The sequence below is a fragment of the Caballeronia sp. SBC1 genome, from assembly GCF_011493005.1.
Lineage (GTDB): Bacteria > Pseudomonadota > Gammaproteobacteria > Burkholderiales > Burkholderiaceae > Caballeronia.
Genome location: NZ_CP049156.1, coordinates 3,729,740 through 3,787,410 on the forward strand (window position 1 = coordinate 3,729,740; position 57,671 = coordinate 3,787,410).

Here is a 57,671-nt window from a genome sequence, read left to right on the forward strand (position 1 = left end):
ACTTTCACTTTATCCCCTTCGTGAGCCTGCTTGAGCATCGCAGCGTCCCGGGCTTTGAACGCCATGGTCATCGGCGGCATACGGACGTTTTCCAGCGCACCGTGTTTGAGCGTCACCATGCCGGACGCCGGATCGACCTTCCTGATTTCCGCATCGGTCAAAGCGGATTTCGACGACCGCGCCGCCGAACTCATTGCGCCGGGATTCATCTTCATTCCGGCCATATCGTCGGCGACCGCTGACTGCTGAACAGAAAATACAGCGAACGCAGCACCCATTGCCAACGCGATGTAAGTCAGTTTGATCATTTCATTTCTCCAGTGTGAATAGAAGGTAAATGCGAAGGTAAATGCGAAGGCACATGCGTGCCGGTAGGACCATCGAATTCGCCACGCGCTTGCACTGCGCGCCGCACTTGGCGACGCTTAAGCAACAACCACGCAGCGGGAATAACGAACATGGACAACAGCGGCGCGGTGACCATGCCGCCGACCATCGGCGCCGCGATGCGTTGCATCACTTCCGACCCCGCGCCGTGGCCGAGCATGATCGGGATAAGACCCGCGAGGACCACGGCAACGGTCATTGCTTTCGGCCGCACGCGCAGCACGGCGCCTTCGCGGATGGCGTCGAAGAGAAGCGCCTCCGTCAGTACAGCGCCGGCGCCGAGGCGATGCTCAAGCGCACGTTTCAGGTACAGCAACATCACCACGCCGAACTCCGCCGCCACGCCAGCAAGCGCAATAAAACCGACCGCGGTTGCCACCGATACCGCATGACCCAGCGCCCATATCAGCCAGAACCCGCCGACCAAGGCGAACGGAACCGTCGACATCAGCAGCAACGCATCAGCGGCCGAATTGAAGGTCAGGAACAGCAGCACGAAGATGATCACGAGCGTGACCGGGATCACGGTACGAAGCGTCGCCGATGCGCGTTCCAGATACTCGAACTGACCCGACCATGCAATGGAATAACCCGGTGGAAGAACCACGTTCTCCGCGACCGCCCGCTGCATCGCTGTCACTGCCGACTGCAGGTCCGTGTTGCGGATATCGACGTACACATAGCCCGCAAGCCGCGCGTTCTCGCTGCGAATCATCGGAGGGCCATCGGCAATCCTCAGGGTAGCGACATCGCCGAGCATGATCTGCGCGCCCCGCTCCGTGACAACCGGCAAGCGTCGAAGATTCTCGAGCGAGTCACGAACGTCGCGCGGATACCGAACGTTGATGGGAAAGCGTTGACGCCCATCGATGACTTCGCCCACGTTCTCCCCGCCCACCGCCGATGAAACGACCGACTGGATATCCGCAATAGCGAGCCCGTACCTCGCAGCTTTAAAACGATCGATATCGACATCGATATAACGCCCGCCGTTCAAGCGCTCCGCGAGCGCGGACGAGACCCCCGGGACCGTCTTGACCACGGCTTCCACTTGCGTTGCGATAGTGTCAATGACGCCAAGATCACCGCCTGAAATCTTCACGCCCACCGGTGTCTTGATACCCGTCGACAACATGTCCAGACGATTGCGTATTGGTGGCACCCACACGTTCGACAAGCCCGGCACCTTCACCGTCCGGTCCAGTTCATCGACCAGCTTTTCCGGCGTCATGCCGGGCCGCCACTGACTGCGCGGCTTGAACTGGATCGTGGTCTCGAACATTTCCAGTGGCGCGGGGTCGGTCGCCGTATCGGCTCTCCCGGATTTGCCGAATACAGTCGCGACTTCAGGCACCGTCTTAATGAGCCGGTCGGTCTGCTGCAATAGCTCAGCCGCCTTTTCTGCCGAGATACCGGGCAGCGCGGTCGGCATGTACAGAAGATCGCCTTCATCGAGCGGGGGCAGGAATTCGCCGCCTAGCCGCGATAACGGAATCAGCGTAAGCACAAGGGCAATGATCGCAATACCGATCGCAGCCCACGGCCGGCGCAACGTCGCTTCAAGCAGCGGGCGGTACAAACGGATCAGCACGCGGTTGATCGGATTGGCGTTCTCGTTCGGAATACGGCCCCTGATGAAATAGCCCATCAGCACCGGCACCAGCGTGACCGACAACAGAGCAGCCGCAGCAATCGTGTAGCTCTTGGTGAACGCCAGCGGCGAGAACAACTTGCCCTCCTGGCCCTCAAGCGAGAACACCGGGATGAACGACATCGTGATGATGAGGAGCGAAAAGAACAGCGCAGGCCCGACCTCCGCCGCCGATGTTGCTATGAGCTCCCATCGCTCGGATGCGGTGATCGGTTGATCCGGATGCGCGTGGTCAAAAGCTTCCAGATGCTTGTGCGCGTTTTCGATCATCACGATGGCGGCGTCGATCATCGCACCGATCGCGATCGCAATGCCGCCGAGCGACATGAGGTTCGCGTTGACACCCTGATAGCGCATCACGATAAACGCTGCGAGCACACCCAGCGGCAGCGACAAGATGGCGACAAAAGCGCTTCGCAGATGGAACAAAAACAGCGCACAGACCAAGCCGACGATGACAAACTCCTCGATCAGCTTGTCTCGCAGATTGCTGACAGCACGTTCGATCAGCTTGGATCTATCGTAGGTCGTGACGATCTCGACGCCGGGTGGCAGTGACTTCTTCAGCGTATTGAGTTTCGCTTTCACGGCCTCGATTGTCGTCAGTGCATTCTTGCCGGAGCGCATCACGATCACACCACCGGCGACCTCGCCTTCGCCGTTCAGCTCGGCAATGCCACGCCGCATCTCGGGACCGATCTGGATACGCGCAACGTCGCCGAGCAGCACGGGCGTCCCCGCTTCGTTGGTGCGCAAGACAACGCTGCGGAAGTCATCGAGTGACCGTAGATAACCTGACGAGCGCACCATGTAATCGGACTCCGCCAGCTCGACAACCGAGCCACCCGATTCCTGGTTCGCTTTCTTGAGCGCATCCGTCACTGTGGCCTGCGTGATGCCATAGGCGCGCAGCTTGTCCGGATCGAGTACGACCTGATACTGCCGCACCATTCCGCCGATAGACGCTACCTCCGACACATCGGGAACGGCCTTCAGTTCGAACTTGAGAAACCAGTCGTTCAGCGCACGAAGCTGACCAAGATCGTGCTTGCCGGTGCGATCGACGAGCGCATATTCATAGACCCAGCCAACGCCGGTAGCGTCCGGTCCGAGTGAGACGCTCGCGCCCTGAGGGAGCCTGCTTTGCACCTGGTTCAGGTATTCGAGTACGCGTGAGCGTGCCCAGTATTGGTCGGTCTTGTCGTCGAAGAGGACGTAGACGAATGCATCGCCGAACGAGGAGTAGGCGCGAATCGTCTTGGCGCCCGGCACGCCCAAAAGCGTTGTAGTCAGCGGATACGTCACCTGATCTTCAACGACCTGCGGCGCTTTGCCCGGATACGATGCCTTGATGATGACCTGCGTATCCGAGAGATCGGGAAGCGCATCGAGCGGCGTTTGCGTCAGCGAATAGATACCCCAGCCCGTGATCAGGAGGGTCGCAAGCAGGACCAGGAAACGGTTCTGGATAGACCAGCGAATGAGTCGCGCGATCATTTGCCAGCCCCCATTGGTTCGACTTTCGTCAGTTCATATCCGTCGTCGGATTGCTTGAACGCGAAGTGCACCGTTTCGCCGGCTTTCACGTCAGGGAATGCGGTTGCGGACGGCTTGCCGAATGCCATGGTCATCGCGCCCCAGCCCAATACCGGTACAGGCTGATGCGAGAGGGTGATGTCGTGGCTTGTGACGGCTTCGACCTTGCCCGTCGTTTCGTAGGTCTGAAGCGCGGCGACCGCATCGCTGGCCGGTCCTCCCTGAAGTCTTGGAAGAACGGACTTGAGACTCGCTTCAGAGTCGATCAGGAACTGACCCGAAGCCACCACCTGCTCCCCTTCGCTCAGGCCGCTCAGCACTTCGGTATCGCTGCCTGAGTCGTTGCCGGTGATGACGGTGACCGGCTGAAGCCGACCATCGGCTTGCTTCACGATCACGATCGAGCGCTTGCCTGTCGCAATCACCGCCTCGGACGGCACGACCAGCCGGGACGCCGTCGTTGCCCCGCCAATACGCGCTCGCATGAGCATGCCGGGGGTGAGCGACAGATCCTTGTTATCGATGGCAAGGCGCGCTTGCAAGGTGCGGCTACCGGTACTGATCCCCGGCAGGACTTCGCGAATACGCCCGGTGAAATGCTGCGTGGTGTCTCCAGCAAACACGGCGTCGACACTCATGCCCGCTTTCACTTGCAACGCCAGCGCTTCGGGCACGTCGATCACAAGCCATAACGTGTTCAAGCCCGCGACCTTGGCAAGCGTCTGGCCGGGCGAGACCATCGCGCCATCGCGGACATTCAGTTCGGTGATCACGCCACTCGCTGGCGCCGATAACGTGACGTGCGTCTGTGCACGGCCAGTGCGATCGAGGCTGGCCACGATCGCATCCGGTATCGATAAAGCGCGCATGCGTTCGCGCGATGCCGCGAGCATGGCGTCGTCCATGCCGCTGCGCTTGAGCGCCAGGTATTCCTCCTGAGGCGCCAGCCAGTCCGGTACAAACAGCGACGCAATTGGAGCGCCTTTCACCACACGTTGCATCGGCGCATTCGCATACAAGCGGTCGATGTAACCCGTCACGCGCGACTGGACCACATCGGCCAGCGACTCGTCGAACTGAGTTGTACCAACGGCCTCGAAGCTTGCCGCTACATCCACGCGACGTGCAGTGGCATATCTAATGCCGAGGTTCTGCTGAAGACCCGGGTCGATCTTCACGCCACTCGACGCACCTTCGTCCGCGAATACGGGCTCCAGTTGCATGTCCATGAAGGGCGACTTGCCGGGTTTATCGAAGTGCTGATTCGGCTTCATGGGATCGTGCCAATAGAGCACTTTGCGGCCGGCCTCTTTTTCACTATTCGCCAATGCGGTCGTCGTCGCCGCGGTTGTATTGGCGTGCCATGTTCCAGCGACATAACCCAAAGCAAGCAACGCCACCGCCGCGATGACAGCGAGCGTCATAGGTTTCTTCTTCATCGTGTTCTCACTGTCAGTAGGTCATGGAAGGCGGCACGACCTGGTACTCGAGTTGAGCCCAGGTGAGCGATATGTCGCGTTGGAGATCGAGCACTTGCAAGCGCGCGTCGAGCACGGCGCGCCGGGCGGCGAAGGTATCGGCCAGCGATCCGGTGCCGGCTCTATAAGCCGCTGTCGATAGTTGCAAGCGCTGGTCGGCTGCAGGCAGCAGGGATGCGTTCAGGTTGGCGATACGCTCGCGCCCGCTGGCGAGCGTGGCGGAGAGGTTGCGGATATCGGCATCGACTTGACGTTGCGCGTCTTCGTACATCAACCGCGCCTTGGTGCCCAACTCGGCTTTCTCAGCGGTATCGCGGTCTTGCCTATCCCTCCTGTTCAGCGGGATAGGAATGCTGACGCCAACCGACACCATGTTCGAGTACTGACCACCTCGTTGCTGGTACGCGACTTCCCAAGTCCAGTTCGGGCTGCGGTTGCTTTGGGCGACTGCCGTGTCCGCGTCAGCGACCGCTATCTCCGACGACGCATTGATCAGCGCAGGCTCGACACGCCGAAGCTCTTCGGGCGGCAGTGACGCAACCACCGACCGCGGCGCAGGCGGCTCGCCGGCGACATCGAGGACAGTTGCGGCCGTCCATCGCGACAAGCCGATGAGCGCCGTCTGAAGCGTTTGCTGCGCCTTGAGCAACTGGTCGCGCGTCTGCGCGAGCATGAGTTGCGCCTGGGTCACATCGGCGGCACTAGCTTTGGCTCCCCGATAAGACGCCTGCGTCGCCGACAGTTCATGCGCCATATGATCGGCGAGTTCCTGCTGCAACGAGAGCGCTTTCTTGGCGTATGCCGCGGTAAGCCATGCGGTTGCCGTTTGCTCGCGCACGTTGACTAGCTGAGCGAGATAACCCGCGCGTTCACGGTCAACTTCCTGATTAGCCAGCTCGGTGCGCAGGCGCCGCTTTTCCGGCGACACCCATTCCTGTTCGATGCCAATACGCCGCATCGTCATGAAATCCTGGCCAATGGTTCCCGCCTGCGAACCATTGACCGGCAGGTTGTCGACACCCGCCTTGAGCGTCGGATCGGGTAACTGGCCAGCTCGAACGACCGCCTGTGAACTTGCGCGAACGGACGATTGCGCTGCCTGCATAGAGGCGGAACGATCGGTCGCGGATTGCAGCGCGGCGTCCAACGTCAAAGCAGTTTCCTGCGCTTTAACCGCTACGCCGCCGCTAAGAATGAATATGAATAACGCTAGCGTGGACGCACGCGCGCATCCACGCCGGAACACCGGCGCGGTAATAGATGAATGCATTTCTCAACCCCAAACGGTCGAATCCCATAGGGAATCACGTCCTGGATGCAGGACGACCTCGCCGCTAAAGCGGCAAACTGGTGACTAAGGGAGTTAAAGCGCGCGAGGGGGTTTCCACAAGCCGTCAGGCTCGCGGACGAACAGCGACTGGGTATAGTGAAAGAACATCGGCCGATAAGCGGTGGCACTCCACGCAATGCCGGGAGCCGACGCCGGAATGCTCATGCAGCCCATCTGGCACTGCACGGTCATCTTGCAGAGCGAGTCTTTTAACTTGCTGTCTTGACCAGCAGGCGTTGCCATCGATTCGCAGTCGGGCATGGCGGCGGACATCATGCTGCCCGAGTCCCGGGTCATGGACTGCATTGGACATTGTCCGGCCGAGCCGCTAGCTGCCAGCCCCGTTAAGGGCAGCACCGCGCAGAGCCACAAGACGAACAAGGTACGCAGGATTTTCACGACGGCAAGTATAGCTCAGCGCTTGATTTCAGATAAAGCCTTAAGTTAACGGGTGATTCTTGGCGTTAGGGAATCAACCGCGCTAAGCGCTAAGCCTTTAATAGCGATTCAGCGGCGGAAGCGGCGACTGCGCATTGCGTTTTTTACGAGCACGCTTGGCCGCCCTGCGCAGCGCGCCCTCTGCTTTATTCCAATCAAGCTTAGCGTCGGGACTATCCGCGTAATGTGTCGCGATTGTGTCCGCTAACTCCTTAAGTCCAGGGTCGGCGGAAAAATCGAGGTCATCTATTCGCGCGGGATGCTTGAAATCGGGGCTCTTGTCCATCCAGCGATACACCGCCGGAATAATACGCAGCAAAGGACCCTTGCTAGCAGCCGCACGCAAAACCCGCCACGCAGGCGCTTCTCCTTCCGCATAACGATTCCGCGCAGTGACCAAAGCGTGCTTAGCCAGGTTGTATCGAGTAATCAGCCTGGGATATGCCCAAACCAGTGCGAGCACGAAGGCCAAAATCGCGGCAAAGATTAGCGCTCGCGACCGGTCGATAACAATGATCCGATGCGCACCGCCCTTGGACAATGCATCTATAGGAATATCAAAGAGCGGCCTTTCGCTGGCAGCCGTCGCCGAAAAACTCACGGCCGGCAGCACGATTTTTTCTCGTCTTTGCGTGGTCGTGTTCCACCATTCAATGGTCACCGGCGGAAGTTTGAATCTGCCGCTGCGATTAGCAACGTAAGTCACCGTGTCCGTGCGTTGGCCCGCGACCAACCCTGCGCGGTCTTGCATGATGTTCTTTGTCCCAGACGGCTTCTGGTAGCGTTTGAGGCCGTCAACATCGCCGAAATTGACCGGGGGAATAAGCATGGACTCGGTTCCGGTCGCGTTCTGCGTAATGGTGCGAGTCAGCGCTCCGCCTACTTTAAGATCATCCGGCGAGGGTTCGATTGTTTGCGTGGCACTTAGTTTTTGCGTGGGAAAGAAAACGCTCATGCCTTCTGCGCCGGCTGGAACCGTGGCAACAAGTCTTAGCGCCGGTGTCGTTAGCTTAGCCGGTACGTTCGTGCCGCCTGGGTAAACCGTGATTTGAAACGAAGGAATGTCGAATGCTCCGGCCGTTTGAGGGACAACTCTGTACGCCCTGCTCACGCCGTACCAGCTCACCCCGTTAATGACTTCATGCAGATTTTCGGCTTGCTCGTCAGGCAGATTGACGATTGCATCCGGCACCGTAAATAGCGGCCAGTTCGGGGCTTCGGTGAACCAGGTTGTCGTCAGGCAATCCACGATGAGCTTGACTTCAGTTCCCGCCACAACCGTCCCGGATGGTTCGATATGCGCACGCACTAATAGCCGCGGCGCGCCTTGCGCCACGGCTGAGCCTGACGTAAGGAACATCAAGATCAAGAGAACTCGCAAGAACGCTTTCATGGCGCACCCGCGCTATTTTTGTCCGACTCCTGCTCGAATCGCCGATGCAAAAACGCGGCCGGCGATGTGCTCAGGTTACGCATCCATACGTCCTCGGACGGCTCCATAATGATCGTGCTCTGCTCAACCTTGCCCTTCTTCCTTTCTATTTTCACCTCGTCCGATTCTTCATCCTCCTCGTCCTTCTGAGGTTCCTGCTTAGGCTGCGCTATGAGTTTCTTCATGAGGTCCCTGTTTATCGCTGCTTCGCGCAACCTGGGTTGAAGCGCTAGCGCATTGTCGAAAGCTTTGATGGCGGACGGGTAGTCTTCAAGATGCGCCAGCGTGTTGCCCATGTAGAAATAAGCCTGAGCAGTCTTTAGTCGCGAGAACGCTTTCAGCGCACCGGCATAGTCTCCCGCGAGATATAACGCGCGACCTTTCCAAAGCGGGTCATCGAAACGTTTTGCCGCTGCATTGAAGTCTCCGCGCTCGAATTCCCAGCGGCCTTGCTGATCGTGGGTGGCAAACAGATCCAGCCAGTTCCATGAAGCCGCTTGTGCGTCGCGAGGCGTCGCGCTAAAGGCCAGCGCGATCAGCACAACAGGCAGCCATTTCACCGTCCAGCCCTTGCGAAAACACCAAAGCCCAAGCATCAGCAGCGGCAGCACGAGCCAATAGCCCGACTCCTTCCAACGAGGCGCACGTTTCGATTCATCCACCTCTGCCAGCCAGGTCTGCGCACGGCGTTGAACCCACGCGACGTCATCACCATCTGCGCGTACGCTGGCAAGCGGAATACCTGCTTCGTGGGCCACCTTTTGTATTTCGTCGGCGTCGAAGGTGCCCATCAGCGGATGGCCTTCATCGTCCATCGCAATGGTTCCGTTCGGGCCGAGAATCGCGCCGCCGTTTTCCGTGCCCACTGCAAGCCATAGCAGTTGATGGTGAGATTGTTTGGCCTTCTGTATGAATGCGTCCGTCTGGTTCTGGTCGAAGCCGTCACTGATAAAAACGATGGTTCCGGCCACCGGGTCTTTCGCCAGAAGCTGCTCGGCAATGTCGAGACCTGCGTTCACGTTCTTGCCATCGTGCGGCATCAACGACGGCGCAAGTGCCGGCAAGTACAACTGGAGCATGGCCGGGTCCTCGGTTGGCGGCACGACGAGGTGTGCTGTTGAAGCGAACACCACAAGCCCGGTTCGCGCGCCCTTGCGCGCGGCCGCGAGGTCCAGCACCTTTTGTTTGGCGCGCTCAAGACGCGTGGGCGCGACATCAGTAGCGTCCATCGAATGGGCAAGCTCAAGAACGATTACGAGCGGCGCCTTGTCCTGGTTAAATGGCGGGCGCTCCTGCTGCCAGGTCGGGCCGGCAACCGCGATTGCTCCTACGGCAATAAGCAACGCCAGCGAATGGACCGGTTGAATGCGGCGCCGCGCTGTATCGCCGACTATCAGATGTTCAAGCAGCAAAGGGTCGATGATGTTGCGCCAGCGAGCGCGGACACTGTTGCGTCGAAACCAGAATAGGGGCAACAGGACCGCCGGAACGAGCAACCATAACCATTGAGGCCGCAGGAAATGAAACGCGGTGAGGTCAATTTCCATGGGTCGCTCCGTCCATCTCCATGGTCTTTAGCGCTTGCTTTCGACCCGGTGCACGAAGTACTGCAATCGCCAACGCAAGACAGTGATATAGCGTCAGTATCGACAATGCAATTGCTAGCGGTATCCAGAAGAAATCGCGTTGCGGCCGGTATATTTCCCGCTTCACTTTCTCAGGCGTCATCTTGTCGAGCGTCGTGTAGACGTCGGCGAGTTCCTGCGGATTGCCTAGCGCGTGGAATGCGTGTCCGCCGGTGATATCGGAGATTCGCTGCAACGCATCCAGGTCGACCTTGTCTTCACCCGTCGCACCCGGGTCGCCTATACCGACCGTGTGAATCACCAGCTTGTTGTTCTTCGCTATGTCAGCGGCGCGATCGGGTGGGATCGCGCTGGCCGTGTCATTGCCATCGGTCAGCAGGATCAGCACCTTTTCCTGAGCCGGCGAATTGTCCATCAGCTTCACGGTCAGACCGATAGCGTCGCCAATAGCCGTACGCGGACCCGCCATGCCGATCTGCATCTGGTTCAGCAACAAAAGTACGCTGTCATGGTCGAGCGTCAGCGGCGCTTGCGGGTACGCTGCCTCGCCGAACACCACTACCCCGATGCGGTCCCCTTTGCGCTTCGCCACGAAGTCCCTGACGACCTGCTTGACCGCAGTTAGCCGGTCCATGCGCTCGCCGGTTTGCGGGTTCACGAAGTCGCGCGTGCTCATCGATTCAGACAGGTCGATCGCCAGCATGAGATCACGGGCGGGTTCGTCACGAGTGACAGGCGGCTCGACGAACACGGGTTTCGCGGAAGCAGTAACGAGCAGGATCCATAGCATCGGCATCATCACTCGCTGCGCTACATTTCGGCGCAAACGGACGCCGCCGGGCGCCGGCTGCTCGCCCGCCGCTTGCGCCATCTCGTGAAAAAACGGCATGCGGATCGCCGATGTCGTTGCGCGCCATGCGGGTGCCAGCCACCAGACGAAGGCGGGCAACGGCAGCAGCAGGAACATCCACGGGAAATCAAATTTCCACATGATGGCGCTGGATCCAGTCGCGGGTGACGCTCACCAGGGTCTCGGCTTCTATCGGTGTTATCGAGGCGATCTGTTCTGCGGGTGCGTAGCTCACGAGCGTCAGGAGCGCGCCGCTGCGTTCGTCGAATCGTCCTCGTGTGCGCTTGAGAAACGCGAGCCATTCGTCGCCGGTAAGCGCCGCGACACGTTCGCGCGGAGCAGCAGCAAGCGAGGTGCGCTTGATGAGCGACGGGATAGCAGCGAGCGCGACCGCACGATGTTGCGCATCGCTCAGGGCCGCCTCGATTTCCGCCAACTCGGCTAGCGCCACTCGCCGGTAACGCTCCCTCTTATAACGACGCCAACTCATCCAGCCGGCCCAAAGCACGGCCCCAATCAGCAAGACCGCAACCGCAGCCCACCCGATAGTTTGCGGCGCCCACGACACCAGCTCGGGCAGCGGCAACTCCTGCAGCGGCTTGAGCTCCAACGGGGTATCGGCGGGTGTGAGGGAGGTCACGGACGAGTCGGTCATAGCCCGCTGCCCGTGATCGGCCTGACGCGTTCGCCGAACAGACGTCGAACCTGGTCGACGGTGGGTTCATCGGTCGATAACGCCATCAGCGGCACACCACTCGATCGCAACAGGTCGGCCACCTCTGCGGTGCGGCCTTTGAACATGCTAGCGAGCGGCTTGCGAACCTTCTCCTGCTCGATACGCAGCTCCACCTGCAGATGTCCTTCGCTGACCACCAGCGCACGATGCTCGGGCATGCGCTGCCAGAGAGGATCGAAGACCATCGCGGCAATGACATCATTATGTTTCGATAGCTGGCGCAATAGCTTGCGGGTACGTTCGCTCGCGCCGGCGAAATCGCTGACGATACAGATAAGGTAATCGTGTCCTGCAAGCTGAAGTACGCCCTGAAGCGCGGTATCGAGCTGACCGTAGTTTGTTCTGGACGCGCTCTCGGCATGTAACGTTCTGTTCATCCCCGCGAGCGCGCCGAACAGCACCTTGATCCGGCTACGGCTGCGTAATGGCTTTACGCGGACGACGTGGTCGTCATCGAAGATCACGCCGCCCACGCGATCGCCCGCGGCGAATCCCATCCATACCGCGAGCGCCGCGGCCTCCGCCGCCACCACCGACTTGAACGCACGGCTCGACCCGAAAAACATGCTCATGCGCTGATCGACGACCACAAGAAGCGGCCGGTCGCGCTCTTCCGTGTAAGCGCGAATCTGCGGCTTGCCGAGGCGCAACGACACCTTCCAGTCGATGTGACGAACATCGTCGCCAGGAAGGTAACCGCGAATCTCGTCGAAGTTAAGGCCACGGCCGCGCAACCGCGAAGCATGGTTGCCCGACAAGATGCTGGATACGGGCGCGGGCGCGACGAAACTTAACCCGCGCGCACGAAATTCGAGCTTCGCGAGATGCGCCGCGTCGACATATACGCGGCCAATAGCAGCTTGGGATACCACGGCCATTGATCGTCCCCTTGCGTGTGAGCGCGAGCTTGGGCGCAATTCGCGCGCTATGCCGGCACGGCCACTTTCTCGATCAGGCGGTCGATCACCCGGTCCGCGCTGATGTTGTCCGCGTTGGCATCGTATGAAAGTATCAGCCGATGTCGCAGCACGGGATGGATAACGGCCCGCACGTCGTCGGGTGTCACGAAACTGCGGTCCTGAAGCCACGCCTGCACGCGGCTGGCACGGTCGAGCCCGATCGCGCCACGCGGACTCGCACCAATTTCGATCCACTTGCCGAGGTCCGCGTCGAGTTGGCCGCCGTGCCGCGTTGCATTGACCAGCGAGACAATGTATTCGTCAATTGCCGGTGCCACCGCAATCTGCCGCACCGCCTGGCGGACCGCGAAAATGACATCCTGAGACAGGGCATCGGTCACTTGCGGCGCGTCGTTGCTTTCACGTCTAAGCAGTCGCAACATCTCGCGCTCGCTTTCCGGCGACGGGTAGGTAATCAGGACCTTGAAAAGAAACCGGTCCATTTGTGCCTCGGGCAATGGATACGTGCCTTCCTGCTCAATTGGATTCTGCGTGGCCATCACCAGGAACAGATCAGGCATCCTATGCGTTTTTCCGGCGACGGAAATCTGACGCTCTTCCATGGCTTCGAGCAGAGCTGACTGAACCTTGGCAGGTGCGCGATTAATTTCGTCCGCGAGAATCAGGTTGCCGAAGATAGGGCCGGGCTGAAATGTCAGCGTTCGCTCCGTGCCCGATTGCAGCAGCGTCTCCGCACCGGTGATGTCGGAAGGCAGAAGATCCGGCGTGAACTGAATGCGGCTCATGGTTGCCGCCAGCCGTGTAGCGATGGCTTTGACGGTGCGTGTCTTTGCAAGCCCCGGCAGGCTCTCGAGCAGCACATGGCCGTCTGCCAAAAGAGCAATCAACACCTGTCGGACGACCGCTGCCTGACCGACTATTGCTTCATCGACGCTGGCTTCAAAGCGCAGGATAGTTTCGCGCATGGCTACCGATCCGTTAGTCGTTTCATTATTGGATACCCGGGCACTGACGCTGTTTCGTTGACCTTCGCGCAGACGTTAAAGCACACAACGCCGTTCGTCAAAGATTCAGTACCTCTTAAAAAATCATGAAAAAGTCTTGGAAAAGTTGTTGCCTGCTTTGAACAAATATGAGATTGGTGGCTACTATCGAAAGCTAAGTTACGTGTTTGTAAGACGCAATGGGACGGTCCATGTGCGCGTGAAAAAACGCGCCGCGGGGTAGCTGTTTGCATCGCGTTTATTGAGTCGTCCGTGATGCGTGAGGCATGGTCAATCGGATCAGCGAGAGATTCAATTACGTACATGTATTTTAGTGTTTAGTCATACTTATTTTTATTGCGCAGCGAGAAATGAATGTATCGAAAGTCCATGCACGATGCCCTGATCGGCGTGAGGTAACAGGCCATGAGTGTACAAAAGCGCATATCCCCGAAGGCGGGTGAGACAAACAAAGCCCCACCCAGTGCGCCCACAGGGTCTACAACACGCGCGAGACCTTATCGCAAGCTGCTGCTATGGGGCGCTCTGCTGGTGATCGTGCCGGCTGCTGTCGGCGCTGCGGTGAGCTGGGCGGTTACTTCGCGTGCCACGCCTCATCAGCAGATCATCTACGGCGACGGCACGCGAGGTCCGCTCGACATGGCCTGGGTACCGGCCGGCCAGTTTGAAATGGGAAGCGACTCCAAGCAGGCACAGGCCAATGAGCGTCCGGCGCACAAGGTCCGCGTACACGGCTTCTGGATGGATCGTCACCACGTAACCAACGCTGAATTCGCCAGATTCGTGGCCGCTACCGGGTACGTAACAACAGCGGAGAAGAAACCGGACTGGGAGTCGCTGAAGGTCCAGCTTCCACCCGGCACACCGCAACCTCCCGACAGCGCGATGGTGGCCGGCGCCATGGTTTTCGTAGGCACGACGCAACCGGTGCCGCTGGAAGACTATTCACGCTGGTGGCGTTATGTGCCCGGCGCGAATTGGCGCCATCCCACCGGTCCGGACAGCAACATAGCCGGCAAGGAAGATCACCCGGTTGTGCAGGTCTCGTATGAGGACGCGCAAGCGTATGCAAAGTGGGCGGGTAAGCGGCTGCCGACCGAAGCCGAATGGGAATTTGCGGCACGAGGCGGCCTCGATCAAGCCACGTATGCATGGGGTAATCAGTTCGCACCGAACGGCAAGCAGATGGCCAACGTCTGGCAAGGCCAGCAGCCCCAGTCGTTTCCGGTTGTGAACCCGAAGGCCGGTGGGGCGCTCGGCACTAGCCCGGTCGGAACGTTCCCCGCCAACGGTTACGGGCTGTCGGATATGACCGGCAACGCGTGGCAGTGGGTGGCCGACTGGTATCGCGCGGATCAGTTCAGACGAGAGGCGTCCACGGGAAGCGTTATCGACAACCCGGCGGGCCCAACGGATTCCTGGGACCCGGCAGACGCAAGCGCTGGCGTGCCCGTGCAGGCGCCCAAGCGGGTGACGCGCGGCGGCTCGTTTCTCTGCAACGAGACTTACTGCCTGAGCTACCGGCCAAGCGCGCGGCGCGGTACCGATCCCTATAACAGCATGTCGCATCTCGGCTTCAGGCTCGTGATGGACGAGAGCACGTGGGCGGACACGCGCCAGCGGCAACAGCTTGCGCGCGCCGACGTGCCGGCCAAATGAACCTGCATTCCGCACTCACCAGTTTGATCATCGAATAGCGTTACATGCAAGGGAGTCCTGATGCAGCTTTACCACCGACGCGACTGGTCAGGTCGCGCCTCCGCTCTCCTGGCCGCCGCACTGGTTGCCCTGTCGCTTGCAGGCTGTGCGGGCGCGGGCACCGCAGGCGCGGCGCAGACGGTGACAACAGGCACAGCCGACGCCTTACCCTCCTGGCGTGACGGACCAGCGAAGCAGTCGATCACGAAGTTCGTTGGCGACGTCACCCGCGAGGGTTCGTCGAGCTTCGTTGCGCCCGCCGAGCGTATTGCCGTGTTCGATAACGACGGCACGTTGTGGAGCGAGCAGCCCCTGTATTTCCAGTTCCTCTTCATGCTCGATCAAGTCAAGGCTGCGGCGCCAAGCCATCCGGAATGGAAGAATAACCCCGCCTTCAAAGCGCTGATTGCCCACGACTATCCTGCGCTCGCCAGCCACGAAAAAGAGCTGCTGCAGCTGGTGGCCGTCGCGAACAGCGGCATGACCGTCGACGAATACGACAAGACCATCCGCGACTGGCTGGCGACGGCACGACACCCCAAATTCAAACGACCGTACACCGAGCTTGTATATCAGCCGCAACTGGAACTACTCGCTTATCTGCGCGCGAACGGGTTCAAGACGTTCATCGTTTCAGGGGGCACGATCGAATTCATGCGTCCGTGGGCCGAGAAGGTCTACGGCGTTCCGCCCGAACAAGTGATCGGTTCAAGCCAGGTTGTCCGATACGAACTGCGCAATGGTCAGCCGACTCTCACGCGCTTGCCGAAGATCGATTTCGTCGATGACGGTCCGGGCAAGCCTGTCGGTATTTATCGAAACGTTGGCCGCAAGCCCATTCTCGCGTTCGGTAATTCGGACGGCGATTTGCAGATGCTGCAGTACACGGCCTCGGGCAGTGGTCCGCATCTCGCGCTGCTTGTCCATCACGACGATGCCACCCGAGAGTTCGCTTACGACCGCCAATCGAAGATAGGCAAGCTCGATAAAGCCTGGGACGAAGCCGTTGCGCAAGGATGGATCGTAGTGAGCATGAAGGATGACTGGCAAACGATCTATCCCGGATCGAAGCCTTAAGCGGCAAACCAGTAGCGGACAAGCAGCACGAGAGAAACATCGATTCGCAATGTACTTGCGGTTCGAGCAAGCCAATCTGCATTGCCCGGACAGGGTGGAGCGGAGACTGGAATCAACGTCATTGGAGCAACACGATGAGACCATTGTTTAAGAAAGGGCGCTACGCAGCGGGGGCATCGCTTATAGCCCTCGCTGTGATTTGCGCTTTGATCATCCCGCCGACCAATGCACCGGCTCAAACGCAAGGTGCGGTTAAACCAGCTACGCCCGCCGCAACGAGTGCGGCCAAACCGGCTAATCAAAATAGCGCCAAGCCCAACATCCTTGTGATTTTCGGCGATGACATTGGCCAGTCGAATGTCAGTGCTTACACGCACGGGCTGATGGGTTACAAGACGCCGAACATCGATCGTATTGCGGCAGAAGGGATGATGTTCACGGACTACTACGCGGAAAATAGCTGTACCGCTGGCCGCTCGTCGTTCATCACCGGCCAGGTGCCGCTGCGCACCGGGCTGTCCAAGGTCGGCGCGCCGGGTGCTCCGGTCGGTCTGCAAAAAGGCGACATCACCATTGCGCAAGCGCTCAAACCTCTTGGCTACGCAACCGGTCAGTTCGGCAAGAACCACCTTGGCGACAAGAATGAATACCTGCCGACGAATCATGGCTTCGACGAGTTCTATGGCAACCTCTATCACCTGAATGCCGAGGAGGAGCCCGATCGTCCGTACTGGCCGAAAGACAAGAACGACCCTTATGCGAAGAACTTTTCTCCGCGAGGCGTCATTCACAGCACAGCTGACGGCAAGGTAGAAGACACCGGTCCGCTCAATGCCAAGCGGATGGAAACCATCGACGATGAAACGGGCGCGAAGGCGGCTGACTTCATCACCAAGCAAGCGAAGGCCGGCACTCCGTTCTTTGTATGGATGAACTTCACGCGCATGCACGTGTTCACGCACGTCAGGCCCGAGTTCAAGGGCAAGAGCGGCATGCCCGGCAATGAATATGCCGACGGAATGTGGGAACACGATCAGGATGTCGGCAAGTTGCTCAAGCTGCTCGACGACCTGAAGATAGCGAAGAACACCATCGTGATCTACACGACCGACAATGGGCCGAATATGTTCTCCTGGCCTGATGCAGCCATGACGCCGTTCCGCAGCGAGAAGGACTCCAACTGGGAAGGCGCGTTCCGCGTGCCGGCCATGGTGCGCTGGCCGGGCGTGATCAAGCCGGGCGAGGTGTCGAACGATCTGTTCTCCGGGCTTGACTGGTTCCCGACCCTGCTCGCCGCAGCAGGCGACAGTGGCGTGAAGGACCGGCTGCTCAAGGGATGGGCGCCAAAAGCAGGTGGCACCACCTTCAAGGATCACCTCGACGGCTACAACCAGCTACCGTATTTAACGGGCAAGGCTCCGAAGAGCGCGCGCACGGAGTTCTACTACTTCGATGACGACGGGCAACTGGTCGCCATGCGCTGGGAGCAGGACAACATGGCCTGGAAGGCAGTGTTCTGCGAGCAGCGTGCGCAGGGGAACCTGAACATCTGGCAGGACCCCCTGGTCTGCCTGCGCTTGCCGAAGATATTCAACCTGCGCATGGACCCTTACGAGCGAGCGGACATCACGTCGGATCAATACAACGACTGGCTGGTCAAGAACGCTTACCTGACTGGCATCGCGACATTGAAGGCGTCAACGTTCCTTCAGACCTTCGTCGCTTATCCGCCTAGCCAGAGACCGGCGAGCTTCAGCGTCGATGCGGTCCGGCGGCAAGTGGACAAGAAGATCGACGAGTCGTTCAAGAAGCGCGGGCTCGAGTAAGCCGTCACCCTGCCGCGTCCTCCAGCTTGGTAGCCGGAGGACGCGGCTTCTTTTTTGAAGAACCCATGACCCAGACGCTCGCCACTCGTGCCAAAGCGACGCATCGTGAAAGACGCGAGCGCATGCAAAGTGAGACCCGGACACATGAGAGCACGCAACCACTCGTGCCAGATGCTCCGAGTTTGCACATTGCGTGGCCGGCATTGCTTCTGCTTGCGTCGGGGGCGGCATCGCTGATCTATCAGGTCCTGTGGATCAAGCAGCTCACACTTGTGGTCGGCGCCGAGGTACTTGCGGTGACCACCGGCGTCAGCGCCTTTTTTGCGGGTCTGGCGTTGGGCGGATGGTTATTCGGACGCCTCGCCGACCGGCAGAAAAATCCGCTGCGTGTCTACGCAAGCCTGGAAATTGGCGTGTTGATATTAGCCGTGGGCGCAACCTTCGGTCTCGCTCACGCCGCTCAGCCGTTCGCGACGCTACAAGATCATGTGGGTGCGCTGGCTTGGCTCCTGCCCTTTGCGCTGGTCGGCATTCCCGCCGTCCTGATGGGCGGCACGCTGCCGGTCCTCATGCGCGCAGTCGCGCCGCTAGCCAAGCATATTGGCCGTGCCGGTGGTCGCTTATATGCAGCCAATACCGCCGGTGCGATCGTCGGAACACTAGTCGTCCCGTTTGTCCTGATTCCCGCGCTCGGTGTGTTGGGCAGCGCCCTCGCCGCCGCCGCGCTGAATGCCTCCGCTGCATTAGCCGCGCTGATCCTCAATCGCCGCGTGCATGCGCGCCTTCTAGTGGCGGCATCGCCACCTTCAGCAGCTCCGGCTACTGATCGCGCGCGGCTCGCCGTCGTACTGTATGCACTGGCCGGTGGCATTGCACTGGGCTACGAGGTCGTGTGGTCACAAGCTATCGTCCAGTTCATCAGCACCCGAAGCTTCGCCTTCTCAATCGTGTTGGCCACCTACTTATGCGGTCTCGTCCTTGGGAGCGCCCTGGTGTCACGTCATGTCGACCGCGTTCGTGATCCATGGGGAACGTTCGCGCTGCTGATCGCGGCGGCCGGTCTTGTTGCGCTGCTGCAGATCGCCTTCCTCGGCGAATGGTTATTGCAGGGACAGGCACAGGTAGCCGGCGCGGTCTTCGCTGCAACGGGGAACATGTTCGCCGCCATGTGCGCGCGCTTCGCGCTTGCGGGTCTCTGCATCGTTTTCGTGCCAACCCTGTTGCTCGGTGCGGCGTTCCCCTTCGCGGTACGTCTTGGTGTGAACGGCAGCCGCGTAGGGCGCGATGTCGGCGTCGTCATCGCGATGAACACAGCGGGCGGCATAGCCGGCACGATGCTCACCGGCTTCGTCCTGATGCCGAAGCTAGGCATAGTTCATGCGCTTGGCGGGCTGGCCCTCGCGGCGAGCGTAGTCGGATTGATCGCGGTCTTTCGCGGTTCTGGCGCCCGTTTGTTCGCGCGCGCAAGCGTGCTTGCCCTTGCCGCATGCGCGCTATGCGCCGCGGTGTTCACGCCTTCCGACCGGCTCGCCACGATGCTCACCAAAGCCCGTGGCGGCGACCTGACCTTCTATGCGGAAAGCGAGGGCGGAACCGTTGCGGTCGTTGCACAGAGGTCCGGCGAAAATCGCTTTAAACGCCTGTACATTCAGGGCGTATCCAATTCCGGCGACGCCATGACGTCGCTGCGTTATATGCGCTTGCAGGCCATGCTGCCGCTGATCATTCATCGCGGCACGCCGCGCTCGGCGCTGGTGATCGGCTTGGGGACCGGCATCACGGCAGGCGCGTTATTGCCTTATCCCGGTCTCGATCACCGTGTTGTTGCCGAATTGCTTCCGGCCGTGGTGCGTGCGGCGCCGCAATTCAAGGGCAACTACGGCGTGAGCACGGACCCGCGCGTGGAGATCCGGCTGCACGACGGGCGGCGTGAACTACTGCGCAACTCGCAACGTTACGACCTGATCACGCTGGAACCACCCCCGCCGTCGGCTGCGGGTGTCGTCAATTTGTACTCGTCGGATTTTTACAGGTTGGCGGCGTCGCGCCTGCAACCGGGTGGCCTCGTCGCACAATGGTTGCCCCTGCCGACGCAAAACGAGGAAGACACGCGTGCGTTGATCAAGAGCTTCGTACAAGTGTTTCCCTATGCAACGATGTGGACCACCGAGCTGCACGAGATGATGCTGGTAGGTTCCATGGAGCCGATTGAACTCGACGTGCCACGTATCAGCGAACGCTTCGGGCAACCGGGCGTTGCCGAGGCGCTGCGCGAGGTGGGTATTGCCTCCCCCGCCGCACTGCTTGCCACATGGATAACGGATCGCGCCGGCCTCGAGTACTACGCCGCCGATGCGCAACCTGTGACCGACAACCGGCCGGGCATTGAATACGCTGCGTGGGTGCGCAGGGCCGACTTCCCCAAGGTACTGACTCAGTTGCTGGCCCTGCGCAGCGCCCCCCCGCTGCAGCGCGCGGATAACGCGTTCCTGGAAGCCATGCAAACCGAACGCAACACGTTGCAAGCCTTCTACGATGCGGGGCTGGCTGCTTATCGGGGGGATCGCGATGCGTGGCAGGCAAATGTCCGCCAGGTCATGCGCGACGATGAAAACAACCCGTACTACCGGTGGTTTGTCGGTGCAGGCGGCTAGCGTGACCGCAAGCGCGCAGACCTTGATCGCGCAGTTGCGCGCGAGTCTTGTGTCCCGGTGTCAGGTGAGTAGGCGAACGTCCACGTGCAGGCGCTGGCCGGGCGGCCGTGTAAGCGCCCGCCCGGCCCCGAGAACTATTCTGCGAGCGAGTTCGAGTTCGTTCTCGTCAGGATTTCAGTCACGTGACCCCATGCTCCAATACGACATCCCGGGTGATGTGACTGGATTTCTGTTGAACGACGGGTGGTCATGCGCACTCCCGGTCACGCTCCTGATGACGCGCGTGCAGCGCATGCAAATGGACTTTCGCACGCTCGGCTGCAACCAGTTCGCGTTTGCCTTTCAAGGTCGCGCTTTTGAACCGCGGGTCGCCCATCGCAGCGACGTACTTGTCCCACCGATACTTCTGATAGCGTCGAAAGATCCGGCCCGGGCAGGCCGTTGTCGCATGCAAGCAGCACGCCATAGTCAATATCAGGTCCGTCGTTGAGTTCGCGCAGAGCGGCGTCGAGCACCTCGTATCGCCGGGTCAACGGAACCGTGCGCTCAAACAGGACATGGAAACGTTTGTACGGTAATACCGTACTTTGCAGCGCGGCCCGTTCAAGTGCTCGGATGACAAGGGGCAGCGGATTCGGGTCCATACGAGTCTCCGGTTGAATAACATTCATCGTCACGCACTGCCGGCCTGAACGTAAATTGCGTTCGGCCCCGGCCCGTGCGATCAAGGTAAAAATTGACGCGTGTCTCCTGGTCCGCGATCACGCCATTTCGTTTCGGCGGATAAATTTGACGAGCTGTCAGGGGTTATCCGGTTGAACCGCGTGTTTGCATCGAAGCACGAATATCCGGCCCGACATGCCGCTGGCGTGCCAATATCGCCAATGCGAAAATCACTCGTTGCGCAAGCTTCTTGTGGTTGAGCTTGCTCGATCTGGTCAGCGAGCGAACCGTGAAAACATCGCAGTACGCACGATCAGGAACGGCCTTCCCACTCCACACAGCTGCCCTTTTCGAAAGAGGCAGGTCCAACCGGCGTCGAGTACTGAACGAACCGGCTGGGCCATCAACGCACGTCATCTGGGAGCCGTAACAACGATGTACTGCACCTGAGTGCCAACGTATTGCGGTTGATACCAGTTCGGTCCGCAATGTTCGTAAGCAATGCCGTTCACCACGATGCTCGAGCAGCTCGGCGGCAACGATGCAACCGTCGCGCCGACAACCACCGCTGTGGTTACACCGACCGCTACGCCGACTGCCACCGGGTTCGCATACCAACCGTCATCGTGATAGTGATCATCGTCGTGGTGATGATCGTCATCGTGATGACCGTCGTCGTGATGATGGTCATCGTCATGGTGGTCGTCGCCGCCATTGTGATCACCGCCGCCATTGTGGTCACCACCACCGTTGTGGTCGCCGCCGCCGTTGTGGTCACCACCACCGTTGTGGTCGCCGCCGCCGTTGTGGTCACCACCACCGTTGTGATCGCTGCCGCCGTTGTGGTCGCCGCCGCCGTTATGACCACCGCCGTTGCTGCCACCGCCGTTGCCACCACTGTTATGGCCGCCATCGCCGCCGTTGTTGCCACCACCGTTGTGACCGCCACTGCCGCCGCTGTGACCACCGCCACCGCCTCCGCTACTGCTATGGCCCACGCCACCGCCCGGATGCGCACCCATCTGCGGACCACCGCCCGGACCACCGGGGTGGAAACCGCCCCCGCCTCCGCCCCCGCCGCCATGAAAACTGCCTCCTGGTGGCGCGTGAATGCTCGTGCGCGCGCCGCCGCGAAAACCAAACGCCTGAACACTCAACGACGTCGCAAGAAAGACGCCGGCAATACCGGCAGCAGCAAGTTGTTTTGTGCGTGACATCATTCGCTCTCCTCATACGGCGTACGCGAAGCAGGCTTCAGCTCGATCGCTTTCGCATTCGCCGCAGGCCGGAAAGTAAAGGTCGACGCAGGAAACGCGGGATTGAGTTTCCAGTGATAGGTCACGACGTGTCGTGGACGCGCGTCCTGGGTTGTATCGACAATCTCCATGCGACACGGCAGCTGACGCGTTCCGCTCTGAATCCAGAGCTCCCAGTCGGCGCCCTTCTGCTGATACGCATAGTGATTGCACCAACGCGTATCCACGCGCTCCAGCCCGATGAAAAGCGCCGACGTCAACGTAACTTCATCCACCTTGCCGTTACCCCAGTAGAACAAATCCGCAAGCGGGGTATCGATGTTGTAATCCGTCGATAACTCGCGCACCAGCAGGTCAATCGTGGCCGGCGCAGGGTTCTTCGAGTAGTAACCTTCGGTCGTATTGAAGATGGTGAATGTCTTGCCGTCGTAGATCATCCCCTTGGGACTGCGGCTTCCGGTAATCTCCGCTCTGAGACGATTCGGCCGCTCCACTTTCAGATCCGTTTCATGAAGAAACGCGACAGTCTGGCCGCTGTCGAGAACGGCATCGGTAGCAGATGTTGCGGTCACGTCGAAGCGGCTCAGCGAGCGCAGGTAGCGTCCCATGGACGACAACGCGTCGATAGCCTGCTGCTGGCGCTCGGATTGCGCAACAGCCGCTGGTATGACCGCTACGGCGCTCGCGGGCTCGGGGCTTGTTTGCGCGAATGCATTGACCGCGCTGATGCCCAACGCGATAAGCATGCCGCGTATTGGTCGATGATAGTGTCTTGGCACGTCGCCCCCTTATTGAAAAGTGGCGCTGATTGAAAGTTCGACCGCATTTCCCTTCGGGCGGTTACGCACTGCAAATTCATTGACCCATCGCAACGATGCCGACACAGGCGTGCTGCTCAGCTTCCCTGACCACGTTGCCGTCGGGCCGATCCCAAAGGAATGGCCACTGGTGCCACCCGTCAAGTTGGCGAGACCACCGGTGTCGTCGCCGAGCTGCTGTATCCAGCCGCCGACCACACCAACACCCCATCCTCCCGTGAAGCGCTTGAGCGCAAGCAGGTCGAGCACGCTGATCGGGGCGTTGTGATAGTGCGTCTCGTTGTTGCCGGTATAGAACTCGACGCCGTAGTTCGCTGACAGCTCGACGTTATGCTCGGGCAGGAGCTTCGTGTAAGCGACAGTCGGTATGAACGTCCACGTATTCTGTCCGGCGTTGGCAAGACGGCTGAGACTGTAGGCGCCGGTAGGTGCGTATATGCCTACGCTCAACGCAATATGGTCGGTCTTGGTCAAGTGATATCCGGCCACGACCGGGGTAAAGAAAATATCCGCGAATTGCGTGGCGCTATCGTTTGGCAACCGTCCATTGAACGACGATACCGACGTGTATTGAAATGGCACGCCAAAAGACGATGCAAAGTTCCATCCTCCCGCTGTAATGCCCCACGTCTTGACCGCGTTGAGGATGGTGTACGAGACGTTGAAATTGAGTCCGGCGGACACCGTCCCCGCGATCGGAATCGATTTGCTCTTCCCTAACGATCCCTCGTAATAGATGGTCGAGACGGAAAAGATCCAGTCCGAAGTAGGCGGAACGATGCCGGCATAAGGCATGACCTGCATACCGGTTATCGGGCGCCCGATACCCCCTTCAGTCGCGCGGGCGGCGATTGGAATACCGAGCGCGACAGTGGCGAACGCGACTGCCGTCAGCTCCCGGTGCACACTTTTGCGCGCACCGGCCCGCTTGTTGTACGTGTCCATGCCGACTCCTTCGCTAAGTGGTTTTCGCAATCAATTACTGGACCGTGTAGCCGCGTCCCTGCATGCATGCACCGTACGCGCGCCAGTACGTGTTCATCTCGGCTTGCTGGTTGGCTTGTGCGTTCTGCGCCTGGGCAGCGTGTTGCCGTCGGCTACGCGCCCCGCCCACCACGGCTCCAGCTGTCGCACCAACGGCTGCGCCGTGTCCCGGATCGTTGTGGTTCACGTCGCCAATGAGCGCGCCGGCCGCAGCGCCGCGAGCCGCGCCGCCCACTCGCGCGCCCGTAGGTCCCTGAGGCGGTGGCGGAGTGCCCGCAACAACCGCCGGATCGATGCCCGTGTTCTGCTTGGCCCAGGAATAACAAGCGCCGTCGTCCTGCGATTGCTTGCTGGGGCTTTGCCCATGCGCCGGATACACAGCGGGCTTGGCTGCAAACGCAGCGCTGCCGGTCATGGCAATCGCCGCTGTCAATAAAATTGCTTTCATACCAACCTCAATATCGATTAGTAAAACTTAGCTTCCAATGAATCCCGACCGATTCAATGTCAACCTCCCGTGGCTTTCTTCGGCTTCACGAGTTGCCACGTTCCGTTCAGCACCTCGGCATTCGGTCCGTAGATGCGCATGATCAGCGTGTAGGCACCCGTTGGTGCCGGCAACCAGTTCGCATCTTTTCCTTTGCCTGGCGACTCATGCTGGACATAAAGATCGAGCGAGCCATCGGCTCCATACTTCAGGTGTTTTGTACGGTCGCCGATCGAATAGCGATCGATTGGATTTGCGACAAGATGGCGCCCCGGAAGGTCATACAGCGTCATTGACCAGAAGAATTTGGCGGGCGGCAGGTCTTTCTTGTCGAAGTGCAGGACATACGGCTGAGTTCCCACGAGTGGCTTGTTGTCCGCATCCGCGTGATACCCGACATACACCGCTTCTTCCTTCGTATTGCCGTAGATACCCATTGCGGCCGCGACTGCGCGTGTCATGTAGTCGTTCTTCAGGTCGTTGCGCGAACCAAAGAGACCGAAGGAACCGGTTGTCGATTTCTCAGCGGCCGCCAACGCCTGCTTGCCATCGGTCACACCGCGCTCCAATGCTTCGCGGGTGGCCGAGTCAAGCTTGCTGGCATCGAATGGCTTGCCTGGCGCAATCCCGATCCTGGCAAAACGCTGCATCAGTTCCGTTTCGGACGGGTTGGGCGGCTGCGTGAATTGCAGTAGAAAATTCAAATAGCCGATGAAGTTGATCGATGTCGCCCGGGCCTCGTCCCACTTGGGAAAGATCACGCTCGCGACTTCGGGCGGCGGCGTGGTGTGTTCGAAACGGGAGAGAGGCGTCAGGCCGTACTGATCCTGTATGCGAACGACGTGCCCAACATCTGAGGGTCCATTCAGCGCCGTACGGCCGAGCGTCAGAATGAGATCCGTCTCCGACTTGAAGACCTTGTCGATACCCGGTGGCGTCTGGCCGTTCCAGCCGGGGCCCGCCAACAAGTAGTGGCCAGCGCCGTTGCCCGTCGCGCGCGAGCCGACGTAAGCAAAGTTGTAGGTGTACAGGTCGATCCACTGAAACACGTAGTAGCGATCGTCGGGAACCTTCGGAACCGACAACACCCAGGGCTCACGGCGCAGATCCAGCCACGCCCACGAATACGGGGTGTCGTTGTTCGGTGTAACTATTTCCTTGTTGTCAGGCCCATACACCTGCGAGTAGTGGCGAAATTTCCCAAATCCGCCTATATACGCCTTCGAGTTCCTGTCCTGCGTCTGCTGGTAGAGCGTCTTGTAGTTGAACAGCATGGGGTACGCGTAAATGAACGCGTCCTTGGCGATAGCCTCCGTTTCCTGCGGCGTCGCGCTGCCTGGCCCCTGCTGCGCATTCGCAGACGAAATACTTGTCAGCGCCAGTACAGTCATTAGTATTCCGAATTTCATAAGATATCTAAATGTCATGGAAGCACCATCCGTCATTTACCGAAAGTCATGTTCAAACCGGCAAAAATAGTGAACTGTGGAACGCCTCGCCCTGAATGAGCGACCGAATATTGCGGCTCTATATAGGCGTTGTAGATGGTCGAACCGCTTTTCCATGCTTTGCCGCCGCCCAGGCCGACCGGGATGTAATAGCTTCCTTGCTGCAGGTCGAACGTCCACGTGCCGGTCGAGCGCACATACCATCCACCGGGCAGATTAAAAATCCCGAATGGCTGGGCCGTCAGCGACTGCACGGTCGGGCGGCTGCCCTGCCCGGCAAACGAGTGTTGCCACTGGACCAGTGCGCCCAGCAACCGCTCCTTGGTCGCGCTGACCGCGACTGCCGCAAGACCGGCTTGCCACTTGCCCGTGCCCAGGGTTGGGTCGGTAGCAGTCGGCATGGTGATCAGCGGTCCGACGCCTACCTGGACGCCTTCCTGAGAGAGCAGGAAGATATCGAAAAGGTTGATATCGCCTAATCCCGTGTTGTATCCGCCACTGGGATCAGGGCGGGTGCTGACAGGCAAAGTTGCGCGGAAGATCTGCGGCACCCCTATCAACCCGTTGGGCCCGATCGGAATAGTCGGGCGCAGCAATAGATCATTGGTATGCGAACTCGCACCAAATACACTGGGCGTGTAGTAATTTTGAATATTGAATGAAGCGGCCAAATTCAGCGGATTATTGCTTTTATTAGCCTCATCCGCGGCGCTTTGCGCAAACGCCAGATTTGCGCAACATGCAATAATCAAGCCCGACAACGATCTACGGACGAATATCCGCCTACGACTGCTCATGGATTTTCCCAACGTTAATCTCGCAAGGTGCAGATAACCCTTCAGCGTTAATTGAATAACGCTTTTCGGGCATACGAGCGGAACCATTCCCGGCGCACCGGGAAGAGGCTTTCCATGTTTCTATAAATCGGTTTTCCGCGATATACCCACGCGGAAGGACGATATGACTTACACAGATTGCGTGGAACGAGAATTAGCCATACGTTAGTCCTCTCAGAGACATAACTGGGCACGTGTGTCCCGTGCGGGTCTGCTTGTACGCAGTGCGTCAGTAGAATTACATTTGTTACGGATGCTAGCAAACGTTTTAGCGTTTGCCAATATTATTTTGTAACTGACAAGAGCCCAATTCAATCGGCCAATACGTTTCAATAAAACGTTAGCAAACATTTGTGATGGAGAACCTTGATGCCGCGCGCGTTAGACAAAATCTAAGTAAACTTCAAGTAAGAAATTTTGCAAAAAATCGGCCCCAAATAGAAAAAAAACAGATATTGGTAGTGAACTTAACCTTCGAGGGCTCTATTCCAACGCGCTTGCGCTGCAAGATAATTAACTGAATTAAGAGTTATTCGCCTGACTGATCCAATCGGATATTCACGTTCTTTTGAAAATCGAAACGGAACGCCAGCGCGTTTCAAAACGGAGATCTGGCCGCTCTGGCGAGCTGGAATTGAAAAACGAGCGGCGAAGGACTGCCGTGCATTCCTGATGACACAAGGACGAGTGCACAGATGCTTTCTCAGCCCGAGAACCTCCCCAGCGTCGTTCGCCGAATGACGGCGGGACAAATGCTGCTCGACGGAGCGTCCATAGATGACGTTGCCGAACAGCTTCATCTGTCCCTGGCGACGGTGAAACGCTACAAGGCGCTGATCGACGCCGGCGGACTGGACGCATTGAAACAATTGGGCGTGGGGGGACGTTCTTCCGTACTGGATCAGCGAGCCCTTGAGTGGATATCCGCTGCACTTCAGGGCTCGGCCCGGGATCATGGTTTCGATAGTGAGGCGTGGACCAACGCGCGCCTGCGGGCGCTGATTGAGGCGAGGTTCGGCGTCCGTTACTCCCGCGTGTACATCTGGCAGATAGCGACAAACCTTGGACTGGGTCACTTGTTGTCCAAGTCGCGTAGGTAACCATAGGCAACATCACTCCGGCGTTTCGCCGGTCATCTGCATCTATCAACATTGAAATAAACGAGAGGATTCCATAATGACTCGCAAACACTCGTCGCGGATTTTCAGCATCAACACGCTCAGGGCGGCAATGCTCGTTTCCGCCCTGTTTGCTGCACCGGCGTTCTCACAGAATGCAGCCTCGGGCGCCGGTCCGGGCGGAGTGGGTGCCGCCGCCACCGCGGAAGTCCAGGCACGTGTAGTCGGCATCGACACTGCATCGAACAGCGTCTCGTTGCAAGGGAAGAACGGGAGAATCGTCGATATTGCCGTGAATCCGCAAGTGGGCGACGTTGCCAAGTTACAGATCGGCGATACCGTCCATATCAAGTACGAGAACGCCGTGCTGATCCGCGCCACCAAGGTCGCGTCGAACGGGATTCGTGAGCGTGTCGACGAGACCGCAACCATCCCCGCAACCGGCGGATCGACGGCGACCGCACGTCGGGTGCAAGTGCTAGCCACGGTTCAGAAGGTCGACCATGCGAAGCGGACCCTCACGATTCGCGGCCCGAATAAAACAGAAACGTTGCAGGCGGGACCAGACGTTTCGCTAAAGGGAATAAAGACCGGCGACAGCGTGCATGCTGAATTTATTGAAGCGACTGCCGTACTGGTGACACGCAACGGCGCTCCAATAAAGTAAGAGGTAAGCGGCCGGCCAAAAAAGAAGTCGTGCTGCGGACCGGCCGCTCGTGCAAGGCGATGCGTGATGTGCCTCACACGCGTGATACGCATGACATAAGGGAGGGTAGATGGCGACTGAAAACAAGACAGCGTCCCGTATGGCAGCGGGCAAAGCGTACCGCGAGCACATGGCCCGTTCTGCGCACGCCAGGATTGGAACGATCGACCGCGACCCGATTGAATTGCTCGAGCAAAACAGCAAAGGACGTGTAGAACGGCTGATCCCTCTGAGATATGGGCGGATGATGGCGTCGCCTTTTACGTTCTTCAGGGGAAGCGCGATCCTGCAGGCTAACGACCTTGGCAAGATGCCGAATACGGGCCTGGTGATGCCCATATGCGGCGACGCGCATCTGATGAACTTCGGCGGATTCGCGACGCCGGAACGCCAGCTCGTGTTCGACCTGAATGATTTCGATGAAGTCGCGCTCGGCCCCTGGGAATGGGATATCAAGCGACTGGCTGCAAGCTTCATGGTGGCCGCGCGGCACATGCGCCTAAGCCGCCTGACCGGCGAGCGTTTGATCGAATCCCTGGTCACGCAGTACCGGACACGCATGCAGGAGTACGCACAATACAGCGCCCTTGAGCTTTGGTACGAGCGCATTACTTTCGACCGGATGCTCGAAATCGCCGTCACGCCGGAGCGCAGGCGCGCGTTGCGTAAGGGCATGGAAAAGGCCGCCAGCCGCACGCACGACAGCATGCTTGAGAAGGTGGCGGAATTTCATCCCGAGACCGAAACCTGGACCCTTCGCGACATGCCGCCGGGCATGTTCCACGTGCACGGCGCCAACACGCTGTTCGAACCGGATGATGACTGGGTCAAGCTGGGGAACTGGCAAGCATTGGTCAAGGGCATGTTTGCGCAGTATGTGAAAACGCTTAGCCACGACCGCCGGGCGCTGCTTAAACATTTCACTGCGCAGGACCTGGCCTTCAAGGTAGTGGGCGTTGGCAGCGTGGGGACTCGCTGTCTGATTCTGTTGATGATGGATGAATTGGGGAAACCCATGTTCCTGCAGATCAAGGAGGCACGGCCCTCTGTGATCGAACAGCATTTCCAGGCCGAACGGCTGGAGCATGCCGGCGAGCGTGTGGTGCGCGGCCAGCGGGTAATGCAAGCCGCCAGCGACATCTTCCTTGGCTGGGCGACCGGGCCATCGGGACGCCATTTCTATTTCCGGCAACTGCGGGACATGAAGCTGTCGGCAAACATTGAATTATTCGATATTGACTTGCTGGAAGGTTACGCCCGGTTGTGCGGCTGGATACTCGCTCGCGCTCACGCAAAGGCGAGCGGCAGGGCTATCGAGATCAGCGCCTATCTGGGCCAGGGTACTCAATTCACCGAAGCGCTGGTCGCCTATTCGAAGGACTACGCGGATCAGGTTGAACGCGATTTCGACCTGTTCACACAAGCTGTCCGAAGCGGGCGGATAGTCGCCCGGACGGACGAGGATATGGCCGCGGACTTTCATGTTTGAACAACCGGCCAAGTTCGGCGGCGACCTGTCCTTTAAGGAGGCTTTATGCACATTCGATCATCCTCTTACGGTCGTCTTGGCCGTCTCGGCCGGCGTCAGCTTCAGTTAGCGGTTTGCAGCGTATTCCTAAGCTATGCCGCTGGGTCTTACGCGGCCAACCTCGGGTTCCTGATGAACACGCCGATTAGTTATATGAAACAGCGCGATCTGCAGCAACTCAACCGCGCCGCACGAATGGCGCTGGACTCGAAGCAGGATGGCGAAGCGCTTGACTGGAATAACGACGGCACCGGAAATTCAGTTCATGTAGAGGGCACCATTACGCCGCTCAATACGCGAAAGGATGGGGACCGGAGTTGCCGGACGCTTGCTATCGTCGCCAAGGCAAAAGGCCAGACGCAAACCTGGGCCCCCACTGCCTGCAAGGACGACGCCCCGGATAGTAAATGGCAACTGCTCAAACAATAGAGCGTAGAGAGCGTGCTGCGCGAAGGTCATTGGGCGCGTCAGTCACCCGCATGGCGCGGCATGCCGACGAAAAATGACCTATGCGCGGGTTAGGGATGCGCGCACTTATTCCGCAACAGGTCCGCTGATTGCAATCGTGGCGCACGTGTCGCGGCGCACGCTGATGACATCGATTTTTAAGAACTTTGACCTACACTGAATTCGTGTCCGAACGACCTCATTCCGGGCGCGATTGAATCGCGAAAGAAGCGATGTTGTAGAGGCACTGCATCATGCATTTCCATAGGCAAGCCGTCCGCATTTGCCGCTTCGCATGCATGCCAGGCGCGCGGGAAAGTCTTGCCTCAAGAGCCGGCCAGACCCGCAACTCTAAACAAAAGCGCAAACAGGATCGACTATAAAAAACAAAGTTTTTCATGAAGCGCAATTGTCAGTTAGCGCGGTCTGGCCACTTCGTATTGAAACCGTTACCAATCTTGGATGGCACATCATGCGATTACAACAACGTCTTGCCGCGGAAATGTTTGGCACGTTTTGGCTAGTACTTGGCGGATGTGGCAGTGCAGTTCTCGCGGCCAAATTTCCCGGGGCGGGAATTGGATTTGCAGGGGTCGCGCTAGCGTTCGGATTGACCGTTCTGACCATGGCTTACGCACTTGGACACATATCGGGCTGCCACTTGAATCCGGCCGTTAGCGTTGGCCTCGCGGTTGCGGGCCGCTTTCCCGTCCGAGACCTCGCGCCTTATGTTGTTGCGCAGGTGGTTGGCGCGACCCTTGGGGCGTTCGCGCTGTATCTGATTGCGTCCGGCGTGCCCGGATTCGACGCGGCTGCCAGCGGATTTGCATCGAATGGATACGGAGCGCGTTCACCCGGCGGTTATTCGATGACTGCCGCCCTGATCTGCGAAGTCGTGATGACGTTTTTCTTCCTGATGGTCATTCTCGGTACGACCGACGGACGTGCCATCTCCGGTTTCGCGCCGCTCGCCATCGGGCTGTGCCTGACGCTGATTCACCTGATATCCATTCCGGTGACGAATACCTCGGTCAATCCGGCACGCTCGACCGGACCAGCGCTGTTCGCCGGTGGCGCCGCGTTGGGGCAACTCTGGCTTTTCTGGGTCGCGCCCATTGTTGGGGCGTGCATTGCGGGCGCGCTATATCCGCGGCTCTTTCCCGAGAGGGTCACGGCGGTTGCCCCGGCACCCATGGCTATCGACGCGCCTTGATGACGGGCTGCTGGGCTGATTTTGGGGCCGCTATGGGGCCAATGGGGGCCTGGCGATCCCCAGGAACGGACGCTCACGGCGTCCAAGGCCCGTCCTCGTGCCGCAAAAAACAAATGGCCCGCCTAAGCGGGCCATTCGGTTCATGCAATCAAGCTGGGCTGTAACGAATTACAGCGGCTGAATGTTCGATGCTTGCAGACCCTTCGGGCCTTGCTTCGCTTCGTAGCTTACTTTCTGGTTTTCCTGCAGCGTCTTGAAGCCTTCCGAGCGGATCTCGGAGAAATGCGCAAAGAGGTCATCGCCACCGCCGTCCGGCGTGATGAAGCCAAAACCCTTCGCATCATTAAACCACTTCACAATACCTGTTGCCATTTGCTGATTTTCCTAGAAGAGACGTAATTCCGTTTGGTAGCGCCACCGGCCGAAACACGGCCAAGCGTTGCAGACTCCTTTTACCACGCGAAAATGACAGTCTGCAATTGGATTCTGCCCGATGTTTCCAAAACAAAGCTCCAAAAACCGTCACGCACGCAGTCCGGAGATGCTTGGCGCCCACAATCCGGAAGGTCAGATAATAAATAAAACATGCGATAAGACAAAGCAAAAATTCTATTTTTCACGATTATTGTGGATTCCGGACCCACCAATCAATACAAAAACGAATGGATATGCGCATTTGCAGCGCCCCGCTGTTTCAGAGCCACTGTCTCGAACGGGCGAATTTCGTACACACCCCGACTTTGCTGGCAAAAGAGCATGAGTGTGTTGGGGGTTTGCACAAACGATCGACGGTGGACCCACCTTCGCGGCCCGCGCGTGACAAGCCAATGCGGTGTTGGGATCGGTTCACTCGCGACTCACGGGGATATCGTCGCCGTGAGATCTCGGTGATATATCGCATTCAGTGCGAATGGCAGGACGGGAGAGTTCTCGGTGACAAGCGGGCCGGATTCCGTCGGGCATCGCAAGCGGCAGCAGTGTGCCGTGGCGGATTTTTCCCGCGTGGAATGAACATCGCAAGAGAATTTGGCACCCGTCACTTTGTAACGCCATGAGATCGTGCTGTGCGCCGCTATCGGGATACCGCCACGCAAAAGCATTCCGATGGATGGCGCGCGCCCAGTGGTCCGGGAACGACAGCGTGGTCGTATGCGTTCCGATTCCTCCAATGTTCGGTGGCGGTGACCTGTACTACCGCTGGCGGAATAATCAGCATCCTTGGCGGTTCAGACGGGCGTCCCCCCAATTGAATCTATCCGGGCGCCATGCAGATGTCGCGGGAATATGCAGATGAATCCGCCGCTTGCCCCCACACGGCAGCGTATTTCGCCGCCTCTCCTGCTTTTCCGACCTGCCCCGGTGGCACGGACCTCGCAAGGCCGCGTGCCCGCTATTGCTGACCGCGTGTTGGCGCGTTGCAGTCGGGCGTGCCGTTACTCTTTAGAAGCGGTGTGATGCCCTGGCCTTCTGCAATCAGATAACGGCAACCTGTTTGGTGATCCGTTTCCATCTGCACGTTGATGTCCTCCGTGGTATCGCGAGTGAACCGCGGTGATGAGTAGGAGTTAGTGGTCTGCTTCGGGTCAGTGCTTTGAGCATGTGCGCTGTATCCAACCAACGCTGCAAGCAATACAAGTAGCCACTTCATATTTTGTACTCCGTGATTTGTAGTCTGTGAGTCTTAGCGATATAGCACCTTAGTGTGCGAGTGAATCGGCAAGGGTAAAGCACCAGTGTGCGCCGGCACTCGCCCCGGGAGGAGATAAGTCGACAAACTTGGGCCGGTCGGCTCTTCTCCAGTGGTTCTACTTCGTACCGCGCTCGCGCAAATAGTTCTCAAATATTTTCAGGACTTCGGGCATATTTCGGCGGCCAAAACCAATCCGGACATGTTCGTTGCCGTGATCAACCAGCGTGCTGGGCAGCAGAAGCACGCCGGTACGCTCGAGGAGTTCGGCACAGAAACGCTCTGCTCCTCCGCCCTTCAGGCGCGGGAAGGCAACCGTCCCCGCTGACGGCCGGCGCCACTCCAGAATCTCGTGATGACGGGCGAAGAAGGTATCGAGGATGGCGAGGTTATTTCTGACAATCGACGCATTGCGTTCAACCAACTCGCTGGTGTGACGCACGGCAATGGCCGCGAGATACTCGCTGGGCGCGCTATTGCAGATGGTCAGGTAGTCCTTGAACGTGCTCATGGCCGCGAGCACATCGCGGTCCCGGGTGGCGACCCAGCCAACGCGCAGTCCCGCCAAGCCATGCGACTTCGATAAAGCCCCAAGCGATATCGCTTTCTCATAGAGATCGCAGGCTGCAGGCAAACGCGCGGCGGGATCATGCTCCAGCCCGCGATAGACCTCATCGCTGAATAGCCAAAGACCGCGTTGCCGGCAGAAATCGACGATCGCTTCAAACCGCTTGCGCTCAGGCAGATAACCGGTCGGATTGTGCGGGGCGCAGATCAGCAACGCTTTCGTTTCCGGCCTGACGAGCTTCTCCAATTCGTCGGGGTCCAGAGCCCAATTCTCCGATTCGCGTGCAAGCCACGGCGACACCGAAACACCCGCCGCTTCAGCGATCGAGTAATGCGATTGATAACCGGGCATGTGGACGATCATATGATCGCCTGCCTTGAGCATTGAATGGACGAACGAGAAAATGGCTTCCTGCGCGCCCGTATGCACGATCAGGTTGTCCATATCGATTGATTCGTACAACGTCGCAAGTTCTCGCCGAAGTTCAGGAGCACCGGGATATTCGGTGTATCCCAGACGCAAGCTGCCAAGACCTTCTACAGCGCCGGGTTCGAATGCAAGCAGGTCCGCGATCGACATGGATTCCGGGTCCGAACTGCACAGCAGGTAGTGCGCGGTGAATTCGTGAACAGCGAAATAACGCTCGAGTTGAAACGGCGATGGAGCCATGAGTTTTTCCGGGAAAAGTAGCTGTCTTTGCAGCGGATAGCGAGACGCGCACGGGCGGCAACCGCAGCCCTGGTCCGCTAAAAAGGCCGGTGGACGGGCACGATCAACAGGCGTAGTCTGCCCTTCGTCAATGCTTAAAAGAAGCTAACTTTCCTAATGTGAGTTAAATTTTCCTAATGTTAGATTACGCCTTGCTCGATGCACTCGGAGCCGTGGTGCGCCTCGGCTCGTTCGATCGTGCCGCGCGGGAACTGAATGTGACGCCATCAGCCGTTTCACAGCGGGTGAAACTGCTGGAAGAAAGAGTCGGGAGCGTATTGGTGAAGCGTGGGCAGCCGTGTATTGCCACGCCTCCGGGCGCGCTCCTTTGCCGTCATATAGAACGCGTGCAGCGTCTCGAAACAGAACTGGGCGGGCAAATGCCGACCTTGCCGGGCATGCGCGCCGGAAAGTGGCCGACGTTTCGCATGGCGGTCAACGACGACAGCGTCGGCGCCTGGTTCATCGACGCCATCTCCGGCTTCTGCGCCGAGCGGGAAATGCTGCTCGACCTGGTTATCGAAGATCAGGAATACACGGCGCAACAACTCCGCGACGGCAGCGTTCAAGGTGCAGTCACCACGCAGGCCGAACCGGTGCAAGGATGCCGCTCGACCAAGCTGGGGCGCATGCGCTACCTGCCCGTTTGCTCACCCGCGTACTTTGACCGGCACTTCAGCGCGGGGGTCACGCGCGATGCGCTGCGTCACGCGCCGCGCGTCGACTTCAATCCAAAAGATCAGATGCAAAAACGCTTCATGCGACGGATCACGCGTGCCGATCTCGATCCGCCAAGGCACCTGATTCCGCACGTAGCAGGTTATCTGCGTGCATGCCTGTCCGGGATGGCGTGGGGCATGTGCCCCACGCAGATGATCGGGCCGGCGCTCGCATCGGGCGAGCTGATTGAAATGGTGCCGGGCGCGCATATCGACGTCGATCTGTATTGGCAGAGCTGGCGGCTGTCCATTGGTTGGCTCGATGACTTCAGGGCCATGCTCCAGCAACGCGCGACCGGATTTCTCGACTGACTTCTCGACCGACATGCGCGATTGAAGAACGCAAAAGCGCGATGCAGTCAGGCCATCTATCATGTCTCCCAACCGCGAAGGGCTCGCACCGAAGAGCCGGCGATTTCCAGGTTTCCAAGGAGGATGGCTGACATGAAAAAGCTCATCAACGACGTCTCCGCGGTCGTGCCCGACATGCTCGACGGACTCGCCGCGCTCAACCCCGGCTTGTCGTTGCTGCAGGGCAGCACGATCATCGTGCGCGCAGACGCCGAGGCCGCAGCAGCACGCGGCGAAGTGGCCCTGATCTCGGGCGGCGGCTCGGGGCACGAACCCGCTCACGGCGGTTACGTGGGTCCGGGCATGCTCAGCGCGGCGGTCGCTGGCGAGGTCTTCACGTCGCCCTCGACCGATGCCGTCCTCGATGCCATCCGCGCAGTCGCTGGTCCCGAAGGCGTGCTTCTCATCGTCAAGAACTACACGGGCGACCGCTTCAATTTCGGCCTTGCCGCGGAGATCGCGCGGGCCGAGGGCATTGCGGTCGAAATGGTGATCGTTGCCGACGATGTTGCTCTGTCAGCGCACGGCGAGCACGCCGGCCGGCGCGGTCTTGCCGGAACCGTGTTCGTGCACAAGATCGCGGGCGCCGCTGCCGCCGAGGGCCGACCGCTCAGCGAAGTAGCGCGGATTGCGCGCGACACGGCCGCAGCACTTGGCACCATGGGCGTAGCCCTTACGCCGTGCACGGTGCCGGCAGCGGGCAAGCCGGGTTTCGAACTTGCCGATGATGAAATCGAATGGGGTCTCGGCATTCATGGCGAGCCCGGCGTGCAGCGCGGCGCGCTCGAACCGGCAGAGCAGATTGTCGGGCGCCTCCTAGAGAAGATCATCGACGATCTTGCATTGAAGCCCGATGACCGCGTCGCGTTGCTCGTGAACAATCTGGGCGGCACGCCGTCGAGCGAACTGAGCATTGTTGCGGGATCGGCGCTGCGCTACCTTCGCGAACATAAGGTTCACGTCGAGCGTGCCTGGTCGGGCACGTTCCTGAGCGCGCTCGATATGGCCGGCATTTCCCTCACGTTATTGCGCGTGGACAATCAACGGCTCGCATGGCTAGACGCCACCGCGCAGACCACAGCATGGCCCGCGTTGAGCGGCCGCGTCGCGCAGGCATCGGTTAAGCCTGCACCTGTCGCGCCGGTCACAACTAGCGGCGCACGGCTCTCGCATGACTCCTCGTTGCGACGGGTTATCGAAGCGGTATGCGCGTGCCTTCTCGAAGCCGAACCGGTCCTGACCGAGATGGATCAGCGCGTGGGCGACGGCGATCTCGGCATCAGCCTGTCACGCGCAGCCCGGAGCATCCTCCACGAGATCGATACCTACCCCTCGGAGACCGCACCGGGGGCCGTGCTGCGGACCATGTCCGCCACCATCCGGCGCGTGGTGGGCGGCACATCGGGGCCGCTCTACGCGGTTATGTTGTTACGCGCGGCAGCGGTCATCGAACAGTCCGGTGAGTCCGGCGTCAAGGATTGGTCGGCGGCGTTCACTGCGGCTGTCGATGGCGTGACGGCGCTGGGTGGCGCGCATCCCGGCGATCGAACGATGGTCGATGCGTTGCATCCGGCAGCCGTTGCTCTTCAAAACGCGCTTGCGAAAGGCGGTATCGATACGGACGAAGCACTAAAAGCAGCCGTCGATGCAGCGACGTCAGGCGCGGCGCAAACGGCGTCGATGACACCACGGCTCGGACGTTCCAGTTACGTGGGCGATCGTGCGCTAGGTTTCCCCGATCCCGGTGCGCACGCGGTTGGCCTCTGGCTTGCCGCAATTCGAAGCTCGCTGAAGAAGACAGCTTGAGCACCTAAACGACGAGCACCCGCCTATCCGCCGCTTCGCTACGGCCGCCGAGCTGGCGAGCTTTATCGTCTTCCTGCGCTCGGAGCGTGTGAGCCATAGCGTGGGATCGACTTATTTCGTCGATGGCGGGATGCTGAAAACAGTCTGGCGCGTGCCCATGCGCTCAACTGTCTTTACGGCTCACCGACAAGTTGTTCTCCCGCCGGATCTCGCGGATGAGCGCGCTATGGTCGAGATCGCCGTCGCCGTGCTCGACCATTGAAGCGAACAGTGCGTCCACAATGTGCGCCACCGGCAACTCCAGCCCGAGCGACCGCGCCCGCGCCAATGCGGTCCGCGTGTCCTTCAACTGATATTTCACGGCACCGCCGGGAGCGAACGATTCGTCAATCATGCGTTGTCCGTGCATGCGCAAAATCGGCGAATCGGCAAATCCGCCAGCGAGTGCTTCGATGACCTTCGCCGGGTCCGCGCCGCCACGCTCCGCAAACAGCAACGCCTCAGCAACGGCTGCAATCGTGTTTGCGACGATCAACTGATTCGCGAGCTTGGTCTGCTGCCCGGTTCCGGCGGGGCCCACGCGCACCGGCCGCCCCATCGCAGCAAGCAGTTCGCGAGCGGCCTCGAAGGTGTCCAGTTCGCCGCCGGCCATGATCGCGAGCGTTGCATCAATCGCGCCTTGCTGGCCGCCTGACACCGGCGCGTCGAGATAGCGGAAACCACGCTCGGCGCTCATTCGCGACTGTTCAACGGCGGTCTCCACGGGGATCGAACTCATCACGATCACCGTTGCGCCGGCGCTGAGCGCAGCGAGGACGGTCTTGTCGTGGAATACGACAGCGTCGCAGGTCGGACCATCGCTCAGCATGCAGATCAGCACGTTCGCGCCTTGAGCGGCGTCTGCCGGCGTGTCGCAGACTACGGCCCCTTTTTCTGCGAGCGCGGAAGCTTTCTCTTTCGAGCGATTCCAGGCTCGCACGCCATATCCGGCCGCCAGCAGATTACGCGCCATCGGCTCGCCCATCAGGCCGGTCCCTAGAAATGCAATCACCTCGTCCTTCATGCGTCACCTCGTTGTTCGATAGTCACTATCGGCATGGTCGCCGATCCGGGACGGCGCGGCAACAGCAGCGCGCCCACCCCGCCCGCACCGACCAGCCAGATTGTGGTGGTGAACCGGGAAGCGCTCGTGCAGCTTCATGCCTGAGGCGATGTTTGCACGCAAAGCTCTGGATAACTCCTGCATAACTCAGTGAAGACCTGTGGGCGAAACCTTGATAACTCGGGTGCTGTGCATAACACGCCAGAAGTTATCCTTCGCCCACCGACGCACTCCCCACTTCGTACGCGAGTTACCTGTTCGCTAGAGCGTTGATCGGAAGGAAGATTGATCGCTTATCCACAGAAACGATCGATGCTTGTTAACTATTACTATGTATACATATCAATCCATTGAAAACCATAAGACATGGATGCGCATGGTGACTTGAAGCTGCCTTTTTTATGAGCGCGCCGTCTGAATGCGATGACCCACGGCGTCGACTTCCCCGCGACGCGATGCGACGCAAACCCAACCGCGGTCGCAAAACGCTCCCAATCAAATTTTCGTTCGCCTCAACCACAAACCGGCTGGCCTCATCTCCTGACAACACCTCAACCCTCAGTAGTTAACATATGTTGTAATTTATTTTGATATGGCAACATATGGTTATCGGTGCTGCGAAGCGCTATCGATAATCAACGGAAACACTGAGGAATGTCATGAACCGGTACGCATTGCTCTCAGCCGCCGTGATGGCCGCTGTATCCACGGGCGTCTTCGCGCAGGATGCTCAAACCACCCTGGGCAAGATCCAGGCTGCCAATACGATTGCAATCGGGCATCGGGAAACTTCAGTCCCTTTCTCCTATATCGATGCCAACAATGAGGTCATCGGCTTCTCGCAAGATATCTGCAACAAGGTAATTGACGCGGTGAAGGCGAAGATCAAGAAGCCTGACCTCAAGGTACGGTTCATCCCGGTCACGTCGCAGAATCGGATTGCGTTGGTGCAGAACGGCACGATCGATCTCGAATGCGGCGTCACCACGAACCTGAAGGCGCGGCAGGCTCAGGTCACGTTTTCTGACACGTTCTTTGTTGCGACAACTCGCCTGCTGACGCGCAAGGATTCAGGCATCAAGGACTTCCCGGACCTCGCGGGAAAGACCGTCGTCACGAATCAGGGAACCACGTCTGAGCGAATTCTCCGCAAGATGAATGAGGAGAAAAAGATGAACATGCAGATCATCAGCGCGAAGGATTATGGCGAGGGCCGCCTGACGCTGGAAACCGGCCGGGCGGTGGCATACATGATGGACGACGTGCTTCTGGCAGGTACGCGCTCGCTGACGAGCAATCCCTCGGACTATGTGCTGGTCGGCACGCCGCAGTCTTCCGAAGCCTATGGCTTCATGTTGAGAAAGGATGACCCCGAGTTCAAGAAGCTGGTGGACGACACCATGAGCGAAGTCATGAAGGGACCGGAAATCAAAACCATGTACGGCAAATGGTTCATGAAGCCGGTGCCGCCGAAGAACATCAGCTTTGATTTCCCGATGAGCGACAGCCTTCAAAAGCTGTACGCCAATCCGAACGACACCGCTTTAGAGTGAATATTTGTAGGGCGTGAAAAAGCCACCTTCTTTTACGAAGGTGGCTCTTTTATTTGGACCGCGTTATTCCGGGAACGGCAGTGTGGTCTGCCCTTCGGCGCGCATGCCGAACGTGTTCAGGGTCATGGCGACCAACGCGTAGTAGCCGAGTAATCCGACGAGATTGATGACGACCACATGCTCGAAACGTGCGACGGCTGCTGCGAACGTCTTGTCCGATACTCGCCTGGTTTCGTATAGCTCGGTGGCGAATTCATAGATGAGCGCGTCGTCGGCGTCGTCGAAGGTGGGACGCTCGCCTTGCTGGATGGCATCGGCGACCGCCTTTGGAACGCCCGCATCCAACGCGATGGGATAGTGGATGAACCACTCCCCTTGCGATTGCCATCGCGCGGCGGTGACGAGAATCGCCAGCTCCGACAAGCGCAGTGACAAGCCCGTCTTGTATCGACAAAACGCGCCAAGCCGTTGCGCGTGATCAGCCAATTCCGGGCTATGAATCCATCCCAGGAACGGGCCGTTCAAGTTGCCGCGCGGACCGGTCAGGATGCTTTGAAGAACGGTCTTTTGCTCGTCTGTGGCGTTAGCGATATCGAAATTCGGAAGGCGATGGGTCATGGGTTGTCCAGGGTTTGATTGTCGCTTAGCGAGCGCTCATTGCACCGATTGCCGTCAATGCCCCGTCTATGGCATCAGTCAAGCGAGCGCCGATTGCATCGATTTGCCCCGCCGTCGCGATGAACGGCGGCGCCAAAAGCACGTGGTCGCCAATCATGCCATCAACCGTACCGCCCATCGGATAGACCATCAGGCCGCGCTTCATTGCTTCGCTCTTGATCACGGCGTGTAATTTCTTGCTTGCATCGAATGGAGTCTTCGATGCCCGGTCCCGCACCAGCTCCACGCCGATAAACAAGCCCCGGCCACGAATATCGCCGATGAACGGATGATCTGCATAGTGAGCGCGGAGCAAGCCACGAAGCTGCTCGCCTCTTGCCTGCACGTTGTCCAGCAACTTCTCGTCCGCGATGACCCGCTGGACCTCCAGTGCTGCCGCACAAGCCGTCGCGTGGCCGATGTACGTGTGCCCATGCTGGAAGAAACCGGAGCCGTTGACAATGGTGTTGTAGATCTCGTCGCTGACCAGCGTCGCTCCAATCGCCTGGTAACCGGCCCCCAGGCCCTTCGCGATCGTCAGAAGGTCCGGTGTGACTCCGTCCTCTGCGCAGGCGTACAGGTGGCCGGTACGCCCCATCCCGGACATGATTTCGTCCAGGATCAGCAATACGCCGTACTTGTTGCACACGGCGCGGATTTTCTTGAAGTATTCGCGCACCGGCGGCACCGCGCCCGCGGTCGCGCCCACAACCGTTTCGGCGACGAAAGCTGCGACCGTATCGCCGCCGAGTTCCAGGATTTTTGACTCGAGTTCGTCGGCCAGGCGTTGTGCGAACGCTTCCTCGGTTTCATCGGCGCGCTGCTCGCGATACGCGTAGCAGGGACTCACATGGTGGGCTTCAATGAGGATCGGAAGAAATGGCTCACGACGCCAGGCGTTTCCGCCGATAGCGAGCGCACCGAGCGTATTGCCGTGATAACTCTGGCGACGCGCGATGAAATGACGCCGCTGGCCCTGACCCTTTTCGACGAAGTATTGCCGCGCGAGCTTGAGGGCGGCTTCTATCGCTTCAGAGCCGCCGGATGTGAAGTACACGTGGCCCAAGCCCGCGGGCGCGTCCGCGATCAAGCGATCCGATAGCTCTTCGGCAACTGCCGTCGTGAAGAAAGAAGTGTGAGCGTAGGGAAGCTGCTGCGCCTGCCGCTTGATGGCGTCGATGACACGTTGATTGCTGTGGCCGAGACACGATACAGCGGCACCGCCGGATGCGTCGATGTAGCGCTTACCCTCCGAGTCGATGATTTCGATTCCATCGCCGGCAACTGCAATAGGGAGTTTTGCTCGCGGGGCGCGATGAAAAACGGTTGTCATTCTGACCTCGACGTTTGCGACGATGACGGGTGATCGTCACTTGGAGAATAAAGGTTCTGAGCGGACGTTCGCCTTGCTTGCCAACACCCTCCTCCTGCATGAAGGTCAGGTGACGACAACATCAAACGCTCAGTAACATGCGATGCTTCATTCTCCATCGTTACAACATATGTTGTCAACGCGGATATCGCGGGGCTTTTAGAGCGATTAGATGAAATTCTGATGGCTGGGAGAACTGAGCGCACGTTGACGCAGCGGCTGGGAGCTTTGCGTCTCCGCGCTCTGGAACAAGGCTTACGACGAGTAAGCGCCCTTCGCGTGGAGCGCGGATTCGGCTTCTTCCAGCAATTCGACGGCCGATCGTCCTTCGAGTGCAAGCAGATGAGCAACCAGCGACTCGGCTATCGCGGATGCCGCGACGAGCGACGGAAAAAAGGACGGGCTCTCGTGCGAAAAGATAAGCACGTGATCGGCGTTGAGGGCGAGGGGTGACACGGCGCTGTCGGTGATGGCGACAAGCTTGCAGCCCTGCTCCTTCGCCGCTTGCGCGACGCGCACGGCTTCCGCCGAATACGGGGCGAAGCTGGTTACGACGGTCGCGTGCCCTTTGGCCATACCGCGTAGCTGCATTTCCAGCGTGCCGGCCTCGCCGTTGACCAGGCTCACCGATGACCGGAATAGCCGATAACCGTAGACAAGGCCGAACGCGACTGGATAACACGAGCGGAATCCCGCCACGTGGACGTGGGGCGCTTTGCGCAGCATCTTCGCGACCTCGACGATCTTCGTGCCGTTCTGCGCGAACGTGACTTCGAGGTTGTGGCTTTGCGCGATCGCAAGTTCTTGAACTAGCGACTCGCCCGAGCCGCCTTTGACTAGCGCGCGGGCTTTGGACGTTAGCGCTTCCGGCCGGGTACGAACACGCGCGACGAATATTTCCCGAAGCTCGTTCCAGCCAGGGAAGCCCAGTTGCTGCGATAACCGCACGAGAGCTGCAGGTTGGACGTTAGCTCGCTCGGCCACCTTCCGCATTGACAGAACGGCGACCTCGTCCGGGAAGTTCAGCAGGAAACCGGCGCCCGCCTGGAATTGCGGGCTGAGCTCGGGAAACTTCGCACGTATCGATAAAACCAGGTCTTCGAAATTGGACGACACGAAACAAGCCTCGTTAGGTTGACAACATTTGTAGTTTAACGAGGTTGCTGCATAGACGGGCTGTTGTTGGTGGTTGGTGAATGGCAACGAATGTCAATGGCCCTCGTTTCTCAGGCGTATTGGCTTCCGCTTCGGGCCATAGCCGCGAGAACAGAGATCGGAACAACGTGGTTGGTTACGCGAGTTCGACGGGGCCTTTGGGCGTTCTCGAATGCACGATGCTCAGCTTGACAAGATCCGCCCGTGCACGATTCGCGGTTCGGCTTGCGAGCCCCGTCATAGCTTTGAATGGACATTCGGCCGCGCTTGAGGCGACTATTCTGGCGGATCTCCATGCGGAAAATTTCGGCCGGAAATCACTCCATTACATAGGGTTAGCTGATTCATGGCGGATAGCCTGATGCAGTAAAAAATGCCCTTCGGAGGAGCCGGGGCCTCTATTTTTTACTTTCTGTGCCGTAAACCCGGTCATCGCCTATCCACGACACTCGGGCAGTCCGTTGCCGCAGAACCCCTACACCGAGTCGATAATGTCGCCACGATTGTGGGACGACGACCTTCGGACCGAGTGCACTCACCACAACGTTAACGTGTCTGTTTCTATTACCACCGGAAAACTGGCTGTTCTCGCAGGCCGACATCCTATGATTGTCGGTGTGCTAGGTAGCCTACTGGCAGTGGTCGTGATTGCAATCAGCCTGGTCACACTTCTCGCCTCTCGTGACGCTGCTGTCGACCATGCTCATGAAACGTCCCGAAACGTCACGGCTGTCTTGGTCAGCAACATCGCCCGGACTATTGAAACGTCTGATAATTCCCTTCGCGCTCTGGTCGCGTTGCTGAACAAGCCCGCCATCCAAACTATCGATCCGGGCCTACGTCACGAATTGCTGTTTGATCGGACCGCTGCCGAGTATGTCACCGGCATGGGGATCACAGATGACCGGGGTCGTCTGATCGACGGCTGCTGCTCGAGCTCCCATACCTGGGATTTCAGCGACCGTGACTATTTCATTGCGCATCGCCAGTCGGCGAATGTTGGCCTCTATGTGTCATCAGTCTACCGGGCGCGGTCGCGGCCAGATGCGCAGTCAATTGCGATGACGCGAAGGATGAACCGGCCCGACGGTTCGTTCGGGGGAGTGGCGATTGTTGCCATTGACGTCGAATACTTTAAGCAATTGCTTGCAAAACTAGACGTGGGGCCAAACGGTGTCACTGCGATCGTTCGCACGGACGGCACGCTGGTGGCCAGAAATCCCCCATTCAGCCATGCCAGACCGGTCAATCTGGATAAGTCACTGACGTTTCCGCGTATGGTGAACCATGATTCCGGGTTCTATGCTGCTCCCTCGATCTCGGACGGGGTTGTGCGCCTATATACATTTCAGCGGGTTCCCGGGACGCCGCTTATCGCCGTTATCGCGCCGGCGGAAAGCGACGTGCTGGCCTCCTGGAAGCGATTGTCATGGATAGTCGGAATCTCAGCGTCGTCTGTCAGCCTTGCGTTCTGCACGGTGGTCTGGCTCCTTGCTTTTGCATTGCGGGACCACGCAAAGGCTCAGGTACTGCTCAAGGAGTTAACGCAAACCGACCCGCTTACAGGGCTCAAGAACCGTCGTGCTCTCGACCATGCCCTCGAAAACGAGTGGGGAAGACTGCAGCGCGGCAATGGTTCATTGTCGCTGCTGTTCGTCGATGCGGATAGCTTCAAACAATACAATGACGAGCACGGTCACGCTCAAGGTGATATTGCACTGAAACGTCTCGCAGAGTGTATCAATCGACACGTGCGTCGCCCTGGCGATCTCGCTGCGCGATATGGCGGGGAAGAGTTTGTTGTCGTGCTGCCCAATACGGAAAAAACGGGAGCAGTTCAGATCGCTGAAGCTATACGCCAGGAAGTTGAGCGTGGTCGGCTGACCGTACCATCCGAGGCAATTCCACATTTCACGGTCAGTATTGGGTGCGCGACCGGTCGACACTCACGTCCATCGTCACTAGATCAATTGATCAATTCAGCTGATCTGGCGCTGTACGAGGCCAAAAGGAGTGGAAGGAACGCCGTCGTCGCCGCAGACGATATTGTTGCTCCGGCTCCGCCGCGAAGCTGATTACGCTCCTTGACACGGTGGCTCGTCTGTCATCAACGTTGCTGCGCACGGAGCACTGGCGTTTCTTCTCTGACGAGTGTCTTCGGATCGGTCGTGTATTGGATGAATCGATGCCTCTCGTGTGCGAGACGTTCGACGTACTCCATGTATTGGGCTCGCCCGTCAGGGTAGCTCCAAAAATAGCAATTCACCCTTGCGAAGAACGCGCTTAATTATAAGCAACCGCTTTTCTACAATATAGACGCGTTATTTACATCGGAATTCCGATCCAATCAAGGAGATGGTGTCATGAACAAGGCAACCAGTACATTGATCGCGGCCGTCGCTGCACTCACGTTGTCAGGCGCCGCTTATGCCCAGAGCAACAACTCGCTGGCGCGACCGAGCGTAACGTCGCCCGTCAGTGCAGCGGGCGGCTATGGCACGCCAGGCACTACCAACTCGGACAGCGGAAAGCCCGCCGGATCGGCAAACTCAGGGGTGCCAAATAGCGTGAATGGCACGACGCCCGCGCCCACCGTTTGGCCAAACAACAATTCGCTGGCGCGACCGAGCGTAGTGTCGCCGGCGGCTGGTCAATAACAACTGTTGGCGATGGCGATTAGCTGCGAAATTGTCATGGCCACCGGATTCGTGGGGGAGAGGGTGACCGCTCTCTGCTCATTGGCAAAAGGAACACTGGCGGTTCTTCAAAGCGAGCCGACATTCCGTGTCATCGAACGACAGATAGCTCGCCATCGCTTCGGCAGCATTGCGGCGGCCGTTAATTATCAATAGTCCTAATAGTATTGGAGCGAGATCCAAGCTGCGCCTGATCCATAGGTAAAGCGTTAATTTGCTTACAAATTTTGCAATTTTGTTCTCCCAGGTGAATGCCGGGCGTATCAGGCGTGCCGCACCAAGTTTCTTGTTCGAAGCGTGGCATTCCGATGTTACGCAGGACGCAATCTAGGCAAAGGGTATCCGTTGCGACCTCCGTATCAGCGATACTTGCGACTGCCCTATTTCATCTGCCGCGAGAAAACGCGGTTGTGGGACATGCCGTGATTCCAGCGAGCAAGTGTTTCTTTCGTCGGCGAGGCGAATGGCCGCTTGCGAGAAAATTGACGGGACCGCTGTGGGTCGAGAAGACTCATCTGATTTTCTTGTCAGCAGACATTCGTAGCAGCGCAACCACGAGGTATCCCGAACGGCCACTGACTCATTGATTCAAATCTCAAGCGTCTCGTCTTTGTTCCATCCGGGCACCACCACCTTGCCTCCAATCACACTCAACAAGGTGGCGGAGACCGTGAGCCTAAAGAGCCTCGCTCAACCAGGCCGGATACATGCATTCAGCAAAAAGCCGCTGCGTCACCAGCGGCTTCATGTTGTTGAGTTCATCGGTCATGCTAAGGCCGGTCAAAGCGACCGGCCTTATTCTTTCAAATCAAAAGCCCCCTCACTCCACCGTCACGCTCTTCGCCAAATTCCTTGGCTTATCCACATCCGTCCCTCTCGCACAAGCCGTGTGATAAGCCAGCAACTGCAGCGGCACAACATGAAGAATGGGCGACAGCAGCCCATAATGCTCAGGCATCCTTATAACGTGAATCCCATCCTCGCTAACAATACGAGTATCGGAATCCGCGAAAACATAAAGCTCGCCGCCTCGCGCCCTGACCTCTTGCATATTCGACTTCAGCTTCTCCAGCAGCGTGTCATTAGGCGCGACCGTCACCACCGGCATCGCCTCAGTCACCAGCGCCAAAGGCCCATGCTTCAACTCCCCAGCCGGGTAAGCCTCAGCATGAATATAAGAAATCTCCTTGAGCTTCAACGCACCTTCAAGCGCGATCGGATAATGCAGTCCACGCCCGAGAAACAGCGCGTTCTCCTTGCGTGAAAACTCTTCCGACCACGCGATGATCTGCGGCTCCAGCGCCAGCACACTATTCAGCGCCGCCGGCAAATGCCGCAATCGCGTCAGATAATCCGTTTCCTGCTTCTCACTCACATGCCCGCGCAGCGTCCCAAGCGTGACGGCCAGCACAAACATCCCGACTAACTGCGTCGTAAATGCCTTGGTCGAAGCCACCCCAATCTCAGTCCCCGCGTGCGTCAGAAACGCGAGCTTCGTTAACCGGACCATCGCACTTGAAGCCACATTGCACACCGCCAGCGTGTGTTTATGCCCCAGCGCCTGTGCATGCTTCAACGCGGCCAACGTATCCGCGGTCTCGCCCGATTGCGAGATCACCACCACCAAAGCCCGTGGATTCGGCACCGAGTCGCGATACCGGTACTCACTCGCAATCTCCACTTGCGTCGGAATCTTCGCAACCGATTCAAGCCAGTACTTCGCGGTCATGCCCGCATACGAACTCGTGCCGCACGCAAGAATAAGCACGCTGTCGATATCGGCGAAAACTTCTGCCGCGTCCGCCCCGAACAACTCAGCGGAGAACCGATCGGTTTGAGGAATCGTGTCGGTGATCGCGCGCGGCTGCTCGAAAATTTCCTTCTGCATGAAATGCCGATACGGCCCAAGCTCAACCGCGCCGCCATACGCCGCGACCACGCGCACTTCACGCTCGGCAGGCATTCCATCGCGATCGACAATCTTCACGCCGTCCAGCGTGATCTCGACCACATCGCCTTCATCGAGGAACGCAAAACGATCGGTGCTGCCGGCAAGCGCCAGCGCATCGGAGGCGAGGAAGTTCTCGCCATTGCCCACGCCGACCACCAGCGGCGACCCCTGCCGCGCGCCGACAACCGTATGCGGCTGATTCTTGTGGATCACGGCAATGGCGTACGCGCCATGCAACTCCTTCACGGCGTCGCGCACGGTCTGGAACAGATCGCCGCGATACATGCTGTGGATCAAATGCGCGATGACCTCGGTATCGGTCTGCGAGACAAACTCGTAGCCCTTTCCACGCAGCATGGTCCGCAAGGTCTCATAGTTCTCGATGATCCCGTTATGCACCAGCGCCAGTTCGTTACGCGAAAAGATGGGATGCGCGTTGTCGGTGATTGGCGCGCCGTGGGTCGCCCAGCGCGTGTGCGCAATGCCGGTCGCGCCTTCCAGATGCGTATCGCGGACCTGATCGGCGAGATCGGCCACCCGCGCGACGCTGCGCGCTCGCTTCGGTTCGCCATCGGCAATCACGGCTACGCCGCAGGAATCGTAGCCGCGATATTCAAGCCGCCGCAGACCTTCGACCAGCACCGATACGATGTTACGTTGCGCAACCGCGCCGACAATTCCGCACATGGCGTCATCCTCTCCAGATTGTTTTTGAATCGCTCGAAAATGCCTGCCGCTCGCCACCAGGGCGCGCGCTCAGGCACATGACAGAGCAGTCTTTAGTGTTCAAGCTTTCTTTTTTGTCGGCCGTACGTAACCGCTCTTACTGACCTGAGTTTTTTCGTTCAGCACGAGCTGGTCTTCCGCGACATCCTTCCAAACGGTCGTCCCGGCCGCGATGGACGCACCACGCCCCACGCGTACCGGCGCAACCAGTTGGGTATCGGAGCCGATGAACACGTCGTCCTCGATCACCGTGCGGAATTTGTTCGCGCCATCGTAATTACACGTGATCGTCCCCGCGCCGATATTGACTCGCGCCCCAATATCCGAGTCGCCGATATAACTCAAATGGTTCGCCTTCGACCCACGCCCGAACACCGCGTTTTTCACTTCGACGAAGTTGCCAACGTGCGCTTCATCGCCGAGCACCGCGCCGGGCCGCAAGCGCGCATACGGTCCCAACACGACGTTCGCGCCGGTCGTGCCGCCTTCAATGTGCGTGAACGCATCAATACGCGTGCCTGCGCCAATCGATGCATTGCGAATCACGCAATTCGGGCCGACGCTCACGTTATCCGCCAGCGTCACATCACCTTCGAAGACGCAATTCACGTCGATAGACACATCGCGTCCGCAGGTCAGCGTGCCGCGTACATCAATGCGCGCGGGGTCCAGCAGCGTGACGCCGGCAACCAGCAGCGCCTCGGCAACATTGCCCTGATGAATCCGCTCGAGTTCGGCGAGTTGCTGCTTGCTGTTCACGCCGAGCGTTTCCCACTCTTCGTCCGGTTGCGACGTGACGACTTCAATGCCGGCTTCGAGCGCGCGCTCGACGACATCGGTGAGATAAAACTCGCCCTGCACGTTGTCGTTTTTAAGCGATGCCAGCCATTCGCCCAACTGCGCGGTCGGTGTAATGACAATGCCGGTATTGATCTCGGCAATCTTGAGCTGGTCGGCGTTTGCATCTTTCTGCTCGACAATCCGCAGCACCGCGCCGGTCGGATCACGCACGATGCGTCCGTACCCGGTCGGATCGTCCAGTGTGACCGTCAGAACACCGTAGCGGCCGTCTGACGCGGCATCGGCCAGGCGTTGCAGCGTGCTGACGCGAGTGAGCGGCACGTCGCCGTAAAGAATGAGCGTAGGCACGGAAAGGTCAAGCAGCGACAGCGCTTGCTGAACCGCGTGGCCGGTGCCCAGTTGCTGATCCTGCACGGCGAACTGGACGTCGGGCGCGCCGACTGCCTTCTGAACCTGTTCCGCCCCATGTCCGATCACGACGACAAGCCGTGTGGGCTTGAGCGCACGCGCAACGTCGAGCACATGGGAGAGGAGCGGCCGGCCAGCCAGGGGATGAAGGACTTTCGGCAAGGCGGAACGCATGCGCTTGCCCGTGCCTGCCGCCAAAATCACAATGTTCATGGCGTCAGCTTCGTCAAAGTGTTGGGAGCCGCCAATATAGCACGCGCCGATGGACGGCAAAACCCGGCGAGGCCTTGCTGAGCAACGATTCGGCGGGCTTGCAACACACTGTTTCGATCTCGCGATAGCGACGCAAGATGCGCAAAACGCCTACGACTGCGGAACTCCGGCCGCAACCAGGCGCGCGGCCCCGTTGTTGCGAGGCACATGAAATGAGTGTTTGAACGACAAGCCGGCGCCGCCCGGTTCCTTTGCGGGATCACTCTCGTCGCCGACGGTTTGCATGAACACCCAACCGGTCGAATACGATAGCCATACCCGCCGGTTCCTCATAAAGTCCGTGCCAAGCAGCATGCCCGCGTCCTGGAAGCTTGTGTTCACCACTGTCAGCGGCGCGTTCGGATAGTTCACCATGCCGATGGTCATCGAAAACTTGTGCCGGTAAGTACCGATCCGCATGCCGCCAAAACCTGAACCGGACGATTGAGGATCGTGTGCCAGCGCGACAGAATCCACGCCGGCCAAGTCCGCGGCCGCTGTTGTCACGAGCGAAAGATCCGTGCCGGTATCCACATAGGCTCGCAGCGGATGCCCATTGAGCGCCACATTCAGGATAAATCGATTGCCGCGGGTTTTATCGGCGGAGTACGCCTGATAGTCACCTTGCCACGGCGCGAAACGGCCAATGCAGCCGGATGCGGTGTATAGCGACAGGGTGCGGCCGGGAAAGTCGAACTCCACGTCATAGCGGCTCAGAACATTCGCACCGAGAATGCCGACCGGCGAAGACGCTTGCGCCTCCGGTGCCACTGCGCCGCTCGAGACAGCGAGCACCCGCAGATCGATCCATTCCGACGATCCGAGTTTCAGCGACGGGATAATCCGGGGGTATTCATACCCGACACTGCCACCAACACCCTTCGTCTCAGACGCGTGGTCCGAGTCCTCCGCAAGATGCAAGCTGTCTGCAATGCCCGGCTCAAGTGACGTACGCTCGGCCCCCGAATCGACCATCATCGGGTACGAATGTCCGTCGATATCGACGGGCACCGTGTAGTGACTCAATACCTTTGTCATCGGAAGCGTCGCCTCGAGCTTGAGCTGGCACGCGCTGCTCGCCTGCGCAGATTGTGCGGGTTGTGTGGCTTGAGCGCCCACAGGCAGGACTTGATCGGGGTCATCTTCCGTGGATTGCCGATGCCAGGGTGTCGGCTGACCAGGATAAAGCGCCGACGAAGGTGTCGGGTCCCCGGGAAACGTCGGCAAAGGGAGTTCTGCCGACGGCGGCCTGCGAAACCTGGATTGGAGCGGCGCATATACGCGGACTACACCCCCCGGCAAATACATTGGAACAGGCGTCAACTGAGCCACGCTGTCAGTTGAGAACAACACCGCGCCGAAGAAAAGCGCACCGAGCGCAGTAAATACGAGCTTTTTGCTCTCGTTGAGGACATCAGCTTTCGGCATGCATGCTCTTTTTATCGGCGAAATGCCGTGGAGCTGGTCAAGCTAACACTACGTCTATCTCATTAAGAAGGATTGCAAACTAATTTCACAAATCATCGACAATTGTCTTATGCGATTTGAGCAATGCCGAAAGCCATTTGCCGGCGTAATGTCAGGCTTCCGAAAAAACAAGCGCGCTCAACTGGCGCGCTTGCTTGCGATCAACCCCACAATCTCAAATATCGTCGAACTGAACAATCGAAATGGTCTGCGACGGTGCTTCGGTCGAACACGGGTCTTCATCGAACGCGATGTCCCCAGCCGGGTCCGCCACACCCGTCGTGCGCAATCCGGCGAACGGAAACAGCCCGTGATCCATCAGATGCGACGGCACCACATGCCCCAGCGCGTTGAACATATTCTCCACGCGCCCCGGGAAACGCTTTTCCCAATCGCGGATCAGCGCCTTCATTTCCGCGCGCTTCAGGTTCGGCTGGCTGCCGCACAAATTGCACGGAATGATCGGGAACTCGCGCAACTCCGCGAATTTCTCCAGATCCCGTTCCTTCACATACGCCAACGGGCGAATCACGATGTTCTTGCCATCATCGGATTGCAGTTTCGGTGGCATGCCCTTCAGCTTGCCGCCGTAGAACATATTCAGCAGCAACGTCTGCAAAATGTCGTCGCGATGATGCCCAAGCGCGATTTTCGTCGCCCCAAGCTCACCCGCCACGCGATACAAGATCCCGCGCCGCAGTCTCGAACACAGCGAACACGTTGTCTTGCCTTCCGGCACCAGCCGCTTGACGATGCTGTACGTATCCTGATTTTCGATATGAAACGGAATATCCAGCTTGCTCAAATACTCGGGCAGCACATGCTCCGGAAACCCCGGCTGCTTCTGGTCGAGATTCACCGCCACGATGTCGAAGTTGATCGGCGCGCGTTCGCGCAGCCGCATCAGGAGTTCGAGCATGGCGTACGAATCCTTGCCGCCGGACAGGCAGACCATGACCTTGTCGCCGTCTTCGATCATGTTGTAGTCGGTGACGGCCTCGCCCACCTGGCGCGCCAGCCGCTTGAACAACTTGTTGTTCTCGTAGGCTTGCTTCTGCTCGCGGCGCGTCATCGGTTCGCGCATTGTCGGGACGGATACCGTCTCCTGAACCACTAGCGCTTCCGTTTCCGTTAGCGAACTCATGCTGTCACCTCTTTGATGCGAAAGACTTCGACGCCCACGGCATCGCAGTCGGGATAAACGTCCGGCTTTTCCGTCGATACCACCACCGCGCGCACATTCGGATGTTCGAGCAGCGCGGCAGCGACGTCATCGCAGAGCGTTTCCTGCAGGTGGATATGCCCTTTGCCTACGCGCTTGGCGATGGTCGAGCGCATGAAGTCGTAATCGACGACTTCGCGCAGCTTGTCCTCTGTCGGCGTCGATAACGCCAGCGGCACGAACAATTCCACGTTGATCACCACGCGCTGCTCGCCCTGCTTTTCGAAATCGTGCACGCCAATGTTGATGCGCACTTCGTAATTGCGCAGAAAAAGCCGCCGGCAATCGGCCAGCCGGGGATGCGAAAGTGCGGCAAGCATGGTGATGTCCTGGTGATTCAGATTAACTTACTAAGATTGACAACTAAACGCCGCCGCCTGGAGCGCGGCCGGTGGTCAAAAACATGATGTCGCGCGGCGACGGCACAAGGTGCTGCCCGCCGTCCACTACCAGCGTCGTGCCCGTCACGCCCGCCGCGTCGGCGAGATAACAAGCGGCGGCAACCACATCCTCCACCCGCGAAGCCCGGCCCAACGGTGTGACCTTGTGCGCGGCCTCGAATTCGCTGGCTGTCTGACCCGCGGATTGCAGCGTGAGGCCCGGCGCCAGCCCGACTACGCGCAACTTCGGCGCAAGCGCCTGAGCCAGCGCGACGGTTGCGTTTTCCAGCGCCGCCTTGGTCAGCGTGTACGACAAATAATCGGGATTCATGTTGTACAGCTTCTGGTCGAGCACATTGATGACGCAGCCGCGCTGGGTTTCATCATCGACGGCGGCATCGGGCGTGGCGTCGTACAGCGCACGCGCCAACGCCAATGGCGCACCAACGTTGATCGCCATCATCTCGAGCAGGCGCGGGTAGCTGAAGTCGCGCGCCGTATCTTCGACAAAACTCGACGCGTTGTTCACCACGCAATGCAGACCACCGAACGCGTCGATACACGCCGGCACCAGCCGCACCACGTCGCTTTCCACGCCGAGATCCGCGTGCAGCGCGACGGCCCGGCGGCCAAGGGCGCGTATCGATTGGACGACTTCCTGCGCCTCGCCCTCGGAACCGCCAAAATGCACGGCAACGTCCCAGCCGCGCGCGGCGAAACCGAGCGCCAGCCCACGGCCGATGCGCTTAGCCGCGCCGGTGATCAGCACCACGCGGGCTTTCGGCGTGGAAGAATCTGGAGAAGTGGACGAAGAAACGCTCATTTACAATGCCGGAATGAATCCAAAAGCTCACGAATCCGACAGTTTACCTGCTCCCGGCCCCGACGCGCTCGCGCAGTCCGAGTTGCTAACAGAACGCATTCGCGCGGAAATCGCGTTGGCGGGCGGCTGGCTGCCGTTCAGCCGGTATATGGAACTGGCCCTTTATGCGCCCGGCCTCGGCTATTACAGCGGAGGTTCGATGAAATTCGGCAAGCGCGGCGACGATGGCAGTGACTTTGTCACCGCGCCGGAAATGTCGCCGCTGTTCTCGGCCACGCTGGCACGGCCAGTCGCTCAAGCCTTACGCGACAGCGGTACGCGCAATTTGATGGAATTTGGCGCGGGCACGGGGAAACTCGCCGCCGGCTTGCTGAACGCGCTTCAAGCGCTGGATGTTCCCTTCGATAGCTACGCGATCGTGGATCTGTCAGGTGAATTGCAGCAACGCCAGCGGGCGACGATTAAAGCCGATGCGCCAGAACTGGCATCGAAGGTGAATTGGCTTAGCGCGTTGCCAGAGCATTTTGAAGGCGTGGTGATCGGCAACGAAGTGCTCGACGCCATGCCCGTGCGCCTGGTCGTGCGCAAACTGGGCGTGTGGCATGAGCGCGGCGTGTCGTGGACGAACAACCGTTTCACGTTCGACGACAAACCCTTACTAGCCGCGCTGGACGACCCGCTGCTGGCCGAAATAGATGCGACCATCGATGAAGTCAACGACGAGCCGTTCGCGGAATACCTGAGCGAAACGCACGAAGCCGCGCTGGCTTTCACGCGCACCATTTGCACGATGCTTACGCGCGGCGCGGCGTTTTTCATCGATTACGGCTTTCCGCGGCGCGAGTTTTATCACGCTCAGCGCGCGCAAGGCACGCTTATGTGCCATTACCGGCATCGGGCGCACGGCGATCCGTTCTTGTATCCTGGGCTGCAGGACATCACGGCGCACGTGGAGTTTTCGGGAATCGCGGAAGCGGGTACGGAAGCGGGCGCCGATCTGCTCGGCTTTACGTCGCAGGCGCGTTTTCTGATGAACGCCGGCATTACCGATGCGCTTGAGGACCTCGATCCCAGTGATGTCCGGCGCTTTCTGCCCGCGGCCAATGCGGTTCAGAAGTTGTTATCGGAGGCGGAAATGGGCGAGTTGTTCAAGGTGATTGCGTTCTCGCGCGGCATTGACGACACGCTGGCCGCGTTCTCGTCCGGCGACCGCTCACATACTTTATGAAATCATGATCCGCTGGGTACTCACCACGTTCATTGCGTTGTCGATTCTCTCGGGGTGTTTGCCGTGGATGAAAAAACTCGGCATCGGCAGATTACCCGGCGATTTCACGCTGCGACTTTTCGGACGGGAATATCCGTTCCCGTTCATGTCGACCATTTTGCTGTCGCTCGTGCTGTCGTTGCTGGCGCGGGCGCTTTGATTTAATGCACCGCGTTTAAAGCACCGCATCCACGGCCGCCACGCGCGCTGCGTGAACCGCGTCCTTGATCTTCCCCGGCTCGTTCGCGTACTGCTGCGCGACCGCGCCGGCATCGACTGAACGCGCTGCCACCAACGCTTCGCGCAAGCGCTCGGCCTGCGGATACGGTTGCTGGCTCAAACCGAGCCGGCCGCGGGCATCGGAGACACAGGCTTGCAGCGCTTCAGCAAACCGCGCGGGCTTGCGCAGCGCGTCGCAACGCTCAAACAAACGCACCAGCGCCGCCGCCCCAAACTCCATCACCCGATGAATATTGCCGTGCTCCCGCGCCACCAGCAGCGCGAGATCGCGACACTCGTTCGGCACGCGCAAGCGCTCGCACAACGGCTTCAGCAGATCGACGCTACGCCCTTCATGGCCGATGTGACGCGGCAAGATGTCGTCCGGCGTGGTCGCCTTGCCGAGATCATGGGTCAGCGCGGCGAAGCGAACTGGCAGCGCATAACCGTGCGCCGCAGCGTAGTCCACGACCATCATCACGTGCACGCCGGTATCGACTTCCGGGTGATAGTCAGCGCGTTGCGGCACGCCCCATAGTGAATCCACCTCCGGCAGAATCCGCACGAGCGCGCCGCATTCGCGCAGCACGTCGAACATCCGCGACGGTGTCTTCTCCATCAAGCCACGCGACACTTCCTGCCACACGCGCTCGGGCACGAGCGCATCGACTTCGCCATCCGCGACCATGCGTTTCATCAGCGCGAGCGTTTCGTCGGCGATGGTGAAATCCGCAAAGCGCGCCGCAAACCGCGCAATGCGCAGAATCCGCACCGGATCTTCGATAAACGCGTCACCCACATGCCGGAACACATGCGCTTGCACGTCGGCGCGGCCATTGAACGGATCGATCACCGGCCCGGTCAGCTCGCCGTCCGGCCGCACTTCACGCGCCATTGCGTTGACGGTCAGGTCGCGGCGCGCGAGATCTTCTTCGAGCGTGACGTCGGGTGCGTAGAAAAACTGAAAGCCGTGATATCCCGCCGATGTCTTCCGCTCGGTCCGCGCGAGCGCATATTCCTCATGCGTTTGCGGATGCAAGAACACGGGGAAATCCTTGCCGACCGGCTTGAAACCCTGCGCCGTCATCTGCTCGGGCGTCGCACCGACCACGACGTAATCACGGTCCTGAACCGGCAGGCCGAGCATGTCATCGCGGATCGCGCCGCCCACGGCATAAATGTTCATCGCTCGTTCCGTGCGCCTTCAATCCACTCCGCCACCTCCGGCAGTGCCGTGATGCGGGCGGCGTAAGCGAGCGCCGTTTCGCTCAGCTTGGGCGCGTAGGAATTGAAGCGCATGACGACCGGCGCGAACATGGCGTCGGCAATGCCGAACTCCTTGCCGAACAGGAACGGACCACCGTGCGCCTTGAGGCAATCGCGCCAGATCAGGTCGATCCGTTTCACGTTCGCGAGCGCGCCCGCCGAGAGTTCCACACCGAAATCCTGGCGCTGGATATTCATCGACATCTGTTCGCGCAGATCAGCAAAACCCGCATGCATTTCCGCGCTGATGCTGCGTGCGTGCGCCCGCGCGCTTGCATCGCGCGGCCACATGGCGTGCTGCGGGAAGAGCTCGGCCAAGGTCTCCATGATCGCGGCCGATTCCCACACGGCGTCGCCGGCATCGGTCACGAGGCAAGGCACTTTCCCCGATGGCGAATGCGCGAGGAT

At 59.3% G+C, this 57,671-nt stretch carries 50 protein-coding genes (2 of these 50 running past the window's edge); 17 read left to right on the forward strand and 33 right to left on the reverse strand.

The genetic code is table 11. The annotated features are described in order from the left end of the window. The 11 genes from SBC1_RS16695 to SBC1_RS16745 form a co-directional block, all read right to left on the reverse strand. On the reverse strand, positions 1 to 308 hold the 5' portion of the coding sequence (locus SBC1_RS16695) for a copper-binding protein (protein ID WP_207958413.1). Its footprint begins 55 nt before the window's first position; only the first 308 of its 363 coding nucleotides appear in the window; the start codon lies at positions 306 to 308; the stop codon falls past the left edge of the window. Continuing rightward, on the reverse strand, positions 305 to 3,535 hold the full coding sequence (locus SBC1_RS16700) for an efflux RND transporter permease subunit (RefSeq protein WP_165988562.1): 3,231 nt from the start codon (positions 3,533 to 3,535) through the stop codon (positions 305 to 307). The genes SBC1_RS16695 and SBC1_RS16700 overlap by 4 nt, the downstream gene beginning before the upstream one ends. Beyond that, positions 3,532 to 5,013: an efflux RND transporter periplasmic adaptor subunit gene (locus SBC1_RS16705; RefSeq protein WP_165988564.1), complete on the reverse strand. Its 1,482-nt coding sequence runs from the start codon at positions 5,011 to 5,013 to the stop codon at positions 3,532 to 3,534. Before SBC1_RS16705 ends, SBC1_RS16700 begins: the two co-directional genes overlap by 4 nt. A 13-nt stretch (positions 5,014 to 5,026) precedes the next feature. Then, positions 5,027 to 6,322 carry a TolC family protein gene (locus SBC1_RS16710; protein WP_165988565.1) on the reverse strand — a complete coding sequence of 432 codons (1,296 nt, stop codon included), beginning with the start codon at positions 6,320 to 6,322 and terminating at the stop codon, positions 5,027 to 5,029. A gap of 93 nt (positions 6,323 to 6,415) precedes the next feature. Next, complete coding sequence (locus SBC1_RS16715) at positions 6,416 to 6,688, reverse strand: hypothetical protein (RefSeq protein ID WP_370469572.1); 273 nt, start codon at positions 6,686 to 6,688, stop codon at positions 6,416 to 6,418. Positions 6,689 to 6,878: 190 nt separating this feature from the next. After that, positions 6,879 to 8,213, reverse strand: coding sequence for a BatD family protein (locus tag SBC1_RS16720; protein ID WP_165988567.1), 1,335 nt, complete (start codon positions 8,211 to 8,213; stop codon positions 6,879 to 6,881). Continuing rightward, positions 8,210 to 9,799, reverse strand: coding sequence for a VWA domain-containing protein (locus SBC1_RS16725; protein ID WP_165988568.1), 1,590 nt, complete (start codon positions 9,797 to 9,799; stop codon positions 8,210 to 8,212). Before SBC1_RS16725 ends, SBC1_RS16720 begins: the two co-directional genes overlap by 4 nt. Next, positions 9,789 to 10,829, reverse strand: coding sequence for a VWA domain-containing protein (locus tag SBC1_RS16730; protein ID WP_165988570.1), 1,041 nt, complete (start codon positions 10,827 to 10,829; stop codon positions 9,789 to 9,791). The genes SBC1_RS16725 and SBC1_RS16730 overlap by 11 nt, the downstream gene beginning before the upstream one ends. Next, the gene (locus SBC1_RS16735; protein ID WP_165092791.1) at positions 10,816 to 11,343 is read right to left on the reverse strand and encodes a DUF4381 domain-containing protein; all 528 of its coding nucleotides are present in this window, start codon (positions 11,341 to 11,343) and stop codon (positions 10,816 to 10,818) included. Before SBC1_RS16735 ends, SBC1_RS16730 begins: the two co-directional genes overlap by 14 nt. Next, on the reverse strand, positions 11,340 to 12,302 hold the full coding sequence (locus tag SBC1_RS16740; RefSeq protein ID WP_165092792.1) for a DUF58 domain-containing protein: 963 nt from the start codon (positions 12,300 to 12,302) through the stop codon (positions 11,340 to 11,342). The genes SBC1_RS16735 and SBC1_RS16740 overlap by 4 nt, the downstream gene beginning before the upstream one ends. Positions 12,303 to 12,349: 47 nt before the next feature. Beyond that, the gene (locus SBC1_RS16745; protein WP_165988573.1) at positions 12,350 to 13,309 is read right to left on the reverse strand and encodes a MoxR family ATPase; all 960 of its coding nucleotides are present in this window, start codon (positions 13,307 to 13,309) and stop codon (positions 12,350 to 12,352) included. 444 nt (positions 13,310 to 13,753) lie between these two features. On the opposite strand from SBC1_RS16745, the gene SBC1_RS16750 reads away from it, so the two are divergent. The 4 genes from SBC1_RS16750 to SBC1_RS16765 all read left to right on the forward strand — a co-directional run bounded on the left by SBC1_RS16750 (position 13,754) and on the right by SBC1_RS16765 (position 20,603). Further along, a complete protein-coding gene (locus SBC1_RS16750) occupies positions 13,754 to 15,007 on the forward strand; it encodes a formylglycine-generating enzyme family protein (protein WP_165092794.1) in 1,254 nt (417 codons plus the stop codon). A 60-nt stretch (positions 15,008 to 15,067) separates the two neighbouring features. Further along, positions 15,068 to 16,123: an HAD family phosphatase gene (locus SBC1_RS16755; protein WP_165988575.1), complete on the forward strand. Its 1,056-nt coding sequence runs from the start codon at positions 15,068 to 15,070 to the stop codon at positions 16,121 to 16,123. 134 nt (positions 16,124 to 16,257) lie between these two features. Beyond that, positions 16,258 to 17,949, forward strand: a complete 1,692-nt coding sequence (locus SBC1_RS16760) for an arylsulfatase (protein ID WP_165092796.1) — start codon at positions 16,258 to 16,260, stop codon at positions 17,947 to 17,949. 65 nt (positions 17,950 to 18,014) lie between these two features. Beyond that, positions 18,015 to 20,603, forward strand: a complete 2,589-nt coding sequence (locus SBC1_RS16765; protein WP_243830245.1) for a fused MFS/spermidine synthase — start codon at positions 18,015 to 18,017, stop codon at positions 20,601 to 20,603. Between the two features lie 263 nt (positions 20,604 to 20,866). On the opposite strand, the gene SBC1_RS16770 is transcribed toward SBC1_RS16765, so the two are convergent. After that, positions 20,867 to 21,247: a hypothetical protein gene (locus SBC1_RS16770; RefSeq protein ID WP_243830246.1), complete on the reverse strand. Its 381-nt coding sequence runs from the start codon at positions 21,245 to 21,247 to the stop codon at positions 20,867 to 20,869. Positions 21,248 to 21,679: 432 nt separating this feature from the next. After that, a complete protein-coding gene (locus tag SBC1_RS16775) occupies positions 21,680 to 21,868 on the reverse strand; it encodes a hypothetical protein (RefSeq protein WP_165092798.1) in 189 nt (62 codons plus the stop codon). 24 nt (positions 21,869 to 21,892) lie between these two features. Here SBC1_RS16775 and SBC1_RS16780 point away from each other — a divergent pair, with 24 nt between their 5' ends. Continuing rightward, entirely contained in the window at positions 21,893 to 22,480 is a 588-nt protein-coding gene (locus SBC1_RS16780; protein WP_165986823.1) for a hypothetical protein, read from the forward strand. A 2-nt stretch (positions 22,481 to 22,482) separates the two neighbouring features. Here the strand turns inward: SBC1_RS16780 and SBC1_RS16785 are convergent, their stop codons facing one another. From SBC1_RS16785 to SBC1_RS16805, 5 genes are read right to left on the reverse strand one after another with little or no spacing between them, the layout of a single operon-like run. Continuing rightward, positions 22,483 to 23,268 carry a DUF2092 domain-containing protein gene (locus SBC1_RS16785; protein WP_165092799.1) on the reverse strand — a complete coding sequence of 262 codons (786 nt, stop codon included), beginning with the start codon at positions 23,266 to 23,268 and terminating at the stop codon, positions 22,483 to 22,485. Between the two features lie 42 nt (positions 23,269 to 23,310). Next, complete coding sequence (locus tag SBC1_RS16790) at positions 23,311 to 24,285, reverse strand: transporter (RefSeq protein WP_165092800.1); 975 nt, start codon at positions 24,283 to 24,285, stop codon at positions 23,311 to 23,313. Positions 24,286 to 24,319: 34 nt separating this feature from the next. Further along, positions 24,320 to 24,772: a glycine zipper domain-containing protein gene (locus tag SBC1_RS16795; protein ID WP_165988577.1), complete on the reverse strand. Its 453-nt coding sequence runs from the start codon at positions 24,770 to 24,772 to the stop codon at positions 24,320 to 24,322. 59 nt (positions 24,773 to 24,831) lie between these two features. After that, a complete protein-coding gene (locus SBC1_RS16800) occupies positions 24,832 to 26,202 on the reverse strand; it encodes a DUF1254 domain-containing protein (protein WP_165988579.1) in 1,371 nt (456 codons plus the stop codon). 50 nt (positions 26,203 to 26,252) lie between these two features. After that, on the reverse strand, positions 26,253 to 27,143 hold the full coding sequence (locus SBC1_RS16805) for a hypothetical protein (RefSeq protein ID WP_243830247.1): 891 nt from the start codon (positions 27,141 to 27,143) through the stop codon (positions 26,253 to 26,255). Between the two features lie 647 nt (positions 27,144 to 27,790). On the opposite strand from SBC1_RS16805, the gene SBC1_RS16810 reads away from it, so the two are divergent. The 5 genes from SBC1_RS16810 to aqpZ all read left to right on the forward strand — a co-directional run bounded on the left by SBC1_RS16810 (position 27,791) and on the right by aqpZ (position 32,107). Beyond that, entirely contained in the window at positions 27,791 to 28,195 is a 405-nt protein-coding gene (locus SBC1_RS16810) for a helix-turn-helix domain-containing protein (protein ID WP_165092803.1), read from the forward strand. 76 nt (positions 28,196 to 28,271) lie between these two features. Beyond that, positions 28,272 to 28,880 (forward strand): hypothetical protein, encoded by a 609-nt coding sequence (locus tag SBC1_RS16815; protein ID WP_243830248.1) that lies wholly within the window; start codon positions 28,272 to 28,274, stop codon positions 28,878 to 28,880. Between the two features lie 109 nt (positions 28,881 to 28,989). Beyond that, entirely contained in the window at positions 28,990 to 30,408 is a 1,419-nt protein-coding gene (locus tag SBC1_RS16820; RefSeq protein ID WP_165092804.1) for a DUF2252 domain-containing protein, read from the forward strand. A 45-nt stretch (positions 30,409 to 30,453) separates the two neighbouring features. Beyond that, positions 30,454 to 30,876 (forward strand): hypothetical protein, encoded by a 423-nt coding sequence (locus tag SBC1_RS16825; RefSeq protein WP_165092805.1) that lies wholly within the window; start codon positions 30,454 to 30,456, stop codon positions 30,874 to 30,876. Positions 30,877 to 31,366: 490 nt separating this feature from the next. Beyond that, positions 31,367 to 32,107, forward strand: a complete 741-nt coding sequence (gene aqpZ / locus SBC1_RS16830) for an aquaporin Z (protein WP_165988580.1) — start codon at positions 31,367 to 31,369, stop codon at positions 32,105 to 32,107. A gap of 168 nt (positions 32,108 to 32,275) precedes the next feature. Here aqpZ and SBC1_RS16835 read toward each other — a convergent pair whose 3' ends face one another. From SBC1_RS16835 to SBC1_RS16845, 3 genes are all read right to left on the reverse strand, one after another. Then, complete coding sequence (locus SBC1_RS16835) at positions 32,276 to 32,479, reverse strand: cold-shock protein (protein WP_031362205.1); 204 nt, start codon at positions 32,477 to 32,479, stop codon at positions 32,276 to 32,278. Positions 32,480 to 33,497: 1,018 nt separating this feature from the next. Continuing rightward, on the reverse strand, positions 33,498 to 33,755 hold the full coding sequence (locus SBC1_RS16840) for a DUF6440 family protein (RefSeq protein WP_165092807.1): 258 nt from the start codon (positions 33,753 to 33,755) through the stop codon (positions 33,498 to 33,500). A gap of 157 nt (positions 33,756 to 33,912) precedes the next feature. Next, positions 33,913 to 35,031, reverse strand: coding sequence for an aminotransferase class I/II-fold pyridoxal phosphate-dependent enzyme (locus SBC1_RS16845; protein WP_165988582.1), 1,119 nt, complete (start codon positions 35,029 to 35,031; stop codon positions 33,913 to 33,915). Between the two features lie 176 nt (positions 35,032 to 35,207). Between SBC1_RS16845 and SBC1_RS16850 the strand changes: the two genes are divergently transcribed. Together SBC1_RS16850 and dhaK are read left to right on the forward strand one after the other, a co-directional pair. After that, a complete protein-coding gene (locus SBC1_RS16850) occupies positions 35,208 to 36,101 on the forward strand; it encodes a LysR family transcriptional regulator ArgP (RefSeq protein WP_165988584.1) in 894 nt (297 codons plus the stop codon). Between the two features lie 132 nt (positions 36,102 to 36,233). Further along, on the forward strand, positions 36,234 to 37,946 hold the full coding sequence (gene dhaK, locus SBC1_RS16855; RefSeq protein ID WP_165988586.1) for a dihydroxyacetone kinase subunit DhaK: 1,713 nt from the start codon (positions 36,234 to 36,236) through the stop codon (positions 37,944 to 37,946). Between the two features lie 163 nt (positions 37,947 to 38,109). On the opposite strand, the gene SBC1_RS16865 is transcribed toward dhaK, so the two are convergent. Then, on the reverse strand, positions 38,110 to 39,009 hold the full coding sequence (locus tag SBC1_RS16865; RefSeq protein ID WP_165988588.1) for an NAD(P)-dependent oxidoreductase: 900 nt from the start codon (positions 39,007 to 39,009) through the stop codon (positions 38,110 to 38,112). 698 nt (positions 39,010 to 39,707) lie between these two features. Here SBC1_RS16865 and SBC1_RS16870 point away from each other — a divergent pair. Continuing rightward, complete coding sequence (locus SBC1_RS16870; RefSeq protein ID WP_165988589.1) at positions 39,708 to 40,601, forward strand: glutamate/aspartate ABC transporter substrate-binding protein; 894 nt, start codon at positions 39,708 to 39,710, stop codon at positions 40,599 to 40,601. A 63-nt stretch (positions 40,602 to 40,664) separates the two neighbouring features. Here the strand turns inward: SBC1_RS16870 and SBC1_RS16875 are convergent, their stop codons facing one another. The 3 genes from SBC1_RS16875 to SBC1_RS16885 form a co-directional block, all read right to left on the reverse strand. Continuing rightward, positions 40,665 to 41,219 carry a carboxymuconolactone decarboxylase family protein gene (locus SBC1_RS16875; RefSeq protein ID WP_165988591.1) on the reverse strand — a complete coding sequence of 185 codons (555 nt, stop codon included), beginning with the start codon at positions 41,217 to 41,219 and terminating at the stop codon, positions 40,665 to 40,667. A 25-nt stretch (positions 41,220 to 41,244) separates the two neighbouring features. After that, positions 41,245 to 42,591 carry an aspartate aminotransferase family protein gene (locus SBC1_RS16880; protein ID WP_165988593.1) on the reverse strand — a complete coding sequence of 449 codons (1,347 nt, stop codon included), beginning with the start codon at positions 42,589 to 42,591 and terminating at the stop codon, positions 41,245 to 41,247. A gap of 294 nt (positions 42,592 to 42,885) precedes the next feature. Continuing rightward, positions 42,886 to 43,746, reverse strand: coding sequence for a MurR/RpiR family transcriptional regulator (locus SBC1_RS16885; RefSeq protein WP_165988594.1), 861 nt, complete (start codon positions 43,744 to 43,746; stop codon positions 42,886 to 42,888). Positions 43,747 to 44,390: 644 nt separating this feature from the next. Here SBC1_RS16885 and SBC1_RS16890 point away from each other — a divergent pair. Both SBC1_RS16890 and SBC1_RS16895 read left to right on the forward strand, forming a co-directional pair. Continuing rightward, positions 44,391 to 45,860, forward strand: a complete 1,470-nt coding sequence (locus tag SBC1_RS16890; RefSeq protein ID WP_243830296.1) for a sensor domain-containing diguanylate cyclase — start codon at positions 44,391 to 44,393, stop codon at positions 45,858 to 45,860. Positions 45,861 to 46,148: 288 nt separating this feature from the next. Beyond that, positions 46,149 to 46,442 carry a hypothetical protein gene (locus SBC1_RS16895; protein WP_165092817.1) on the forward strand — a complete coding sequence of 98 codons (294 nt, stop codon included), beginning with the start codon at positions 46,149 to 46,151 and terminating at the stop codon, positions 46,440 to 46,442. Between the two features lie 859 nt (positions 46,443 to 47,301). On the opposite strand, the gene glmS is transcribed toward SBC1_RS16895, so the two are convergent. From glmS to SBC1_RS16925, 6 genes are all read right to left on the reverse strand, one after another. Continuing rightward, positions 47,302 to 49,119, reverse strand: a complete 1,818-nt coding sequence (gene glmS / locus SBC1_RS16900; protein WP_165988598.1) for a glutamine--fructose-6-phosphate transaminase (isomerizing) — start codon at positions 49,117 to 49,119, stop codon at positions 47,302 to 47,304. 99 nt (positions 49,120 to 49,218) lie between these two features. Continuing rightward, positions 49,219 to 50,580 carry a bifunctional UDP-N-acetylglucosamine diphosphorylase/glucosamine-1-phosphate N-acetyltransferase GlmU gene (gene glmU / locus SBC1_RS16905; RefSeq protein WP_165092819.1) on the reverse strand — a complete coding sequence of 454 codons (1,362 nt, stop codon included), beginning with the start codon at positions 50,578 to 50,580 and terminating at the stop codon, positions 49,219 to 49,221. 150 nt (positions 50,581 to 50,730) lie between these two features. Then, entirely contained in the window at positions 50,731 to 52,047 is a 1,317-nt protein-coding gene (locus SBC1_RS16910; RefSeq protein ID WP_165988600.1) for a retroviral-like aspartic protease family protein, read from the reverse strand. A 214-nt stretch (positions 52,048 to 52,261) separates the two neighbouring features. Next, complete coding sequence (ttcA, locus tag SBC1_RS16915; RefSeq protein WP_165093462.1) at positions 52,262 to 53,170, reverse strand: tRNA 2-thiocytidine(32) synthetase TtcA; 909 nt, start codon at positions 53,168 to 53,170, stop codon at positions 52,262 to 52,264. A gap of 56 nt (positions 53,171 to 53,226) precedes the next feature. Then, positions 53,227 to 53,628, reverse strand: a complete 402-nt coding sequence (locus tag SBC1_RS16920) for a dihydroneopterin aldolase (protein ID WP_165092821.1) — start codon at positions 53,626 to 53,628, stop codon at positions 53,227 to 53,229. Positions 53,629 to 53,671: 43 nt separating this feature from the next. Beyond that, on the reverse strand, positions 53,672 to 54,511 hold the full coding sequence (locus SBC1_RS16925; protein ID WP_165988602.1) for an SDR family oxidoreductase: 840 nt from the start codon (positions 54,509 to 54,511) through the stop codon (positions 53,672 to 53,674). A 13-nt stretch (positions 54,512 to 54,524) separates the two neighbouring features. Here SBC1_RS16925 and SBC1_RS16930 point away from each other — a divergent pair, with 13 nt between their 5' ends. Then, entirely contained in the window at positions 54,525 to 55,739 is a 1,215-nt protein-coding gene (locus tag SBC1_RS16930) for a class I SAM-dependent methyltransferase (protein WP_165988605.1), read from the forward strand. A 4-nt stretch (positions 55,740 to 55,743) separates the two neighbouring features. Next, entirely contained in the window at positions 55,744 to 55,938 is a 195-nt protein-coding gene (locus tag SBC1_RS16935) for a DUF2905 domain-containing protein (RefSeq protein ID WP_165092824.1), read from the forward strand. Between the two features lie 15 nt (positions 55,939 to 55,953). On the opposite strand, the gene SBC1_RS16940 is transcribed toward SBC1_RS16935, so the two are convergent. Together SBC1_RS16940 and SBC1_RS16945 are read right to left on the reverse strand one after the other, a co-directional pair. Continuing rightward, positions 55,954 to 57,183, reverse strand: a complete 1,230-nt coding sequence (locus tag SBC1_RS16940; RefSeq protein ID WP_165988607.1) for a multifunctional CCA addition/repair protein — start codon at positions 57,181 to 57,183, stop codon at positions 55,954 to 55,956. Continuing rightward, a protein-coding gene (locus SBC1_RS16945; RefSeq protein WP_165092826.1) for a glutathione S-transferase family protein crosses the window boundary here: on the reverse strand, positions 57,180 to 57,671 show its 3' portion. Its footprint extends 129 nt past the window's final position; 492 of the gene's 621 nt are visible here — the last part of the coding sequence; its start codon lies beyond the right edge, outside the window — the gene reads right to left on this strand; it ends in the stop codon at positions 57,180 to 57,182. Before SBC1_RS16945 ends, SBC1_RS16940 begins: the two co-directional genes overlap by 4 nt.

Excerpts from the sequence above, each read along its gene's own strand:
- SBC1_RS16700 (WP_165988562.1), bottom strand. The coding sequence starts at position 3,535 with ATGATCGCGCGACTCATTCGCTGGTCTATCCAGAACCGTTTCCTGGTC.
- SBC1_RS16705 (WP_165988564.1), bottom strand. The coding sequence starts at position 5,013 with ATGAAGAAGAAACCTATGACGCTCGCTGTCATCGCGGCGGTGGCGTTG.
- SBC1_RS16710 (WP_165988565.1), bottom strand. The coding sequence starts at position 6,322 with ATGCATTCATCTATTACCGCGCCGGTGTTCCGGCGTGGATGCGCGCGT.
- SBC1_RS16715 (WP_370469572.1), bottom strand. The coding sequence starts at position 6,688 with ATGCAGTCCATGACCCGGGACTCGGGCAGCATGATGTCCGCCGCCATG.
- SBC1_RS16720 (WP_165988567.1), bottom strand. The coding sequence starts at position 8,213 with ATGAAAGCGTTCTTGCGAGTTCTCTTGATCTTGATGTTCCTTACGTCA.
- SBC1_RS16725 (WP_165988568.1), bottom strand. The coding sequence starts at position 9,799 with ATGGAAATTGACCTCACCGCGTTTCATTTCCTGCGGCCTCAATGGTTA.
- SBC1_RS16730 (WP_165988570.1), bottom strand. The coding sequence starts at position 10,829 with ATGTGGAAATTTGATTTCCCGTGGATGTTCCTGCTGCTGCCGTTGCCC.
- SBC1_RS16735 (WP_165092791.1), bottom strand. The coding sequence starts at position 11,343 with ATGACCGACTCGTCCGTGACCTCCCTCACACCCGCCGATACCCCGTTG.
- SBC1_RS16740 (WP_165092792.1), bottom strand. The coding sequence starts at position 12,302 with ATGGCCGTGGTATCCCAAGCTGCTATTGGCCGCGTATATGTCGACGCG.
- SBC1_RS16745 (WP_165988573.1), bottom strand. The coding sequence starts at position 13,309 with ATGCGCGAAACTATCCTGCGCTTTGAAGCCAGCGTCGATGAAGCAATA.
- SBC1_RS16750 (WP_165092794.1), top strand. The coding sequence starts at position 13,754 with ATGAGTGTACAAAAGCGCATATCCCCGAAGGCGGGTGAGACAAACAAA.
- SBC1_RS16755 (WP_165988575.1), top strand. The coding sequence starts at position 15,068 with ATGCAGCTTTACCACCGACGCGACTGGTCAGGTCGCGCCTCCGCTCTC.
- SBC1_RS16760 (WP_165092796.1), top strand. The coding sequence starts at position 16,258 with ATGAGACCATTGTTTAAGAAAGGGCGCTACGCAGCGGGGGCATCGCTT.
- SBC1_RS16765 (WP_243830245.1), top strand. The coding sequence starts at position 18,015 with ATGACCCAGACGCTCGCCACTCGTGCCAAAGCGACGCATCGTGAAAGA.
- SBC1_RS16770 (WP_243830246.1), bottom strand. The coding sequence starts at position 21,247 with ATGGACCCGAATCCGCTGCCCCTTGTCATCCGAGCACTTGAACGGGCC.
- SBC1_RS16785 (WP_165092799.1), bottom strand. The coding sequence starts at position 23,268 with ATGCTTATCGCGTTGGGCATCAGCGCGGTCAATGCATTCGCGCAAACA.
- SBC1_RS16790 (WP_165092800.1), bottom strand. The coding sequence starts at position 24,285 with ATGGACACGTACAACAAGCGGGCCGGTGCGCGCAAAAGTGTGCACCGG.
- SBC1_RS16795 (WP_165988577.1), bottom strand. The coding sequence starts at position 24,772 with ATGAAAGCAATTTTATTGACAGCGGCGATTGCCATGACCGGCAGCGCT.
- SBC1_RS16800 (WP_165988579.1), bottom strand. The coding sequence starts at position 26,202 with ATGACTGTACTGGCGCTGACAAGTATTTCGTCTGCGAATGCGCAGCAG.
- SBC1_RS16805 (WP_243830247.1), bottom strand. The coding sequence starts at position 27,143 with ATGGTTCCGCTCGTATGCCCGAAAAGCGTTATTCAATTAACGCTGAAG.
- SBC1_RS16810 (WP_165092803.1), top strand. The coding sequence starts at position 27,791 with ATGCTTTCTCAGCCCGAGAACCTCCCCAGCGTCGTTCGCCGAATGACG.
- SBC1_RS16815 (WP_243830248.1), top strand. The coding sequence starts at position 28,272 with ATGACTCGCAAACACTCGTCGCGGATTTTCAGCATCAACACGCTCAGG.
- SBC1_RS16820 (WP_165092804.1), top strand. The coding sequence starts at position 28,990 with ATGGCGACTGAAAACAAGACAGCGTCCCGTATGGCAGCGGGCAAAGCG.
- SBC1_RS16825 (WP_165092805.1), top strand. The coding sequence starts at position 30,454 with ATGCACATTCGATCATCCTCTTACGGTCGTCTTGGCCGTCTCGGCCGG.
- aqpZ (WP_165988580.1), top strand. The coding sequence starts at position 31,367 with ATGCGATTACAACAACGTCTTGCCGCGGAAATGTTTGGCACGTTTTGG.
- SBC1_RS16835 (WP_031362205.1), bottom strand. The coding sequence starts at position 32,479 with ATGGCAACAGGTATTGTGAAGTGGTTTAATGATGCGAAGGGTTTTGGC.
- SBC1_RS16840 (WP_165092807.1), bottom strand. The coding sequence starts at position 33,755 with ATGAAGTGGCTACTTGTATTGCTTGCAGCGTTGGTTGGATACAGCGCA.
- SBC1_RS16845 (WP_165988582.1), bottom strand. The coding sequence starts at position 35,031 with ATGGCTCCATCGCCGTTTCAACTCGAGCGTTATTTCGCTGTTCACGAA.
- SBC1_RS16850 (WP_165988584.1), top strand. The coding sequence starts at position 35,208 with ATGTTAGATTACGCCTTGCTCGATGCACTCGGAGCCGTGGTGCGCCTC.
- dhaK (WP_165988586.1), top strand. The coding sequence starts at position 36,234 with ATGAAAAAGCTCATCAACGACGTCTCCGCGGTCGTGCCCGACATGCTC.
- SBC1_RS16865 (WP_165988588.1), bottom strand. The coding sequence starts at position 39,009 with ATGAAGGACGAGGTGATTGCATTTCTAGGGACCGGCCTGATGGGCGAG.
- SBC1_RS16870 (WP_165988589.1), top strand. The coding sequence starts at position 39,708 with ATGAACCGGTACGCATTGCTCTCAGCCGCCGTGATGGCCGCTGTATCC.
- SBC1_RS16875 (WP_165988591.1), bottom strand. The coding sequence starts at position 41,219 with ATGACCCATCGCCTTCCGAATTTCGATATCGCTAACGCCACAGACGAG.
- SBC1_RS16880 (WP_165988593.1), bottom strand. The coding sequence starts at position 42,591 with ATGACAACCGTTTTTCATCGCGCCCCGCGAGCAAAACTCCCTATTGCA.
- SBC1_RS16890 (WP_243830296.1), top strand. The coding sequence starts at position 44,391 with ATGATTGTCGGTGTGCTAGGTAGCCTACTGGCAGTGGTCGTGATTGCA.
- SBC1_RS16895 (WP_165092817.1), top strand. The coding sequence starts at position 46,149 with ATGAACAAGGCAACCAGTACATTGATCGCGGCCGTCGCTGCACTCACG.
- glmS (WP_165988598.1), bottom strand. The coding sequence starts at position 49,119 with ATGTGCGGAATTGTCGGCGCGGTTGCGCAACGTAACATCGTATCGGTG.
- glmU (WP_165092819.1), bottom strand. The coding sequence starts at position 50,580 with ATGAACATTGTGATTTTGGCGGCAGGCACGGGCAAGCGCATGCGTTCC.
- SBC1_RS16910 (WP_165988600.1), bottom strand. The coding sequence starts at position 52,047 with ATGCCGAAAGCTGATGTCCTCAACGAGAGCAAAAAGCTCGTATTTACT.
- ttcA (WP_165093462.1), bottom strand. The coding sequence starts at position 53,170 with ATGCGCGAACCGATGACGCGCCGCGAGCAGAAGCAAGCCTACGAGAAC.
- SBC1_RS16920 (WP_165092821.1), bottom strand. The coding sequence starts at position 53,628 with ATGCTTGCCGCACTTTCGCATCCCCGGCTGGCCGATTGCCGGCGGCTT.
- SBC1_RS16925 (WP_165988602.1), bottom strand. The coding sequence starts at position 54,511 with ATGAGCGTTTCTTCGTCCACTTCTCCAGATTCTTCCACGCCGAAAGCC.
- SBC1_RS16930 (WP_165988605.1), top strand. The coding sequence starts at position 54,525 with ATGAATCCAAAAGCTCACGAATCCGACAGTTTACCTGCTCCCGGCCCC.
- SBC1_RS16935 (WP_165092824.1), top strand. The coding sequence starts at position 55,744 with ATGATCCGCTGGGTACTCACCACGTTCATTGCGTTGTCGATTCTCTCG.
- SBC1_RS16940 (WP_165988607.1), bottom strand. The coding sequence starts at position 57,183 with ATGAACATTTATGCCGTGGGCGGCGCGATCCGCGATGACATGCTCGGC.